The sequence below is a fragment of the Niallia sp. HCP3S3_B10 genome (assembly GCF_052064465.1).
In the GTDB taxonomy this organism is placed as follows: domain Bacteria; phylum Bacillota; class Bacilli; order Bacillales; family Cytobacillaceae; genus Niallia; species Niallia hominis.
Genome location: NZ_JBQHVO010000008.1, coordinates 1 through 56,871 on the forward strand (window position 1 = coordinate 1; position 56,871 = coordinate 56,871).

General features: G+C 34.2%; 65 protein-coding genes and 2 pseudogenes (1 of these 67 only partly in view). 20 read left to right on the forward strand and 47 right to left on the reverse strand.

Annotated elements, in window-relative coordinates; all coding sequences use genetic code 11:
* Window positions 1–176: 176 nt before the first annotated feature.
* Entirely contained in the window at window positions 177–605 is a 429-nt protein-coding gene (locus ACTNDN_RS05925) for a cell wall hydrolase (RefSeq protein ID WP_031539793.1), read from the reverse strand.
* Between the two features lie 96 nt (window positions 606–701).
* Window positions 702–830 (reverse strand): hypothetical protein, encoded by a 129-nt coding sequence (locus tag ACTNDN_RS05930; protein WP_268817968.1) that lies wholly within the window; start codon window positions 828–830, stop codon window positions 702–704.
* 156 nt (window positions 831–986) lie between these two features.
* Between ACTNDN_RS05930 and ACTNDN_RS05935 the strand changes: the two genes are divergently transcribed.
* Together ACTNDN_RS05935 and ACTNDN_RS05940 are read left to right on the forward strand one after the other, a co-directional pair.
* A complete protein-coding gene (locus tag ACTNDN_RS05935) occupies window positions 987–1,550 on the forward strand; it encodes a CBO0543 family protein (protein ID WP_441130921.1) in 564 nt (187 codons plus the stop codon).
* A gap of 74 nt (window positions 1,551–1,624) precedes the next feature.
* Window positions 1,625–1,771, forward strand: a complete 147-nt coding sequence (locus tag ACTNDN_RS05940) for a DUF4021 domain-containing protein (RefSeq protein WP_349205516.1) — start codon at window positions 1,625–1,627, stop codon at window positions 1,769–1,771.
* Window positions 1,772–1,818: 47 nt separating this feature from the next.
* Here ACTNDN_RS05940 and ACTNDN_RS05945 read toward each other — a convergent pair whose 3' ends face one another.
* From ACTNDN_RS05945 to ACTNDN_RS05970, 6 genes are all read right to left on the reverse strand, one after another.
* Entirely contained in the window at window positions 1,819–2,295 is a 477-nt protein-coding gene (locus ACTNDN_RS05945; protein ID WP_349205517.1) for a (2Fe-2S)-binding protein, read from the reverse strand.
* Complete coding sequence (locus ACTNDN_RS05950) at window positions 2,296–3,120, reverse strand: FAD binding domain-containing protein (RefSeq protein ID WP_441130863.1); 825 nt, start codon at window positions 3,118–3,120, stop codon at window positions 2,296–2,298.
* Complete coding sequence (locus ACTNDN_RS05955) at window positions 3,110–5,437, reverse strand: xanthine dehydrogenase family protein molybdopterin-binding subunit (RefSeq protein WP_441130864.1); 2,328 nt, start codon at window positions 5,435–5,437, stop codon at window positions 3,110–3,112. The genes ACTNDN_RS05950 and ACTNDN_RS05955 overlap by 11 nt, the downstream gene beginning before the upstream one ends.
* 264 nt (window positions 5,438–5,701) lie before the next feature.
* On the reverse strand, window positions 5,702–6,232 hold the full coding sequence (locus tag ACTNDN_RS05960; RefSeq protein WP_441130865.1) for a YfiT family bacillithiol transferase: 531 nt from the start codon (window positions 6,230–6,232) through the stop codon (window positions 5,702–5,704).
* 47 nt (window positions 6,233–6,279) lie between these two features.
* Entirely contained in the window at window positions 6,280–7,128 is an 849-nt protein-coding gene (locus ACTNDN_RS05965) for a GNAT family N-acetyltransferase (RefSeq protein ID WP_441130866.1), read from the reverse strand.
* Window positions 7,129–7,175: 47 nt separating this feature from the next.
* Window positions 7,176–7,757: a TIGR00730 family Rossman fold protein gene (locus ACTNDN_RS05970; protein WP_441130867.1), complete on the reverse strand. Its 582-nt coding sequence runs from the start codon at window positions 7,755–7,757 to the stop codon at window positions 7,176–7,178.
* A 327-nt stretch (window positions 7,758–8,084) separates the two neighbouring features.
* On the opposite strand from ACTNDN_RS05970, the gene ACTNDN_RS05975 reads away from it, so the two are divergent.
* The 3 genes from ACTNDN_RS05975 (at window position 8,085) to ACTNDN_RS05985 (ending at window position 9,003) form a co-directional block, all read left to right on the forward strand.
* Window positions 8,085–8,240: a hypothetical protein gene (locus ACTNDN_RS05975; RefSeq protein ID WP_441130868.1), complete on the forward strand. Its 156-nt coding sequence runs from the start codon at window positions 8,085–8,087 to the stop codon at window positions 8,238–8,240.
* Between the two features lie 240 nt (window positions 8,241–8,480).
* The gene (locus ACTNDN_RS05980; protein ID WP_251629896.1) at window positions 8,481–8,582 is read left to right on the forward strand and encodes a YjcZ family sporulation protein; all 102 of its coding nucleotides are present in this window, start codon (window positions 8,481–8,483) and stop codon (window positions 8,580–8,582) included.
* Between the two features lie 313 nt (window positions 8,583–8,895).
* The gene (locus tag ACTNDN_RS05985; protein ID WP_441130869.1) at window positions 8,896–9,003 is read left to right on the forward strand and encodes a YjcZ family sporulation protein; all 108 of its coding nucleotides are present in this window, start codon (window positions 8,896–8,898) and stop codon (window positions 9,001–9,003) included.
* Between the two features lie 117 nt (window positions 9,004–9,120).
* Here the strand turns inward: ACTNDN_RS05985 and ACTNDN_RS05990 are convergent, their stop codons facing one another.
* The 3 genes from ACTNDN_RS05990 to ACTNDN_RS06000 all read right to left on the reverse strand — a co-directional run bounded on the left by ACTNDN_RS05990 (window position 9,121) and on the right by ACTNDN_RS06000 (window position 10,453).
* Window positions 9,121–9,435 carry a CotD family spore coat protein gene (locus ACTNDN_RS05990; protein ID WP_441130870.1) on the reverse strand — a complete coding sequence of 105 codons (315 nt, stop codon included), beginning with the start codon at window positions 9,433–9,435 and terminating at the stop codon, window positions 9,121–9,123.
* A gap of 514 nt (window positions 9,436–9,949) precedes the next feature.
* A complete protein-coding gene (locus ACTNDN_RS05995; RefSeq protein WP_441130871.1) occupies window positions 9,950–10,072 on the reverse strand; it encodes a hypothetical protein in 123 nt (40 codons plus the stop codon).
* A 159-nt stretch (window positions 10,073–10,231) separates the two neighbouring features.
* On the reverse strand, window positions 10,232–10,453 hold the full coding sequence (locus tag ACTNDN_RS06000; RefSeq protein ID WP_441130872.1) for a WYL domain-containing protein: 222 nt from the start codon (window positions 10,451–10,453) through the stop codon (window positions 10,232–10,234).
* A gap of 622 nt (window positions 10,454–11,075) precedes the next feature.
* Between ACTNDN_RS06000 and ACTNDN_RS06005 the strand changes: the two genes are divergently transcribed.
* Window positions 11,076–11,471 (forward strand): ferritin-like domain-containing protein, encoded by a 396-nt coding sequence (locus tag ACTNDN_RS06005; protein ID WP_441130922.1) that lies wholly within the window; start codon window positions 11,076–11,078, stop codon window positions 11,469–11,471.
* Window positions 11,472–13,050: 1,579 nt separating this feature from the next.
* Here ACTNDN_RS06005 and glnA read toward each other — a convergent pair.
* The 5 genes from glnA to spoVK all read right to left on the reverse strand — a co-directional run bounded on the left by glnA (window position 13,051) and on the right by spoVK (window position 18,627).
* Window positions 13,051–14,388 (reverse strand): type I glutamate--ammonia ligase, encoded by a 1,338-nt coding sequence (gene glnA, locus ACTNDN_RS06010; RefSeq protein ID WP_441130873.1) that lies wholly within the window; start codon window positions 14,386–14,388, stop codon window positions 13,051–13,053.
* A gap of 33 nt (window positions 14,389–14,421) precedes the next feature.
* On the reverse strand, window positions 14,422–14,841 hold the full coding sequence (locus ACTNDN_RS06015) for a MerR family transcriptional regulator (protein WP_031538273.1): 420 nt from the start codon (window positions 14,839–14,841) through the stop codon (window positions 14,422–14,424).
* A 111-nt stretch (window positions 14,842–14,952) separates the two neighbouring features.
* On the reverse strand, window positions 14,953–16,221 hold the full coding sequence (locus ACTNDN_RS06020; RefSeq protein ID WP_441130874.1) for an aminotransferase class I/II-fold pyridoxal phosphate-dependent enzyme: 1,269 nt from the start codon (window positions 16,219–16,221) through the stop codon (window positions 14,953–14,955).
* Complete coding sequence (gene hflX / locus ACTNDN_RS06025; protein ID WP_441130875.1) at window positions 16,222–17,496, reverse strand: GTPase HflX; 1,275 nt, start codon at window positions 17,494–17,496, stop codon at window positions 16,222–16,224. It abuts the gene before it with no gap.
* A 177-nt stretch (window positions 17,497–17,673) separates the two neighbouring features.
* A complete protein-coding gene (gene spoVK, locus ACTNDN_RS06030; RefSeq protein ID WP_441130876.1) occupies window positions 17,674–18,627 on the reverse strand; it encodes a stage V sporulation protein K in 954 nt (317 codons plus the stop codon).
* Between the two features lie 339 nt (window positions 18,628–18,966).
* On the opposite strand from spoVK, the gene ACTNDN_RS06035 reads away from it, so the two are divergent.
* Window positions 18,967–19,581 carry a Type 1 glutamine amidotransferase-like domain-containing protein gene (locus ACTNDN_RS06035; protein WP_031538269.1) on the forward strand — a complete coding sequence of 205 codons (615 nt, stop codon included), beginning with the start codon at window positions 18,967–18,969 and terminating at the stop codon, window positions 19,579–19,581.
* A gap of 156 nt (window positions 19,582–19,737) precedes the next feature.
* Here ACTNDN_RS06035 and hfq read toward each other — a convergent pair whose 3' ends face one another.
* The 7 genes from hfq to nadB all read right to left on the reverse strand — a co-directional run bounded on the left by hfq (window position 19,738) and on the right by nadB (window position 27,678).
* Entirely contained in the window at window positions 19,738–19,977 is a 240-nt protein-coding gene (gene hfq, locus ACTNDN_RS06040; RefSeq protein ID WP_031538267.1) for an RNA chaperone Hfq, read from the reverse strand.
* Window positions 19,978–20,004: 27 nt separating this feature from the next.
* Window positions 20,005–20,967 (reverse strand): tRNA (adenosine(37)-N6)-dimethylallyltransferase MiaA, encoded by a 963-nt coding sequence (miaA, locus tag ACTNDN_RS06045; RefSeq protein ID WP_251629920.1) that lies wholly within the window; start codon window positions 20,965–20,967, stop codon window positions 20,005–20,007.
* A gap of 125 nt (window positions 20,968–21,092) precedes the next feature.
* A complete protein-coding gene (locus ACTNDN_RS06050) occupies window positions 21,093–22,451 on the reverse strand; it encodes a DUF4030 domain-containing protein (protein WP_441130877.1) in 1,359 nt (452 codons plus the stop codon).
* A gap of 27 nt (window positions 22,452–22,478) precedes the next feature.
* Window positions 22,479–23,957, reverse strand: coding sequence for a sigma factor-like helix-turn-helix DNA-binding protein (locus ACTNDN_RS06055; RefSeq protein WP_441130878.1), 1,479 nt, complete (start codon window positions 23,955–23,957; stop codon window positions 22,479–22,481).
* Window positions 23,958–24,167: 210 nt separating this feature from the next.
* Entirely contained in the window at window positions 24,168–25,271 is a 1,104-nt protein-coding gene (gene nadA / locus ACTNDN_RS06060; RefSeq protein ID WP_441130879.1) for a quinolinate synthase NadA, read from the reverse strand.
* Window positions 25,272–25,292: 21 nt separating this feature from the next.
* Entirely contained in the window at window positions 25,293–26,129 is an 837-nt protein-coding gene (gene nadC / locus ACTNDN_RS06065; RefSeq protein ID WP_031538262.1) for a carboxylating nicotinate-nucleotide diphosphorylase, read from the reverse strand.
* Entirely contained in the window at window positions 26,065–27,678 is a 1,614-nt protein-coding gene (gene nadB / locus ACTNDN_RS06070; RefSeq protein WP_035416522.1) for an L-aspartate oxidase, read from the reverse strand. Before nadB ends, nadC begins: the two co-directional genes overlap by 65 nt.
* Before the next feature lie 181 nt (window positions 27,679–27,859).
* Between nadB and ACTNDN_RS06075 the strand changes: the two genes are divergently transcribed.
* Window positions 27,860–28,969 carry an IscS subfamily cysteine desulfurase gene (locus ACTNDN_RS06075; protein WP_031538259.1) on the forward strand — a complete coding sequence of 370 codons (1,110 nt, stop codon included), beginning with the start codon at window positions 27,860–27,862 and terminating at the stop codon, window positions 28,967–28,969.
* Between the two features lie 116 nt (window positions 28,970–29,085).
* Here the strand turns inward: ACTNDN_RS06075 and ACTNDN_RS06080 are convergent, their stop codons facing one another.
* Window positions 29,086–29,604, reverse strand: a complete 519-nt coding sequence (locus ACTNDN_RS06080) for a GNAT family N-acetyltransferase (protein WP_441130880.1) — start codon at window positions 29,602–29,604, stop codon at window positions 29,086–29,088.
* A 22-nt stretch (window positions 29,605–29,626) separates the two neighbouring features.
* Entirely contained in the window at window positions 29,627–30,079 is a 453-nt protein-coding gene (locus tag ACTNDN_RS06085; protein WP_031538257.1) for a MarR family winged helix-turn-helix transcriptional regulator, read from the reverse strand.
* Window positions 30,080–30,429: 350 nt separating this feature from the next.
* Here ACTNDN_RS06085 and ACTNDN_RS06090 point away from each other — a divergent pair, with 350 nt between their 5' ends.
* Both ACTNDN_RS06090 and ACTNDN_RS06095 read left to right on the forward strand, forming a co-directional pair.
* Window positions 30,430–31,443: a DUF3231 family protein gene (locus ACTNDN_RS06090; RefSeq protein WP_441130881.1), complete on the forward strand. Its 1,014-nt coding sequence runs from the start codon at window positions 30,430–30,432 to the stop codon at window positions 31,441–31,443.
* Window positions 31,444–31,453: 10 nt separating this feature from the next.
* Window positions 31,454–31,912 carry a hypothetical protein gene (locus ACTNDN_RS06095; RefSeq protein ID WP_235252309.1) on the forward strand — a complete coding sequence of 153 codons (459 nt, stop codon included), beginning with the start codon at window positions 31,454–31,456 and terminating at the stop codon, window positions 31,910–31,912.
* A gap of 40 nt (window positions 31,913–31,952) precedes the next feature.
* On the opposite strand, the gene ACTNDN_RS06100 is transcribed toward ACTNDN_RS06095, so the two are convergent.
* From ACTNDN_RS06100 to ACTNDN_RS06135, 8 genes and pseudogenes are all read right to left on the reverse strand, one after another.
* A complete protein-coding gene (locus ACTNDN_RS06100) occupies window positions 31,953–32,339 on the reverse strand; it encodes a hypothetical protein (protein WP_441130882.1) in 387 nt (128 codons plus the stop codon).
* A gap of 85 nt (window positions 32,340–32,424) precedes the next feature.
* Window positions 32,425–32,928, reverse strand: a complete 504-nt coding sequence (locus ACTNDN_RS06105; RefSeq protein ID WP_235252311.1) for a GNAT family N-acetyltransferase — start codon at window positions 32,926–32,928, stop codon at window positions 32,425–32,427.
* Window positions 32,929–32,951: 23 nt separating this feature from the next.
* Window positions 32,952–33,411: pseudogene (locus tag ACTNDN_RS06110) on the reverse strand (N-acetyltransferase family protein).
* A gap of 197 nt (window positions 33,412–33,608) precedes the next feature.
* Entirely contained in the window at window positions 33,609–33,923 is a 315-nt protein-coding gene (locus ACTNDN_RS06115; RefSeq protein WP_251629930.1) for a hypothetical protein, read from the reverse strand.
* A 292-nt stretch (window positions 33,924–34,215) separates the two neighbouring features.
* Window positions 34,216–34,719, reverse strand: a complete 504-nt coding sequence (locus tag ACTNDN_RS06120) for a DNA topology modulation protein (protein WP_235252313.1) — start codon at window positions 34,717–34,719, stop codon at window positions 34,216–34,218.
* Window positions 34,720–34,840: 121 nt separating this feature from the next.
* Window positions 34,841–35,296, reverse strand: a complete 456-nt coding sequence (locus tag ACTNDN_RS06125; RefSeq protein ID WP_441130883.1) for a GNAT family N-acetyltransferase — start codon at window positions 35,294–35,296, stop codon at window positions 34,841–34,843.
* Window positions 35,297–35,921: 625 nt separating this feature from the next.
* On the reverse strand, window positions 35,922–37,121 hold the full coding sequence (locus ACTNDN_RS06130; RefSeq protein ID WP_441130884.1) for a hypothetical protein: 1,200 nt from the start codon (window positions 37,119–37,121) through the stop codon (window positions 35,922–35,924).
* Window positions 37,114–37,683, reverse strand: a complete 570-nt coding sequence (locus tag ACTNDN_RS06135; RefSeq protein WP_441130885.1) for a sigma-70 family RNA polymerase sigma factor — start codon at window positions 37,681–37,683, stop codon at window positions 37,114–37,116. The genes ACTNDN_RS06130 and ACTNDN_RS06135 overlap by 8 nt, the downstream gene beginning before the upstream one ends.
* 276 nt (window positions 37,684–37,959) lie before the next feature.
* On the opposite strand from ACTNDN_RS06135, the gene ACTNDN_RS06140 reads away from it, so the two are divergent.
* The 3 genes from ACTNDN_RS06140 to ACTNDN_RS06150 all read left to right on the forward strand — a co-directional run bounded on the left by ACTNDN_RS06140 (window position 37,960) and on the right by ACTNDN_RS06150 (window position 38,957).
* Window positions 37,960–38,340, forward strand: a complete 381-nt coding sequence (locus tag ACTNDN_RS06140; RefSeq protein WP_031538241.1) for a UPF0715 family protein — start codon at window positions 37,960–37,962, stop codon at window positions 38,338–38,340.
* A gap of 38 nt (window positions 38,341–38,378) precedes the next feature.
* On the forward strand, window positions 38,379–38,663 hold the full coding sequence (locus ACTNDN_RS06145; RefSeq protein ID WP_441130886.1) for a hypothetical protein: 285 nt from the start codon (window positions 38,379–38,381) through the stop codon (window positions 38,661–38,663).
* Window positions 38,664–38,741: 78 nt separating this feature from the next.
* Window positions 38,742–38,957 carry a hypothetical protein gene (locus ACTNDN_RS06150; protein ID WP_441130887.1) on the forward strand — a complete coding sequence of 72 codons (216 nt, stop codon included), beginning with the start codon at window positions 38,742–38,744 and terminating at the stop codon, window positions 38,955–38,957.
* A 224-nt stretch (window positions 38,958–39,181) separates the two neighbouring features.
* Here ACTNDN_RS06150 and ACTNDN_RS06155 read toward each other — a convergent pair whose 3' ends face one another.
* The 6 genes from ACTNDN_RS06155 to ACTNDN_RS06180 all read right to left on the reverse strand — a co-directional run bounded on the left by ACTNDN_RS06155 (window position 39,182) and on the right by ACTNDN_RS06180 (window position 43,100).
* On the reverse strand, window positions 39,182–39,412 hold the full coding sequence (locus ACTNDN_RS06155; protein WP_031538239.1) for a hypothetical protein: 231 nt from the start codon (window positions 39,410–39,412) through the stop codon (window positions 39,182–39,184).
* Window positions 39,413–39,476: 64 nt separating this feature from the next.
* Complete coding sequence (locus ACTNDN_RS06160; RefSeq protein WP_031538237.1) at window positions 39,477–39,686, reverse strand: hypothetical protein; 210 nt, start codon at window positions 39,684–39,686, stop codon at window positions 39,477–39,479.
* A 104-nt stretch (window positions 39,687–39,790) separates the two neighbouring features.
* The gene (locus ACTNDN_RS06165; protein WP_441130888.1) at window positions 39,791–40,459 is read right to left on the reverse strand and encodes an HAD family hydrolase; all 669 of its coding nucleotides are present in this window, start codon (window positions 40,457–40,459) and stop codon (window positions 39,791–39,793) included.
* A gap of 737 nt (window positions 40,460–41,196) precedes the next feature.
* Complete coding sequence (locus tag ACTNDN_RS06170) at window positions 41,197–41,697, reverse strand: NUDIX domain-containing protein (RefSeq protein WP_441130889.1); 501 nt, start codon at window positions 41,695–41,697, stop codon at window positions 41,197–41,199.
* Window positions 41,698–41,772: 75 nt separating this feature from the next.
* Window positions 41,773–42,207 (reverse strand): hypothetical protein, encoded by a 435-nt coding sequence (locus tag ACTNDN_RS06175; RefSeq protein WP_441130890.1) that lies wholly within the window; start codon window positions 42,205–42,207, stop codon window positions 41,773–41,775.
* Window positions 42,208–42,560: 353 nt separating this feature from the next.
* A complete protein-coding gene (locus ACTNDN_RS06180; RefSeq protein WP_441130891.1) occupies window positions 42,561–43,100 on the reverse strand; it encodes an AAA family ATPase in 540 nt (179 codons plus the stop codon).
* 297 nt (window positions 43,101–43,397) lie between these two features.
* On the opposite strand from ACTNDN_RS06180, the gene spoIIP reads away from it, so the two are divergent.
* Window positions 43,398–44,561 carry a stage II sporulation protein P gene (gene spoIIP / locus ACTNDN_RS06185; RefSeq protein ID WP_441130892.1) on the forward strand — a complete coding sequence of 388 codons (1,164 nt, stop codon included), beginning with the start codon at window positions 43,398–43,400 and terminating at the stop codon, window positions 44,559–44,561.
* Window positions 44,562–45,700: 1,139 nt separating this feature from the next.
* Here spoIIP and ACTNDN_RS06190 read toward each other — a convergent pair.
* Window positions 45,701–46,123, reverse strand: coding sequence for a hypothetical protein (locus ACTNDN_RS06190; RefSeq protein ID WP_031538227.1), 423 nt, complete (start codon window positions 46,121–46,123; stop codon window positions 45,701–45,703).
* A gap of 403 nt (window positions 46,124–46,526) precedes the next feature.
* On the opposite strand from ACTNDN_RS06190, the gene ACTNDN_RS06195 reads away from it, so the two are divergent.
* The 3 genes from ACTNDN_RS06195 (at window position 46,527) to ACTNDN_RS06205 (ending at window position 49,185) form a co-directional block, all read left to right on the forward strand.
* Entirely contained in the window at window positions 46,527–48,140 is a 1,614-nt protein-coding gene (locus ACTNDN_RS06195) for a putative polysaccharide biosynthesis protein (RefSeq protein WP_441130893.1), read from the forward strand.
* 261 nt (window positions 48,141–48,401) lie between these two features.
* Window positions 48,402–48,677 (forward strand): ArsR/SmtB family transcription factor, encoded by a 276-nt coding sequence (locus tag ACTNDN_RS06200; protein ID WP_441130894.1) that lies wholly within the window; start codon window positions 48,402–48,404, stop codon window positions 48,675–48,677.
* Between the two features lie 124 nt (window positions 48,678–48,801).
* Complete coding sequence (locus tag ACTNDN_RS06205) at window positions 48,802–49,185, forward strand: VOC family protein (RefSeq protein WP_251630039.1); 384 nt, start codon at window positions 48,802–48,804, stop codon at window positions 49,183–49,185.
* Window positions 49,186–49,271: 86 nt separating this feature from the next.
* On the opposite strand, the gene ACTNDN_RS06210 is transcribed toward ACTNDN_RS06205, so the two are convergent.
* The 4 genes and pseudogenes from ACTNDN_RS06210 to ACTNDN_RS06225 all read right to left on the reverse strand — a co-directional run bounded on the left by ACTNDN_RS06210 (window position 49,272) and on the right by ACTNDN_RS06225 (window position 51,791).
* Window positions 49,272–50,270 (reverse strand): NADP-dependent oxidoreductase, encoded by a 999-nt coding sequence (locus ACTNDN_RS06210; RefSeq protein WP_441130895.1) that lies wholly within the window; start codon window positions 50,268–50,270, stop codon window positions 49,272–49,274.
* Window positions 50,271–50,303: 33 nt separating this feature from the next.
* On the reverse strand, window positions 50,304–50,639 hold the full coding sequence (locus ACTNDN_RS06215; RefSeq protein WP_251630037.1) for an ArsR/SmtB family transcription factor: 336 nt from the start codon (window positions 50,637–50,639) through the stop codon (window positions 50,304–50,306).
* A gap of 224 nt (window positions 50,640–50,863) precedes the next feature.
* A pseudogene (locus ACTNDN_RS06220) lies at window positions 50,864–51,207 on the reverse strand (DUF6176 family protein).
* Between the two features lie 116 nt (window positions 51,208–51,323).
* Window positions 51,324–51,791, reverse strand: a complete 468-nt coding sequence (locus ACTNDN_RS06225; protein ID WP_251630036.1) for an NUDIX hydrolase — start codon at window positions 51,789–51,791, stop codon at window positions 51,324–51,326.
* Window positions 51,792–51,897: 106 nt separating this feature from the next.
* Between ACTNDN_RS06225 and ACTNDN_RS06230 the strand changes: the two genes are divergently transcribed.
* The gene (locus ACTNDN_RS06230) at window positions 51,898–52,752 is read left to right on the forward strand and encodes a sugar nucleotide-binding protein (protein WP_251630035.1); all 855 of its coding nucleotides are present in this window, start codon (window positions 51,898–51,900) and stop codon (window positions 52,750–52,752) included.
* A 235-nt stretch (window positions 52,753–52,987) separates the two neighbouring features.
* Here the strand turns inward: ACTNDN_RS06230 and ACTNDN_RS06235 are convergent, their stop codons facing one another.
* Window positions 52,988–53,215 carry a hypothetical protein gene (locus ACTNDN_RS06235; protein WP_031539807.1) on the reverse strand — a complete coding sequence of 76 codons (228 nt, stop codon included), beginning with the start codon at window positions 53,213–53,215 and terminating at the stop codon, window positions 52,988–52,990.
* 515 nt (window positions 53,216–53,730) lie between these two features.
* Between ACTNDN_RS06235 and ACTNDN_RS06240 the strand changes: the two genes are divergently transcribed.
* A complete protein-coding gene (locus tag ACTNDN_RS06240; RefSeq protein WP_155986784.1) occupies window positions 53,731–54,006 on the forward strand; it encodes a DUF3888 domain-containing protein in 276 nt (91 codons plus the stop codon).
* Window positions 54,007–54,070: 64 nt separating this feature from the next.
* Here ACTNDN_RS06240 and ACTNDN_RS06245 read toward each other — a convergent pair whose 3' ends face one another.
* Together ACTNDN_RS06245 and ACTNDN_RS06250 are read right to left on the reverse strand one after the other, a co-directional pair.
* Entirely contained in the window at window positions 54,071–54,646 is a 576-nt protein-coding gene (locus ACTNDN_RS06245) for a DUF6241 domain-containing protein (RefSeq protein ID WP_031539812.1), read from the reverse strand.
* A gap of 137 nt (window positions 54,647–54,783) precedes the next feature.
* Window positions 54,784–56,214, reverse strand: a complete 1,431-nt coding sequence (locus ACTNDN_RS06250) for a DHA2 family efflux MFS transporter permease subunit (protein WP_031539813.1) — start codon at window positions 56,212–56,214, stop codon at window positions 54,784–54,786.
* A 168-nt stretch (window positions 56,215–56,382) separates the two neighbouring features.
* Here ACTNDN_RS06250 and ACTNDN_RS06255 point away from each other — a divergent pair, with 168 nt between their 5' ends.
* Window positions 56,383–56,871 carry the 5' portion of a TetR/AcrR family transcriptional regulator gene (locus tag ACTNDN_RS06255; protein WP_031539814.1) on the forward strand. Its footprint extends 54 nt past the window's final position, so only the first 489 of its 543 coding nucleotides appear in the window; the start codon lies at window positions 56,383–56,385; its stop codon lies beyond the right edge, outside the window.

A 56,871-nucleotide genomic window follows, 5' to 3' on the forward strand; every position in this document is an offset into this window, starting at 1 on the left:
CGCTTGGTGGCCTTTTTGTCTAGTTGGGGGACTCGTCCCCCAACTAGACAAAAAGGATATTTATTCTCCCACAAACATTTTACTCATACAAATGAATCGGAATTATAGCTTTTAATAAGCATACAAAAAAGGAGTCCTTTTCACTAAAGAGGACTCCTTTTAACTAATTATTCCATTTAGAATGTATTATAAACATTTTCACATTCTTCTGCTGTTGGTTCATAAAAGCAATGTAGTTTATATCTTCCTACATGTGGTTGATTATACCAGGTATTAGGACAATCACCTGGAGGACGAAAATACCATAAACTATATTTTGCTGGCCAAAAGGATTCTCCGTTTACTACTCTCCTTGCCAATCTTCGTTCACTTTCTCTTGGTCGTTGATAAAAATAGCCTTTTGTTGTTGCTTCAAATGCATGGGCTTGATAAACCATATCATTTACAGTGCGAAGACCTTTGAAATCGGAACAATCTGCTCTCATTCGATTGATCCCTACATTCCCAACTAATAACATGCCTAATTCTCCTTCTCCCTCTGCTTCTGCACGAAGAAGTCTTGCCAATAAGTCAATATCCGCATCAGTAACACGTACGACTGCCATTTAACCACCCCCTACCCTTTCATCATATTTTTCCATACCTTATCCTATTCCTATAGGAAACATTACGATGAAAAGTGACTTTGGTGATGATTTTTGTTAAAAATTGATTAGTTTTTTAAATTCTTTAAATCCAATTATATAGCTCGCTGCAATTAATCCATTAATAAACAAAATATAGAATAATCCAATGATATATACCTTGTATTTTTTCCACTTTTTCTTCATACCATATCCCCACCTTTAATACTCTCTAACTTCCCCTCATTTGGTAAATTTATGTATACATAAAAAAACTAATAATTTTTTTTTTTTGATTCATACTAATTTAATAAAATCTTCCTTTTTATTACCCATTTAGGAGGAGTAAAAGTGGTGAGATATATGAATTTTTTTTTATTGCACATCCCTAGTAATGTAGAAATTGATAACGAAAAAGAAAAATTATTTCATCTGTCCATTGAGCATTGGTTTCAGCATGATTTATTTTCTTTTAATTGGTGGATACTTTTCCTATCAACAGTAATTCCTTATTTTATTTTTTGGAGAGTAGTAGATAAAAAACGTTATTTTGAAATATTTTGTTATGGAATGGTATGTGCCATTTTATGCATGCTCTTAGATATTATGGGCACAGAGATGTTCTTATGGAGCTATCCGGACAAATTACTCCCCATCATTACCCCGCTTATTCCTGCTAATTTGGTCGTAATCCCTATCACCGCTATGCTTGTATATCAATATTTTAGCACGTGGAAAAATTTTTTGTTCGCCACGTTATGCTGGTCCATCCTATTTTCCTATATTATTGAGCCATTATTTATGCTTAGGAAAATGTTCGTATTAGGGGAAAATTGGTCCCATACAAAGTCATTTATTGGCTTTATTGTTCTAGGTATTTTCTTAAAAGAAGTTTTTGAAACCATAAAAAAGCATCTTTCTAGATAAGAATGTTCTATTTATCACATAATATTATTCATTTTCCACAAACTAAGCAATGAATCTTGAAAGGAGAGAAAACGATGAAAGATCCCAATGCGAAAGACACAAAGCAGCAAAACAAATTAGGATTGGATGCAGATGAACAAGAAATGAATGGTTTATATGGAATGGCTGAAACGATGGAAGAAGATGCGTTAAATAGGCAAAATAAGCAGCAAAAAATGTAATTTTCAGCCTCCTGCATACTTCGTTCGCTATGCAGGAGGTATTTTCCTTATCCGTTTCGATTAGCGATGGCTTTTAAAATCGCTTTCTCGATTTCCTCATAACTCGTACAGCGACATATATTGGATTCCAGCCATTCTTTAATCTTTTCTTTATTAAGATTAGCTTCATTAAGGAGGAGTGCATGACCATTCATAATAAATCCTGGTGTACAATAGCCACATTGAAAAGCAAATTCTTCGATAAATATTTGTTGAAGGGGACTATTATTCAGTCCTTCTATCGTAATAATCTCGTTGCCTTGTGCTTCCACTGCGAGCATTAAGCAAGATTTCATCGGCATCCCTTCCATAATTATGGTGCAAGCACCACAATCTCCGTTGAAACAACCTGGCTTCGCACCTGTTAAATAGAGGTCTTCGCGCAATGTAGCAAGTAATGTTTTCGATGAAGGAATAACTACTGAATGGTTTTCCTCGTTTATCCGCAGTTTTACGATTACTAAATTTTGTCTACTTTCCGCCAATTACACTCCCTCCAATCGATCAATTATTTTTTCTAAAAGGTCAGAAAGTACAAATAATCGGTATTCATTTGAACCTTCGACATCGTTAAGGATAGGGGAAGGGAGATGGGCTAATGCTAAATCGATTCGTTCTTCTCTACTCATGCTTTGATTATTTATTATGCGCTCCACTTCAAATGCTCGAAACGGAAAAGGGCATAATCCGCTGATGGCTACTCTAATTTGACCATCCAGCTTTAAGGCAGCTACTGTAATTAATGGATACCCTGTCTCCCACTGCTGTCTCACTTTTATTGCTATATATTCTTGAGTCAAATATCGTTTTTCAATAAAAGCCTGCACCAATAATTCTCCCGTCTGAAGCAATAATTTTCCCTCAAATACATGATGGATAAATTCTGTTCTGATTCCAGACTCATTTGCAAGCACCAACACACTATCTGTTAAAAGGAATGGCAGTACTGCTTCTCGATAAAAGATTTCACCACAAATATTTCCACCAACCGTAATCTTATTTCTTGCTGTTCGATCCGCAATTTCTTTACAAACCACTGTTAATAAGGGAAAATAATTGTTTTCTTCTACGTCTGTCAATGTGATACAGGAACCGATTACAAGGTATTCTTCCTCCATCTGGTGAACATTGCATGCTGCTATTTTGTTTATATCAATTGTGACATCCACATTTAATTGGTTTATTCTTCTTAGCGTAATAATTTCTGTACCGCCTGCATAATAGGCTGGATATCTATTTTGCGATTTTGTTTCTGCATATATTTGCATTGCTTGTTCAATGGTGGAAGCTTGTTTATATTCAAATGCCATTATGTGCCTCCTTCCATTGTCTCCAAATAGCTTCTGGTGTAAGTGGTAGACTTTTCAATTCAGTGTTTATGGCATGAGAAAGGGCATTTCCTAACGCCGCTGGAATGCCAACCAACCCATGTTCCCCTGCTCCCCTTGCTCCAAATGGTGCCTCTAAGTGAGGTGTTTTTATAATATCGACTTCATATTGCGGATGTTCACCAAATCTTAAAGGTCGATAGGTTCTCAATTGGGGGTTTAGAACTCTACCGATTTCATCAAAATAAAAAGCTTCCCTGCCTGCCCAGGCAATACCCATACTCATGGCTCCTTTTATTTGTCCAAGAGCTGCATTGTAATTAAGGACTTCTCCTAAATCAACGACCGTAATTGCTTTTAGAATTTTGTATCGAAATGTTTTCCTATCTATTTCAATTTCGATTCCATGTGCAGCTACTGCCCATTCAGGACCAGGATTTCCTGCACCTGTTTCTGGATCTAAATTAGTTAAACCAGTCAATGTGTAACTACCATTTGCAATGATTTGTCCGCCAATTGAATTTCCATTTGGATAAGTATATCCATACACAATGTCATTAAATGGCACAAATTGTTTCGGATTATCTCGTAAGAATACCTTTTCATTCGCTACATCTAAATCCTCTTCTGAAACCCTTAAGGCAATCGCTCCCATTTTTTTCAGTTTACGAATGGCGTCATCTGCTGCAGCCATCACTGCTCTCCCTGCCATTAACGTTCCTCTACTTGCTACTGTCTTCCAATGCTCTGGTACTGTTTGTGTATCAACAGCCATACGCACATGTATTCGATCCACACTCATTTTCATTTGCTCTGCTAAAATTTGTGCTAATACCGTTTTCGTTCCTGTGCCTATTTCGACTAATCCAGACATTAGATTGATACTTCCATCTGAATTAAAGGTGAGCACTACTCCAGAACTAACTGCTGGACCGATTGTTGAGTTTTTCCAGCTACATGAGATTCCTTTTACACGGACCCTATTTTGAGAGATTGCTTCTAATTGACCCTTTTCCCACTCCATTAATTCCCTTAAGCGGTCTATGCATTTTTCTACATCTCCTATTTTGCTGCTCGTTAACACCACTTGAGTCGGAGTCGTATCACCTGGATGAATAACATTGATTTTTCTGAAATATAGAGGATCCATATCTATTTTTTTCGCAAGCATATCCATTGCTCTTTCAAAAGCAAAATGGACTTCTCCATGGCTAAATCCTCTGAATGGGGCTGCATAGGGATGGTTTGTATACACACAAAAAGCATCACACCAGACATGATCTATTTTATATGGTCCTGTACAGTCTACCGCCCCTGCTGTACTAAGATGAGGCGATTTATCAGCATATGCTCCGCCATCAAACACATACTTCAATTTTGCAGCAGTCAGCTTGCCATCTGCTGTACATGCAAGCTGAACCGTCGCTTCTAAGCCAACATGAACTGGGGAAACCGTTAAATCTTCTTCACGCGTATTAAATACACGTACTTTTCTCCCGCCAACTGCTTTTGATGCAAGGTATGCAAATATTTCCAAATGAACGGACGCTTTTCCACCATAGCCTCCACCTACAAATGGCGTTTCTACGACTACTTTTCCTGTTTCCACCTTAAAATCTCTACTGATAATTTTTTTCACCATATAAGGTGCCTGTGAGCTTGTGACAATTCGGACGATTCCGCTTTCTCCAATTTCACACAGTGCTGCTCTTGTTTCCATAGAAGAATGATCAGATATCGGAATAGAAAAATGGGATTCAACCATCACTTCCCCTTTCTTCATTCCTGCTTGAACATCTCCTTTTCTAATCTTTGTGTGATTGATAATATTTGTTCCTTCCACAGGATAAATCCCTTCGTCTTTCTTGTAATCGAGTAAATTGTCATGAAGGAGTGGTGCATCTTTCTCTAGTGCTTGTAATGGAGAATTAACAACTGTCTGGGGCTCATATTCGATGTGAATAAGTTGGGCTGCTTTCTTTGCAATGGGGATTGTATCTGCGACAACTAAGGCAATGACTTCTCCATAATATCGGACTTTATTGACAGCAAGTGGAGGTCGATCAATTACTTCTTCTCCTATCAAAGGTAAATTATCGCCAAGGATGACTGACCTTACACCGTCCACCTTTTTGGCTTCTTCGATTTCAATGGAACGAATAGTAGCATGGGCATACGAGCTTTTTACCATCTCCACATGTAATGCATCATTTGCTAAGTAATCTGCTGTATACTTTGCTTTTCCGGTCACTTTTTCAAGGGATTCTTTCCGAAAAACACTTTTTCCGATATATGTCACAGTTTCCCTCCTCATTTTCATCTTTAAATATTGGTATGATGAAGTATGCATTCTGACCAGTAATTTAATTTCATATCATTTGGATATTAGAAAAAAATTTAAATTTTTTCTTGCAAATCTTTATATGTATATGAGATAAGGAAAGAAATTAGAAAAAATAAATTCAATATTTTATTTCTGTTAACTTTTACTTAGCCCTTATTTTGAACAAATAAAAAAGGAGGTATAAGATTGTTTCTTATTCTCTCCTTTTTTTTTCAACAACTATTCCGTTTTCCAGCCTTTATTTTCACACAGATTCGTAATATGAGCGAGGTGATGACGACCATGCCATGCGTAATTTCCGATTAATAATCGAACAGATTGATTGCCATTTTCTGGATGTTGGAATTCCTTCTCTAATTCATTTGTCTGAAGTAAAGCTCGAAATAAATGAACCCATCTTGCATGAATATTGGAAAGCAATTGGATGGACACATATACAGGCATGGAATAGTCGGGAAGCAGTGCCCATAGCTCTTCTTTATATGGTTTAATACTCGGCTTCTGTTCAGTTAAGGCAAGCTTGGTCCGTATATATGCGTTCATATGACTATCTGCGACATGGTGTACTACTTGACGAATTGTCCAGCCGTCTTGTCGATAGGGAGTATCTAACTGTTCCTCTGTCAATAGGGCTATTTTTTTCTCAAGTTTAGCTGGATATTCCTCTATTTCTGAAATCCATCTATGTAAAACTTCCTCTGAAATCTGTCCTTCATATTCAAATAAACCAATTGGATACCTTTCATCCACTCCCCATTTCTCCTTTCATCATACAAAAATCGTAAATTAATAGTAAGTTAGTTTTTCTTCTCAAAAAATAGCAAAATAGAATCTTTCATTGGTTCATAGCCAATATCCATGTATATCTTATTGGATGTTGGATTTGTGATATCTGTATAGAGGCTAATAGATGAATATCCACTCTTTAACAACCGTTCTGAAAGTTCTGCAACACAATTTGTGGCATAGCCTTTTCTTCTATAAGATTCTGGCGTATACACAAAATTAATCGTTATATTATTCTTCGTAGGTCTGCTTGCATTTGCCATACTAACTAACTGATTATCTACTTCCCAGCCAGCAAGTTTCCCACCTTGAATAATCTCATCTGCACGTATTCCTGCCTGTTCCATTTCTAACGACTGATTAATGGACAGTGCGAAATCATAAATCCATTGTTGAATTAGCGCCTGATCTCTACTTGTTATCCATCTGAAACGACCAACATTAGATGGCTTCTTTTTCACTTCTTTTAGTTGATAGATACGTTGATCCATTCCCAGTACAATTTTTACTTGACGTAATGCAGCAATATTTTGAGCAAGCTCTTGCACAATTACTTTCTCGCCAATGAAACCAGGAATTTCTTCTATACTTTCATGAATTAATTTACTTACTAACGGTAATTCCAATGGAGTCATCCCTGGAAAAACAGAGACGATTATTTGTTTAGGATGTGTCTGAAACAGCATAAGAATTGGTTGTTCATCCTTATAGACCCCAGCCATAATGATAGGCTTAATCATCTCATTTATATTCATTAAGATTCCTAGTGGCAAGCCATTAACCGCTTCTTGCTTTTCTAAAAGTGGCAGCATCACCCGCTTGAAATCATTTACGTCATAAAACTTTTGAACAAGTAACACCACAGTTCTCCTCCAAACTCCAGATAATTTTTATGTATGAAAGTAGCTTAAGACTGACTCACCTGTATAAATGTTTTTATTCTAGGGGGAGTATAGGTCGAAAATTTATCAAGCAATTGGGATGGATTAGAATCAATTATCGCAATGTTCCGATACTGTTCTTGTAAAAATTCCGCATTGGCCATATGATTAATTAATCCAACTAGGGGATCATAATAATGATTGATATTAAGAATCCCTAAAGGTTTTTTATGTAAACCAAGCTGTGCCCAAGTAAAGATTTCAAAAAACTCTTCCATTGTGCCTGCACCGCCTGGAAGTGTAATAAACCCATCAGCTAGCTCTGTCATTTTTGCCTTTCTTTCATGCATGGACTTTACGACAATTAATTCACTTAAATGTGGATGGGCTATTTCTTTTTCCTGAAGAAAGTCAGGGAGTACGCCAATTACCTTGCCCCCCTCTTCCACCATACTATCAGCAAGAGCTCCCATTAATCCAATGCATGAACCGCCATATACAACCTCTAAATCACGTCTCGCCAATTCTTTTCCTAGTGCAATTGCTTCTTCGATATATATTTTAGAAGCTCCTGTACTTGAACCACAGAACACAGCAATTCTTTTCATTTTGATTCCTCCATTTCACAAAATTTAGAGAATATTTTCATTACTCTTTTCCTATTAGTTAGGCAGAGTCCACTTTTACTAGCAAATAAGTATAAGACATAGAGATTAATGGAAAAATTTTCTCCCTCCTTCTATTGTAACTGGAATCGAATACGAAAAGAAATAGTGTTTGCCTTATTTCAATCACCATTTATTGAATCTAATTAAATTCTAGATTTAAATTGTTCAAAAATAAAATATATTTTTAAAAAATAGGTTTAAGAGTTTTATTTAGCGGGTATTAGACAGAAAACAATATAAGTACACCTAATATCAAGGAGGATTAAAATGTCAGGAAACGTATTGTATAAAGGCAAAGTCTTTAAAATTTTATTTTGCTATGATACTGGTTATTGTGAAATTAGGGATATTTATAATGTATTTAAGGTAGAACTTGTTCATAATTCTCAACTTACCATTTTAGAAGATGTTTGCACTCATTAATCAGATCCTTTTAACTTTTTGTCATTTTTAAATCACAGCTTATTTTTCAAAAGAATTGTAAACGTTATTCTTGTATTTATTTCTAATGGTATTCATGTATGCCTTCATACAATGACTATAACATTTTATATATTTATTTCTTTATTTAGACCTTTTTTCTACATATTATATTGAACTTGTCCACACTATTTAGTATCACTTCCATATTATATAGTAAATCTATAGATGGAGGTGACTAGTATGTCTGAATATGGAGGCGGATTTGGAAGCAACTTTGCATTAATCGTAGTATTATTTATTTTATTAGTTATTATCGGTGCATCTTATGTAGGAGGTTATTAATCCTTCTGATTGAAAGTGTCTCAAAATGTTGGTATTCATTGACAGATTTTCTATTACTCATTAATAGGTAGTGTCCTTGAAATCCCTTTATTTGAGGCACTTTTTTATTTACTTTTCATTAAGTTGTTTTCGTAAAGAATGTCACCAGACTCCAATTTAAAATAATTATTATCATTACACCAACCGTAAGCCATTTATGTTCAAAAGTCTCTAATCAAATAGCCTTTTATTCCCCTCGTTTAGTTACTTGTCCATTCCCTTTCATTCTTTCCTACATAAGATATGGTGTAACTTGTAGAAGGAGGTGGCATATATGTCAGACTGTTATAATGGTGGAGGTTACAACAATAACTTTACTTTATTAGTTGTGTTATTCATTTTGTTGATCATCGTTGGAGCTTCCTACTGGGGAGGATATTAATCTCATTAAAAGAAGGCACTTTTGTGCTTTCTTTTTTTCATAAAATATCATCCTTTAATTATACATATACATACGAAAAGGTACCCTGTTTATTGGGGTACCTTTTCTTTCATACGATTAGAAGAAGTTTCTTCTCGGTCTGCAATTATTTGGATTATTTACATTAGAACCACAATCGAAATCTTCAACAACTGTTTCGTTCACTTGTCTTTCTGTTACTGGAAAATAATTTTCATTACGAATTACCGTTCTATTTACATTAATTACTTCTGTTGGATGAATATTACGGATTCTTTTTTCATTAGTTGTTGTTCGAACAACCGTTCTAGTAGGATGAACAACATCTCTTACTGGAGAAACGCAATTTCGACATTTTTTCCCATGATTATTATTACTAGTACCTAACACATTATCATTATTATGGCGACCCATTACTTTCGCTCCTTTCCTCTATGAATTTCACTTACGATATATAGTATGAAAGGAACAAGAGCTTGTCCGAGCTTTTATACTATTCTTTGTCAAATTATGCTGAAACACTATGAGTAATGTCTATAGGAAAAAGAGAGGCCATTTTTATAATCTCAAAAATGCGCATAAATCTTTACTAGTAGGTTAAAAAATTTTTTAAAAAGGGTGATATTATGAAATCTAAAATTATTGAAGAATCATTCCACAAATCAATCGATGTGAATAAGTAAATTTTTCAGGAGTGGAAAGAGCACTCATTTATAATGCTTAATTGGTGGATAGGAACACTTCTTCTTATTATCCCACTCCTTCAATGGTTAAAGTTTAGAAAAAAGGAAAGCGCAGACAGATTACAATATGCAGGTCTATTTGTCACGCTAGTATCTTCAAATTTAGTTTTTTTATATTTTATTTCTCCAACAAACTTTTTCTTTTGAATAATCAAAAAAATCTTCTTCCACTTAACTTTTATATATTAATCATCCAAATAAAACGCTGGATACTTAATTAAGAATGCAGAATACCTATTCCCCTTTATCGTAATCACACTTTGAAAAATAGTCTCTTTCGCAAATTCACTAAACGCAGCTCGGTCCATTACTTCTCATCCTAACAAAACGCTTACATTTATTTAAATCGAAACCTTTCTCTCTTTCTATTTTAGCATATCTCTTTATGATTATATGTATCAGGAAAGAAGCAACACTTGTAAATTTTTTGAATTAACTAAAATCTCTTCTCCAAAGATAAAAGCTGTTTATGCATACAATTTAAATGATTTCGACTTAAAAGAGACAGCTAGGATGGAATCCACTTTAAAAATGCGTGGCTGCTTCTTCCTTAAACAAAACGCCTTAATGTATTTGTCTGTTACTCTATACACAAGAACCGTTCGCTGGGATATAGAGTCATCTTTTTTCACGTAAATAATCTCTATAGGTCTTTTTTCTGTCCACGCTTTTTCTAATTGTTTTATCATCCTAAGCTCCCTCCTTTAAAAATATTATATAAGAACATTCGTTCGAAAACAAGCGATAAACGAACGAATGTTCTTATGTTTTTTCAGAAAAGGATATATGTATGGATTTCGTCTATTCATAACAAACTCATCCCTGGCTTTAAAGTGTCCAACTATCTCTGCGATTGTCCAATTTCCTTTTGCAATTTCTGATTTCCATTCAATTTCGCTAAAATGTTGCAAGGATGTAATAAACTGTATAGCGTTACATGAAGTTTTATTAATTCCTTTTTAGTTTTACTCATTTTCTCCTCTCTTAATAAACTTGTTATGTTTCTTTATTTGCCCTTATGCCATTCAAACACCCATTTTAATCAAGACAACTATCTAATGCCGTTTTATTGGAATAGGATAAATCAAAAACAAAGGAGTATTGATTATGCAACCCTCCATTACAACTGGACCATATGGGGCAATTTATCAAGGTTACCCCGCTCTTTACCATGGCCCATGGAATCAACTTTTACATTGTCCGGATCAAGGCTGTCATATTCATTATGGACATGGAATCTATCCGATTAAACAACTGCCATCTGATCCACATGCTTATTATCATTATCTTGGACCGAATGTACCATTACACATTAGACAGACCGATATACTTTCTCAAATCTCCAAAGCAATTGATGGAGAATATTCTGCTATTGCTTGTTATCAAAAGCTAAAGAATCTAGCTCCTACAAAAAAAGAAAAAACAGTGATTAATGAAATTAGAAATGATGAAATCAGGCATTTCAATACCTTTTCTAATTTATATACACAATTAACGGGCAAGAAACATATACCAATTATTTCTGAAAACTGCCCAGATGACTATAGAAAAGGTATCGATTTTGCTTTTAATGATGAACAAGAAACGGTGGATATGTATTTAGATATCGCCTACCATACCGATAACGTAAAAATAAAAGAAGAGTTTTTAAGAGCAGCCCATGATGAACAAAATCATGCAGTTTGGTTTTTGTATTTTATGAAATAGAAGAAAAGAGACACCATAAAAAATCCCTTTAAAATCTATATTGTTTCTTCTTAAGGTAGTTAGCTGTCTTTTGGTGAAATTATTCCATTAAATAACATTATATATAAATTATCCTAATATATTGTAATACTGAAAACAAGATAACCAAGTTTATTGCATGTAGATGTGGACATAGTCATTTTGCTAAAAAGGAAACCACTCATATTCGTGTAAAAAGACCTACTCTTTTACACGAATATGAGTGGTACAATGATGTCTGTAATTTTACTTAGTTAAAAATGGTACAAGTGCATTTCTAATTTTCCTAATAGCTGTCATTTCATCTCTGCTAACTCTTCCATAGAAGATTACTTTATCAGACACCATAACCATATTGTAATCAGAACACTAATCATAGTCGTAATGGAAAGTAGTATAATAAAAATTTATTTGTAATTAGACTACCTCTAGTGATAATAGCTTTAATTAGGAGGTGTTTACATTGATTAAATTAATTAAAAAACGATGGATGCTCTTTGATCAAGTAGTGAAACCCTATAAACCCTATATTACGGTTGAATATAGTTCCAGTTTCCCCAAGTGATATAGTTGGACTTTCTATACCAGTTAGCGAAGTTAAAAGTGGAGAAAACATCAAAGCACTTCGTAATTCTGTTAAATGAAAAGGCTGGCAAAATGAATACCCTGCCGATTTACATTTGTATGCGACTTCCTAATAGAAAATATACTGTAGCTTCTGGAGCTAATCACCTTGTTTTTTTATCGAACCAAATAGACATACCAAAAATTAATGCGACGGTTTCCCTTTTAATTCCAGAAAAGTATATACCCGAGAATATGAAAGCGAAAATTGAAGATTATGAAAATAAAGAGAAGACATACCGAGTCTCATTAAATTCCTGCAAAGCCTTGAAGAAATTCGTAAAAACGCTAAAGAAGAATTTGCTTATAAAAACTTCTGTAAACGAATAGATGATATGTATAATAAACGACAATATCTCCTTCTTGGATTAGCCAAATTTTTAATTTTAGTACCGAATGAAACAGCGAAGTAAACCGCTGTTTTTTATTTTGAGTAGTTAGTCTTTATAATTAGCGTTTTACAATACGTATACAAAAAGTCTGCAAATAAATTCCAATCGAATATATTCGCAGCCTCTTTTTGCTTTTTAATTAAGCTTTTACAGTTGTAGAAAGTGCTTCTGTCTCTTCCCCAATAGATAGATTGAAATCTGCATTAAAATCAATATTTAACATGGTAAAAGTTTAATCAAAACCTAAAATTGCAAATGACATAAAGTTCACCCCCTTATTAAATGGGTACATCCAAGCAATCATGTTATTTACAAAACCTAATTGCTTGTCCTTTCAATATAGGGTATGAAAAATCAAAACTATTAATTGTGCAGATATATATTTTGTAAAAATTCTGCAAAAATAACCCTAAAGTGGAGAACATAATATAAGTTATGCATTTAATCAGTATTGTTCGGAATTAATTTATATTTCATTAGCAAAAACCCCACTCAAATGAGCGGGGCTATCATGATAAATTTCATATAGATAATACGAGATTTTCTTAATACATTTCCATATACTGGTCACGTTCCCATGGATGAACTTGCGTTCTAAACATATCCCATTCAATCTCTTTTGCCTCAACAAAGTGAACAAGAATGTGCTCGCCTAGTGCGTCGATCATTGTTTCATTTTGTTTTAACTCTTCTAATGCATTCGCTAGGGTTGATGGTAAGTCAACAATGCCTTCTGCAATTCTTTCTTCTTTGCTCATGATGTAGATATTTCTATCTACAGGAGCTGGAGGAGTTAATTGGTTTGCAATACCGTCAAGTCCTGCTTTAAGTAAAGCTGCCATAGCTAAGTATGGATTTGCTGCCGGGTCCACGCTACGTACTTCTACACGAGTGCTTAGGCCACGTGATGCTGGAATACGCATTAATGGGGAACGATTTCGAGCAGACCATGCTACATAGCAAGGTGCCTCATAGCCAGGAACTAGGCGTTTATATGAGTTTACAGTCGGGTTAGTAATAGCTGTAAAGCTAGTAGCGTGCTTACCGATGCCCGCAATAAATTGAAGTGCTGTATCGCTTAATTCTAACTCACCTTTTGGATCGTAGAAAACATTCTCACCATTTTTGAATAGGGAAAGGTTGCAGTGCATCCCTGAACCGTTCACACCAAATAATGGTTTTGGCATAAATGTTGCATGTAGACCATGCTTACGAGCAATTGTTTTTACTACTAATTTGAATGTTTGAATTTGGTCACATGCTGTAATTGCATCTGCATATTTAAAATCAATTTCATGCTGACCAGGTGCTACCTCATGGTGAGAAGCTTCAATTTCAAAGCCCATTTCTTCTAATTCTAATACGATATCGCGACGACAGTTTTCCCCTAAATCAGTTGGTGCTAAATCAAAGTAACCACCATTATCGTTAAGTTCTAGAGAAGGTGCGCCTTTTTCATCCAATTTGAATAAGAAAAATTCCGGCTCAGGTCCCAGATTAAAATGAGTGAATCCTAAGTCTTCCATCTCTTTTAATATTCTTCTAAGATTATTACGAGGATCGCCTTCAAATGGTGTTCCATCTGGGTTGTAGATATCACAAATCAAACGTGCAACTTTTCCTTTTTCAGCAGTCCATGGGAATACAACCCATGTATTTAGATCAGGATATAGATACATATCTGATTCTTCAATACGAACAAATCCTTCGATAGAAGAACCATCAAACATCATTTTGTTATCCAATGCCTTATCTAGCTGGCTGATTGGAATCTCCACGTTCTTGATTGTTCCTAAGATATCCGTAAATTGTAAGCGGATAAATTTTACGTTACTTTCACTTGCAAACTTTCTAATGTCATCTTTAGTGTAATTTTTAGCCACGACTATTCCTCCACTCCCTACGTTTCTTCTTATCTATTTTTGAAAATAACGAGACATGTCTCCTTGTCTCATAGAGGGACGATGAGTATTATTAAAGCGACCTGCATTTAATAATTCTTTGCGCAATAATTTGCGTAAATCCTCATCCGATAATTCTCTGCGTGCTTTTTCTGCTTCTTTCTTCACTTCATCTGTCAGCACTTGTTTTTCTTGAACAGAGAAAATTTGTTTAATTCCAGCAAGGTTTACTCCTTGATCAATTAGATCTTTAATCTCCAATAATTTATCAATATCCGATAATGAAAAAAGTCTTCTATTGCCATCTGATCTTGCTGGAGCCACTAATTCGTGTTCTTCATAGTAACGAATTTGTCGAGCAGATAGCTCTGTTAATTGCATGACAATACTTATTGGAAAAAGAGGCATCGATCGACGAATTTGACTACCAGACATAGCATTCGGCTCCTTTAAATTGATTTAATCCACCTTCATTATATGATTGGGAAAAAAAGATGTCAACTAATGTTACAAATTCTTCCCAATCCATGTAACTGATTACTATATTCAAATAGTAATCAGTTTTTGTTCTAATAATCGATTAATCGCGATACATATCGCAATTTTCACATGGGAATAGGTTAATCCCCCTTGAACGTAAGCTACATATGGTGGCCGGATTGGACCATCTGCTGTTAATTCGATGCTTGCCCCTTGAATAAATGTTCCTGCGGCCATAATAACATCATCTTCATAACCTGGCATGTAATTTGGATATGCCGTCACATGGGAGTTTATTGGCGATGCATATTGAATGGCCTGGCAAAAAGCAATCATTTTGTCTTTATCATCAAACTGAACAGACTGAATTAGGTCTGTTCTTTTTGTATTCCAGCTAGGAGAGGAGTTCATTCCCAATCGCTCTAGCATTGCTGCTGTGAAAATAGCTCCTTTTAAACTTTGTCCAACAACATGTGGAGCAAGGAAAAAACCTTGGTACATTTCTTGAAGGCTATAAAGCGAAGCACCCGCTTCAGCTCCGATTCCAGGGGATGTCATTCGGTAAGAACATGCTTTCACAAATTCCTCTTTCCCAACAATATATCCACCTGTTTTCGCTATTCCTCCGCCTGGATTTTTAATTAACGATCCAGCCATTAAATCTGCACCAACATGGCATGGTTCGAGATTTTCTACGAATTCGCCATAGCAATTATCTACAAAAACAACGACATCTTCTTTAATCTCTTTTACAAAGGCTATCATTTTCTCAATCTCCACAATTGGAAAAGAAGGTCTTGTTGCATATCCTTTTGAGCGTTGTATGCCAATCATTTTTGTATTTGCATGAATGGATGCAGCAATTTTTTCATAATTAGGCTGCCCATTTGGAAGCAAATCAACACTATTATAGCCAATATTAAACTCACGTAGCGATCCAATACCTTCGCCTCTAATTCCTACGATTTCTTCTAACGTATCATATGGTTTACCCGTAATATACAGAAGTTCATCGCCTGGCCGCAAGATTCCAAACAGCGCTGTACTAATGGCATGTGTCCCAGAAATAATTTGTGGTCGTACTAAACCAGCTTCTCCACCAAATACTTCCGCATAAATGCTTTCTAACGTGTCACGGCCATTATCATCATATCCATAGCCAGTTGATGGAATAAAGTGTGATTCACTTACCCGGTGATTTTGAAAGCTTGATAAGACACGAAATTGATTGGTATCGATTCTTTTATCAATAGATAGATGGACTTCTTTAATTTGTTCTTCCACTTCATTTACTAACGTTTCTAGCTGTGTTCCATATGTTAACTGCTTATACATCTATTTCTCCCATTCCTCTACTTCTATCGGCTTTTTATATTTTAATATAGCATGTTCTTTTAAGGCATACCCTTTACATAAATAGTTTTGCGTTTCTTCATCAAAAATTAAGCTCCGAAGTACTGTCTCATTTTTAAGCTGTGACAATAATCTTCCATTATTGCTTTCAACCGTTGTTTCATAATATTCCATATTTTCAATCATGATTTGTTCAATCGTTTGCTTCAGCTTTTCCCTGTCTTCCTTATCAAAAGCGCTAATTAAAATGCTTTCTGTCTTTGATGTGGGCACAAATTTCGGATGTACCAAATCTTTTTTATTATAGACAGTTAAATGTGGAATCGCAGGTATTTCCAAATCTTCTAGTAGTTTATGTACTGTTTCCTCATGCTGATAATATTCCTCATTTGAGCTATCCACAACATGAAGCAATAAGTCTGCTTCACGCACCTCTTCTAAGGTAGACCGGAATGCGGCAACTAATGTTGTTGGCAAATCTTGAATAAATCCTACTGTATCCGTAATAAGTGCCGAAAAGCCACTTGGCAAAATCAATTTTCTAGTCATTGGGTCTAATGTTGCAAACAAGATATCTTCTTCAAATGAATCTGCTTCAGAGAGACGATTAAACAAAGTAGATTTTCCAGCGTTCGTATAACCAACTAATGCGATTTGGAAGGCTCTATTTTTCTTCCGTCTTTCACGATAGCGATCTCGATGTTCGACAATAACGCTTAATTGGCTTTTAATATCATCAATTCTTCGTCTAATATGTCTTCGATCTGACTCAAGCTTCGTTTCACCTGGTCCTCTTGTCCCAATCCCTGCGCCAAGTCTGGATAATTGGAGACCTTGTCCACCTAATCGCGGCAAAAGGTATTGCAATTGGGCTAGCTCTACTTGAAGTTTCCCTTCTTTTGATCTTGCTCTTGATGCAAATATATCTAGAATAAGCTGTGTCCGGTCAATGATTCTTGCATCCAAATTCTTTGATACATTGCGAACCTGACTTGGTGATAATTCATCATTAAAGATGATTAAGTCTGCTTCTAATTCTTCTGCAAGAGTTTCTAATTCTTCTACTTTTCCTTTGCCAATATAAGTAGAAGGATGAATTCTTTCTCGCATTTGCGTTAATGTTGCTACAACTTGTCCATTCGCTGTTTTCGTTAAATTTGCAAGTTCTTCCATTGAGTATTCAAATCTGGCAGCGTCATTTTGTGTTTCACAGCCAACCAGGATTACTTTTTCTTTATCAACTTTGGTTTCTTTCAACTATGTAACCCTTCTTTCCATGCCGAACTTCATCTATTATAGCAAACAAATACCAATTCATCTATTTGCTCTTTATAAGGTTACCCAAATTATAACGAAGTAAAAATGAAATTGAAAAAGAATGCAAAAAAGCTATTCCAAAAAGTAAACAACTCTTTTAAGAATAGCTTATAAACCTTATTTATCATTAGAGTCTAATAGTAAATCATTACTTCTTATTGTCATTAGTTCATATTTATCATAATTGCTTTGCATTAATAAGCGCATGGCTTGGGCTCTTATTGATTTCTCGATGATATTGCGGATGTATCGACCATTTGAAAAGCTTTTTGGATGCTGGACATTTCGTACATAGGAAAGATGTTCTTTTAACTTTTTTTCCGCCTCATGGCTTAATGCATATTCTCTTTCTTTTAGCATACGATCTGCAATCTCCATAAGCTGATCGGTGGAATAATCAGGAAAGTCAATGACAAGGGGGAACCTAGAGTGGAGACCAGGGTTTAAGGATAGAAAAAAATCCATTTCCCTTGAATAGCCTGCCAATATTAAAATAAAGTCATGCTGTTTATCTTCCATATGCTTTACTAAAGTATCAATTGCTTCTTTTCCAAAATCCTTCTCTCCGCCTCGCCCTAGCGAATAGGCCTCATCAATAAATAAGATTCCACCCATCGCTTTTTTTACAAGATCCCTTGTTTTCTGGGCTGTATGTCCGATATATTCGCCAACTAAATCAGCACGCTCTGCTTCAATTAAATGACCCTTTGATAAGACATTCATTTTTTGAAAAAGCTTGCCAATTAGCCTTGCAACCGTTGTTTTCCCTGTACCTGGATTGCCTTTAAACATCATATGCAGTGCCTGTTTCCCCGTTTTCAGACCATTTTCTTCTCGTTTTTTATTGACATAAATCCATGCGTATATCTCTTTTATCATTTTTTTCATTTCATCCATGCCTACAAGGCTTCCTAATTCAGATTCAATTTCCCTAAGTGCTTCGTGTTCACTTGGAACAGTTCTTTTGATTGACTCAGCTTCTGGCTTTTCCTTTGGAAGAACCTTCTTTTTCTGTGAGTTGATTACTACGCTGATCTGTCCATTATTCTTCATCCGGATTGGATGCTCCAAAAGCCACACCTCCTCTTAAAACAAAACGCTAAAAATCTTGCCCATCAAAAGCTTCATTTATGAAATTTTTAAGTATTTTAATCTATTCATACTGTTTGCTACTATTCCCCATTGTTAATGTATATTCAGAACCTCTTCTATTCATTAAACTATTTTAGATTATTTTTTTATCCCCATACAAAGCCTCGTCTGTAACAAGAAATAATCTTATTCTAAACGAATATTTTAGTTGGGTGGATTGGTAAGATTAGCCTTAATTTATTTGCTCTTCATGGTAAAATAGAGGAAATTATTTTTAATATTCAAAGATTTATTTTGTATCATAGGGGGGATATAGAAATGGCTAGTATTTTTTTAACTTCAAATGGCTTTTTTACAGAAACAATAAAAGGTGAGTTTTTAGCCACACTTAAAAAACAAAGGATAAATCCGAAAGCTGTCATTATTACTACGGCCTCCACACTTAAAGAAAAAAATAGACTTGCCCTTAAAACGAAAAATGATTTTTTCGAAATGGACATAAAGCATGTCGATTTTATTGATGTTGAAGTGGAAAAGGGAGAAAGACTAAAGGAGTATAATATCATTTATATTAATGGTGGAAACCCCTTTCGCTTACTATATTTTATGAAAAAAAGCGGCGCTGACTTGATATTAAGATCATTGTCAAAACAAAATACTATCTTAATAGGAGCAAGTGCTGGTGCGGTTATTTTAGGACCTTCAATCGATGTTGTTCAGCATTTTTCTCCAGAGTTGAATGAGATAGGCTTGAATGACTATACAGCATTATCGTTAACAGATATCGCTATTTTTCCACATTATGATCGAGAAGATGTTTTTAAAGAAGACACTGGGAAGAGCATAGAGGATCGCTTAAGTGAATTTGAAGAATGGAATAATATCTCAGTAACGAGATTAAAGGACGACCAATACATCCTAATAAATAGATAAATTCGAATAATGCGCACACAAAAAAAGCTTGAGGATAATTCCCCAAGCTTTTTTTGTGTGCTACCTTAAATTGCTATGTACCAGTATCCCCGGACAGCTAATCTCCCACTTATCTCGAGAGCGCCTTAAAGTGAGATTAAACACCGATTAGCCACGTTATTGAACTTGTGTACCTTCTAAATCAATCTGTACATTTTTTTGTGGAGCAAATGTAGAAATCGCATGCTTATAAACGAGCTGTTGCTTTCCTTCTGATTCAAATAATACGGTGAAATTATCGAAACCTTTTATAAATCCACGTATTTGGAATCCGTTTAATAAGAATACCGTTACGTTTGTGCCGTCTTTACGCAGTTGATTTAAAAATTGATCTTGAATGTTAACTGATTGCTTCATGAAAATCCTCCTCTTTTCTCTCTACTATTATGTATTCGATTTTATTTTTAGCATTCCTTCTAAATAAGACGAAATTTCCTGTAAATTTTTTGTTATGTCATGTGTTTTGACACTTTCTGTCATATCAAACCATTGTACATTCATTTTGTTGCGAAACCAAGTTAATTGCCTCTTTGCATATCTCCTCGAGTTCTGCTTTAACTCCTCAATTGATTCATCCAAGCTTTGCAGACCATCGAAATACTTATAGATTTCTTTATAACCAATAGCCTGAATGGATTGGCAGTCTCTAATGCCCTTTTCATAGAAGTGCTGAACTTCCTCTAATAAGCCGATATCAAGCATTTGCTCCACTCTTTTATTAATACGCTCATACAAAACACTTCTTTCCATCGTTAAGCCAATTAACGCAGCATCATAAAGTGAGTCCTGCTTCTGTTCTTTTTGAATATCAGACATTTTTCTGCCAGTGACATGAAAGACCTCCAATGCTCGAATCACACGCCTGACATTATGATGGTGAATGGCAGCAGCAGCTTCTGGATCTACTTCTTTCAACATATCATGAATAGTTAGGCTTCCTTCCGTTTGCGCCAATTCTTCTAATTTCGTCCGGAATTCCGTGTCTGTTGCCGTTTCTTGAAACTGATAATCGTATAAAACGGCTTGAATATACAAACCAGTTCCGCCAACAATAAATGGCAATTTACCTCTTGAAGTTATTTCCGTGATTTTTTTTCGAACAAGCTCTTGAAATTGTGCCACAGAAAAACCTTCATCTGGTTCTACAATATCAATTAAATGATGGGGAACCCCTTGCATTTCATCCTTGGATATTTTTGCTGTCGCAATATCCATTCCTCTGTAAATTTGCATGGAATCTCCGCTAATGATTTCCCCGTCGAATTTTTTTGCCAGTTCAATGCTTAGATTGGTCTTCCCTACAGCAGTAGGTCCGATTAATACAACGACTTTTTCCTTTATGGTCAAATGATTCAACTGCCTTTTTCAAACATTTAGCTAAATTTTATGCTATTATAATTATTTTATCACATTCCTGCGTGCAGTTTAACCTGTAAGCATTATTACCCAAACTTTATAAAATATACAATATTTTAATAATCGAGGTTTATTTTTTTCTTACCTGCTGAATAAATATTTATCGTATAAGTATCATTTTGAACAAGCATGTTTATTTCGTCGCTTTGTAAAAATTGGTCTAACGATCGTTTAATAGCACGTGCTATCTCTTCCTTGCTTTTGTCTTTTGTTAGAAAATACGTATAAATATCGATGATTACGTTTTTCTCCGTTGCATTGGTCCTTATTCTTTCTATATTATATTCCTTGCCTAACAAAAATCCTTCATTGAAATAGGGTGATAGTTTTAACCATCTTTCTCTTCGATCAACTATTTGCTTATCATAATAGGAAACTGTCACTGGTGCTTTATGATGATATCCATTTAAAATTTCCTGGACACGCAAAAGTTCTTTTTCCTCTTTTACTAGTTCAATATCGTTAGGAAGAGATACGATCCATCCTATTACTTTTCCTTGATCGGAATAGTCTCCTGGCCAAAGTTTTATCCTTTTCTCGTCTGCCTCTGTTACTATTTTATAGGCTGTTTGGTCCTTGCCTAAAGCTTTTAAATCATAATCCAATTCAACAGTATAAGTAATCTCTTTATCCTTCAATATTTGATAAACAAAAGGAATGATTTCCGACTTCTTTTGATAGAGTTCTTCCTTCTCCACGCTAATATAAACTTCAGCTTCCTCAAAATTGACCAAAACAGAAAACCCATCCTCCTGAAATGCTTCTGTTAATTGCGCTTTTATCATTTCGTCCAATTTATTTCCTTTATAAATCATTAATAAATCAGGTCCTTGTTTCGCTTGTGTCTTTTCTACAATGCCGATATTCATTGCCCCGCCGACGAGAAGAAGATGGAAAATGATGAAAGAGTACAATGCAGTCTTTTTAACATTAATCAAACTCCTCTTATATACATCATCAATTGAGAAGGGATATGCTAGGGTCTTCCCTTTCTCCAGTAGCCTGTCCACAAATGAAGCAAGTGAAATTCCGTTTGTTGCCAGTTGCTGTAGAAATGAAAATTGTATTCTCCTAATCTCTCTTATCGATTTTCGAACGATTCTAGCAATCTGCCTTTTATCTAATTGAAAATAGTAATGTAGCAAAAGAATACTCTGATCGATTTTACCAACCGAACTAAAAGAAAATTCAGAAAATAAAGATTCAAACACCGTTCTACTCTTTTTCACCTTCAACTGTTTTAAAATGTAGCGGTATCCTCTTTCTATTACATGAGGGGTATACCACTTTGTCGAAGGCTTTATTAAAAAAGCCTTCACGATTTTAAGTGCCTTTTCTCTATCGCCTGTAAAGAATTCTGTAAATAAAAGCCAATCTTTCACTTGATTGCTTTCGACAAGCTGCAACCCCTTCATAGTACCCCCTCCCTTTAAGAAATGATATCAAGTATCGAACTCTATCTCTTTTCTATTTATATCATAAATTTTTATTTCATAGGGAACATAGTTAAATTGACTTTGAATGTCTTCATGTTGCAGAAAGAAGTGTAGGGATCTGTTTAACTCTTTGACTGTATCTACGTTTTTTGCCCTATCTTCCTCTGTTGCGTAGGCTAATTCTGTATATATTTCGATTTTCAATTGATCGTCTTCATAGGTTGGATACACATCATAAACTTGATATTTTTGCTCGCCAAACATATAGGCTTCTAATAGAGCTGGAATGATATCCCACATGGCTCTTTCCATTTCTACAACGCCTGAATCAACCTTTCCAAACGAAAAATCCCATTCTAAATCATACTTTTTTATAATATTTTTAATTTCTTCCTTCAAATTCGTTTCTTCTTCTTCTGTTATCGATTCAGAAAAAATCAACTGCCTTGATTCACCATTTTGATCACTTATATAGCTTTGCGTATAATAATAAGGAGTAGAAGTAACTAATTCGAATATTTCTTGTTCCATATCCATCCGTTTATTCTCAGCTTTTTGTTCCTCTGTTAGTTCTACATCAACCACTTGATTAATTTCTTCATATCTTAACTGATAATCCATGTCTCTTTCCTTTAAATAAGATTCGATAATCGAAGTTACCTCTTCCTTATTTTCTATACTCTCTGGTGTGGCCAATTGGACGTAAAGCGTATTATTTTCGACATCTGGATAGGTATAAATATCCGTATACCCTTTTTCTTGAATCTCCTTTCCAAGCTGTAACACGCCTCCTTCCTTATAAACTTTATACACATCAGGGCCTAAACTAACTCTCGTTTTCCCTATGATTTCCTGATTAATAGATCCTCCAACAAATAAAATCAACAAAATGAAGATAATCACGGGTGCCTTTCCCCTACTAGTCCTTGTCTCGATGTATAGATGTTTCTTTTCTAATACTTGATTAACTGGCATCATACTTTTTAGGAGACTTACATCTTTTTTTATTACGTCCTCTATATCATGAATAGATACTAATTTGCCATTATTTGTCCATAAAATAAGAGAAGCGTATATAATTTGTTTTGTCTTTCTAACTGAAATCGGTAAATATTGCGCTATTTTTTTATAAGAAAAACCGTAGTAATACTTTAGTAAAAAAGCAACTCTAGCTTTTTCGTCAAGCAAACCTAGTCGAGTTAATAGAACACTAGAATCGATTGGTTTATAGTTAATGTCATTATTGCGATGATATTTTCTATATTCCTTGATTATTGGTTTTAGAGAAAAACGTTCACGTGAAGGGAAGGACCACGTATCCCTCACTTGATCTAATGTCCGATCTAACAATCGTTCTGCTAGCCCACTATCACCAGTTAATAAGATTGCTAGTAAATACCATTCATCTATATTGTCTTGTATAATTATTTGCTGCTTCCATTGTCTAGGGCGCATGTTCAGAATATGTTCCGCCTTTCTAGTCATTCTCCATATATTACCTATATTTTAAAGGAAGTTAGAACCATTGTCATCACCTTCTGTTTGAAAATTCACTTTTGAATAACTATTCAATTTAAATAATTAAGAACAAACACGCTGTATTTTATCGAGTTATAACAATAAAGATTTTTCTAAACAATAATCAAACATTAAAAAACTGCCTTGATTCTACAAAGCAGTTTTTCAACTTAGAAATTAGGATAATTCCAACATTCTATCCAATGCTAGTTTTGCATTGGATGCAATTGGCTCTTCGACAATTATTCGATTACTTTCAAAATCCTCTTCAATGGATTCTAAGCACCATACAAAATGAGGCAAATCAATCCGGTTCATTGTTAAACAAGCACACATATATGGATTGAGGGAAATAATTTCTTTATCTGGGTGTTCTTTGATTATCCGATTGACTAAGTTCATTTCCGTACCAATGGCAAAGGCACTTCCTGGCTCTGCCTTTTCGATTACATCAATAATATAGTTCGTGGAACCAGCTAAATCAGATGCTGCTACGACTTCTCTGCTGCACTCCGGATGGACAATGATTTTCATATGTGGATATTGCTTTCTAACTTGCTCAACATTACTAACGGTAAAGTTCTCATGAACAGAGCAATGCCCTTTCCAGAGTATCACTTTAATGTCTTCTATCGCTCCTTCATAAACAAGTTCATTTTTGATTGGATCCCAAATCGCCATTTTTTCTAAAGGAACCCCTAAATTATAGGCTGTATTTCTGCCTAGATGCTGATCAGGTAAAAATAGTAATCTTTCCTTTTGTGTAAAAGCCCAGGATACCATTTTTTCAGCATTGGAGGAGGTTACAGTTGCTCCTCCATTTTCTCCGACAAATGCCTTAATAGCTGCTGTTGAATTGACATAGGTAAGCGGAATAATCGTGTCACCAAATAATTCCTGAAGCTTTGTCCAAGCTCGATTTGTCTGATAAATATCGGCCATATCAGCCATGGAACAACCTGCTCGCATATCTGGCAAATAGACTTTCTGATTGTCTGTTGTTAAAATATCCGCTGTTTCTGCCATAAAATGAACACCGCAAAAGACAATATACTCTGCTTCTGTGTTTTCTGCAGCAACTTGTGCTAGCTTTAAACTATCCCCTGTAGCATCGGAAAATTGAATGACTTCATCCTTTTGATAATGATGCCCTGGAATAAATAGTTTTTTTCCTAAGCGTTGCTTGATACTTGCTACTCGTTCTTCTAATTCTGTGTTTGTCATCGCTAAGTATTTTTCAGGTATCGTATTCGAAGCTTGTAATCCCTCTAAAATATTCATTTTCCTCTCCCCTTTTATCCTTTAATGAATACTTACTTTTACACTAATATCTAAAGCTTTCACCGAATGCGTTAAAAATCCTAATGAAATATAGTCCACTCCACACTCTCGATAAGAAGCAAGATTATCTAAAGTAATTCCACCAGACGCTTCTGTTGTAACAGTTTCTGGGACATGGGGAATCCACTCGACAATTTCTTCTGGCTTCCGATTATCAAACATAATAACATCTGCGCCAGCCGCTAAAGCTTCAAACATTTGCTCCTTCGTTTCTGTCTCCACTTCCACCTTTACCATATGACCAATCGACTCTTTAACTGCCTTCACTGCATTGGCAATCGAACCGGCGAATGCAATATGGTTATCTTTAATCATTACCGCATCATACAGTCCAAAGCGATGATTATGTCCTCCCCCAACAGTTACTGCATATTTTTCCAACATCCGTAATCCTGGTGTCGTTTTTCTCGTATCACAGATTTTCGTATAGCCACTATTTAATGTTTCTACCGCTTCTCTTGTTTTCGTTGCAATCCCGCTCATTCTTTGGACAAGATTTAAAATAACGCGCTCGCCTTTTAAAAGCTCTCTAATATTTCCTTTTGCTGTCGCCAATTTTTGGCCTGCTTCAATTCGATCTCCATCCTGGACATGCATCGTTACTTCTATTGCTCGGTTTAGAACCTTGAATCCTCTCTGAATGATCTCTTCCCCGCAAAAAACACCATTGTCTTTCGATAGAAAAACAATTTCTCCTTGCTGCTCTTTCGGAAAAATCGCATCTGTCGTCACATCACGTTCGCCGATATCTTCCATAAAAAATGCTTCCAGTTGTTTCTGCAATTTTAATTGGTTCATTTTGATTCTCCTTTGTTCGTTCTCTTTTAAATCTAACCTTTTTCTTCATCCATTCATCCTTTTCCACTGGATAATCGGAGCGAAAATGGCCGCCTCTACTTTCTTTTCTTTCTAAAGCAGATTTTGTAATTAGAAAAGCCGTCATCAGCATAAAGTATTTCTCTATCTCTTCGATTGATTTATTATCAAAAGAGATTTTCTCATAATCCCCTATTCCGAAATCTTCTAGCCACTGCAATTGCATACGCAAGTTTACTTCATTACGGACAATTCCTACATTTTCCATCATTCGTTTTTGGATTTCTTCTTTTTCTGGGAAAATTGGATAGATACCTGAATTCCTTTCTTTGTTATCTATTTGGGTATCCAGCTGTTTTATTTTTGGCGATTGATGAAGGAGCGTTGCTAGATTTTTCCCCATATATAATCCTTCTAAGAGAGAATTGCTGGCAAGGCGGTTGGCTCCATGAAATCCCGTGCAAGCTGCTTCTCCAATTGCATAAAGATTTTGTACAGATGTTCTTCCATAAAGGTCTGTGTCAATGCCGCCCATTAAAAAATGGCTACCTGGCGCAACTGGAAGTAATCCTTTTTGTAAATCAATGCCTTGCTCTACACACATTTTAGTTATCGAAGGAAATCTTTCTTGAAAATTAGCTATCATGGAGATATCTAAATAAACTGTTTCCCCTTTCGATAAATATTGATAGATGGTTTGGGAAACAATATGGCGTGGTGCTAAGTCTTTATATGGATGAATTTGTTCCATCACATACTCTCCCGAAGCTGTAACTAATCTTGCTCCATCTCCTCTGACCGCTTCTGAAATCAGCCCAATCGTTTTTCCATTTACATAGAGTAGTGTAGGGTGAAACTGTACAAACTCCATATCGCTGATGCTGGCCCCAGCTAAATAAGCAAGCGCAATTCCATCTCCTGTAATAGTGGAAGCACTACTCGTATAGGTGTAAAGCTTCCCACATCCACCTGTTGCAATAACCGTATGAGCGCTATAGAATTCTCGTCGAGTGCCATCTGGCAGTATCCCTTTTGCGCCAATACATTGATTAGTATTAGTATTTACCATTAATTCATAGACAAAAACATTTTCGATGATTTCTATATTATTAGTCTTCGTTTCCGTTAGATATTTCATCACCTGTTTTCCTGTTGAATCGCCACCGCTATGGACAATTCTTTTTTCAGAATGAGCCCCTTCCATTCCTAACGCAAGATTTCCAGTTCTATCCTCATCAAAAGTGCATCCAGCGTGCCATAATTCACTTATTAACCTAGGTGCTGCTCTTGTTATTTCTGCAACTACTTCTGGATTATTGTGAAAGCGCCCTGCTTCTAACGTATCAAGTGCATGCTTTCTATAATTATCTGATTCTCCCATACTTGCAGCAATTCCACCCTGTGCTAAATAAGAATTGCTCATTTCCGCCTTTGATTTTGTGAGAATAATCACATTCAATTCAGTTGAAAGTTTTTTAGCTAGCTGTAAACTTGCGATTCCACTGCCAATAATCAATACATCTGCGTCCATTTTATACCTCCTGTTTTACAGGTGTCTTGACACCTATATTTACATAGATTTAAAATTATGACAAGTGTTTTTTATTAAAAGATTTTTAAATAATTAAGTTCCTATTTTTCATAGCAAATGAAAAAGCAATAACATTGCATTCCTTTGTCTCCCACAACTTAACCTATTGGAGGAATTTCTAATGAAATATTTTGATTATGCAGCTACTACTTCTTTGGATCCTGATGCTGCTTCTACCTATGTGGAAGTTGCTTGCAAATATTTTGGTAATACAAATAGTCTCCATGATATGGGAGACACAGCTAATAAAATCTTAGAGAATTGCCGAGACGAATGGGGAAAATTAATTAACGTTGATAAAAATGGGGTTTATTTTACAAGTGGCGGTTCGGAAAGTAACTATCTTATCTTGCAAAGCTTGCTATTGGCATCAAAAAAGAACGGAAAACACCTCATTACATCAATAGCAGAGCATGCTTCCATTCATAGTACAATGCAAGCTTTAGCAGATAAAGGCTATGAAATTACCTATCTACCTTTATTAGAAACTGGTGTAATCGATATAGAGTTGCTAGAGGAATCCATTCGACCTGACACCATTCTTGTTTCCATTCAGCATGTGAATTCTGAAATTGGCGCTATCCAACCAATAAAAGAAATCGGTGCAATATGTAAAAAGCATGACGTCCTTTTTCATAGTGATATGGTGCAAAGTATTGGGAAATTAGACGTTAAGGAAGTAACTCCCTTTGTTGATGCCTTGTCCATCTCTAGCCATAAATTTTATGGACCAAAAGGGGTCGGTGTAGCCTATATTAACCCGAATACACCTTGGATGCCATTATTAGCGAATGGTAGTCATGAAAACGGCTTTCGTTCCGGCACAATAAATACAGCTGGGATTGCGAGTATGACAGTTGCTGCGCAAAAGGCGTGTTCGACGATTTCGGAGAACGAAACAAAGCTTTCTCAGCTACGCAATTTATTTACAGAGATGATAACGAAAGAGTCTGTTACTATTTTTGAATGCAAGGAACAATACCCAGGAATTATCGGATTGAGGGTTAAAGGATTGGAAGGCCAATGGCTTATGCTTGAATGCAATCGTCGTGGATTCGCCATTTCAACGGGAAGCGCATGTCAGATTGGAAAACAGGCTCCTTCTAAAACAATGAAGGCGTTGGCTCTGCCAGATGGAGAGGCAAAAGAATTTATTCGGATTTCGATGGGAAGAAATAACACGGAAGAAGATGTAATTGATTTGGTAAATGTAATAAATGAGATAGTTTAAAATTTATTAGAATAAACATCAAAAAATGCTGAACCTATCTTTAGTAATAAATAATAAATGTTGAAAGCCTTATTTTGCGGATTTAATAAGGCTTTCAACCTTCAATTTGTATGAGGTTATGAGAGTTTCTTAATCATGATATAGTCAATTTGCTCTTCATCCCCCATATAAAAAGAATGAGCACTAGTTTGAACGAATCCATTTTTTCGATAAAAACCTATAGCATTTTCATTTTTTTCCCATACACCTAGCCAGATCTTCCTTTTAGATTCTTTCTTAGCAATTTCAATAGCTTTATTTAATAGAAATTGCCCGAGTCCATGTTTTTGAAAATTGCTCTTTATATAGATTCTTTCTATTTCAAGTGAGTCTTCCCCCATTTTTTCAGATTGTGCATCCTTCATATTTACCTTTAAATATCCAGCTAGTTCGCTATTTAAATAGACAAAATAGAATTGTGAAGAAATATCGGATAATTCCTTTTCTAGTTGTTCCAAGTTAAAGGCTTTTTCCAAATAGTCCTTCATGTTTTCTGTTGAATTTTGATTTTTGAAAGTCTCATCAAATGTTTCATAACTTATATCTTGCAGTTTATGTATATCGGAGAATGTACATTCTTTAATATGAATAGTCATTTAACTTTTCACTCCTTGATTATCAATAATTCCGCTTATTTCCTTGCTTCACGTACTCCCAGTCCTTTTCAATATTTTTTCTTACTCGTTGAAGAAAGTTAAACATGACTTCAACCTCTGACTCGGAAAAACCCGTTAAAGCAACTTCATTTGAATACTCATTTTCTTTTTTTATAAAAGGATAAACGTTTCCCCCTTTCTCTGTTGGAAAGAGTTTTTTTATTTTTTTGTTATGTTGATCACCTTTTTTTTCAATAAATCCATTAATCTCCAATTTCTTTATAGCTCTTGCAGCCGTTGTTCGATCTACTTTAATCATCTCTGATAATTTTTCTTGAATGATTCCAGGGTTTTCATATATTCTCACAAGGTATAAATACTGCCCCTTAGTGAGATTATGTTCTTTAAATTCGATATTGCTTATTGAATCTAATGCTCTTCCAATCATACCAATCTCACGAAGAATTTCTTTCATCCTTTCACCCACTCCTGTTTATATTGTTGTATTTGCAACAATATTCAAAATTAAAGATAACCTATTTTTGTTGAAATTGCAATCAAAATATACGGACATAGCATTTTTTTATGCTAATTTACTTTGCAATCTATTTTGGAAAAAATTCTTATTATTTTATGAATAACCGGTGATTGCTTCAATCCCATTGCCTTTCACCAATATTTTAATTTCCAAATACAATTGAAAATAACCTTCAAAATAATCAGATACGCTTACATAAAACTCTTGAAAAAATGTCATATTAATTAAGTAAAGGGGAAAAAACTTCTAATTTAGTGTCTCAATTTAAAAAGTTTGGAGGGTTTTTTATGAAAAAGAATAGCCATCATGTGGAACTTACCACTGCAGAAATAGCAAACCTTTGGACTCAATACATGAACGATTCCTTATCTATTTGCATCCTTACCCATTCAATCGAAAAGGCTGAAGACAAAGATATTAAAGAGGTTCTTCAATTTGCCCTTAAGCTTGCCGAATCTCATATCGTAAAAATTACAAATTTTTTTAATCAAGAGAACTTTCCCACCCCCAAGGACTTTATATTGGAGGAAGATGTAAATTTAAATGCACCTTCTATATTTACAGATGCTTTTATTATTGCATATTTGCACGTGATGACATTACTAGGTTTAACAGGATATGCTGGAGCGGTTGCATCTTCTTCAAGGGAAGACCAATTAGATTACTTTATAAAATGTAATAGTGAAACAATGGAGTTACATAAACGAATCGTTGACGTTATGCTAAATAAAGGATTATATAGTAAAACTTCTAGAATCAATAGACCAAATCAAGTCGACTTTGTTGATGATCAGAATTATTTAGCAGGCTGGTTTGGAAAAAAACGGCCTTTAAGTGTTATTGAAATAAGTGGAATGAGCTTTAACATGAAAAAAGATGTAGTAAAAACGGTTTTAGAATTAGGTTTTTCTCAAGTATGTCAAACAAAGGAAATACAAAAATATTTTGAACGAGGAAAGAAAATTTGTTTAAATCACTTCACTATTTTTAATAATATGCTGACAAAGGAAGATTTATCTTCTCCAAAAACATGGGTTTCGGAAGTAACGAACTCCACTGTTTCTCCTTTTTCCGATAAATTAATGCTCTATCATATTGTTACATTAGTTTCCGCTGCTGTTGGCTATTATGGAGCTGGTTTAGCCGTTTCCCAACGGAGAGATATAGCAGCTGAATACACTAGATTTATCGCTGGAGTAAGTCTGTACGCGGAAGATGGATGTGAGTTATTAATAAAGCATGGATGGTTAGAACAACCCCCTTTAGCTGATAACAGAGAAGATTTAGCAAATAAGAAGTAATAAGTAGCCTATGCGAAAAGGATTAGTTTTAGAAAATATACTATGGAGCATAGCATTACCAGGTTTTGCTCAATTACTTAACAAAAGTTATCTAAAAGGATTCTTCTTTATCGGTCTTGAGTTTGTGATAAATATTAAAGCAAACTTTAATCAGACCATATTACTAAGTTTTCATGGAAGAATTCAAGAAGCAATTGGAATCACGAATTTTCAGTGGCTAATGTTTTATCCTTGCTTCTATTTCTTTGCAATGTGGGATGCATGCAAGGAATGTGGAGCAAAATTACCCCTATTCGCGTCTCTTCCGTTCGTCTTCTCTGCGTATTTTGTAACAGTAGGATTAATACTATCACCAGAGCTCAAACTTTTCGGAAAACTATTAGGACCTGTATGGCTGCCAATGTTATTTGTCATACCAGGTGTCTGCATTGGATTTTTACTAAAAAAAATCTTATCTACTTTCACTTAAATAAATACCAAAATGATGGTATTTTTTTGTTTTCTTATTTCTAACTTATTATTTTTTCTAATAATTGTCGAAATTTGTTTTTCGTTTCTGGATGATAGGTAATGATTTCTTGAAAAGCATATGCCAACAACTCGAACTCTCCCATTTTATCTACTTGTTTAAATCCTTTTCTTTCAAAAAATATTTTGTCTGGTAACCAGCTTTTTTTACTGGTTACCAATACAACTCCATCAAGATTTAATGCTTGGGCATCTTTCATACATTCCTCTAGAAGGATACTACCAAAGCCTTTCCCTTTACTCTGTCCAACTATCCAGAAACAATGGATCACCATATATTCCATTGCATCGATTGCTCTCCACGTAAATTTGCCAGGAATGTATTCAAAAAACCCTCTTTGCCGTCCATTTTCTTGCATAATTTTCACTTTTAATCCTTCTTTAAATCGTTCCTTCAGCCATGCTAGTTTATTTTGATAACCCTCCGCTTACCTTTCCTAAGCCATCCTTTTTCTAGTTCAATACCTTCCCCATAATCACATACGTGGCCTCATGCTCACTAGGAATAAACGGTTCCTTTATGACAATCCATCTCATTTGCTTATATAAATGACGGGCGACTGTATTGTTTACTTGTGTTGTTAATACAGCCGTTTTGTTTTCAACGCCCTTTAACAATTCATGAATAAGCTTTTTTCCATATCCTTTATTTCGATACAACGGATGGACAGCAAATTCAACTACTTCAAAACAATCTTTTAGCCATGTTTCATATTGTTTTTGATTAACCTCTATGGAAAGCAATTCATGATAATACTGTCCAGGTAATGAAGTATATCCATATGCAAATCCTAAGAGTTCCTCTTCAGCTGTAATGATTATATATCCTCTAAATCCTTCATAAGTGGTATGCCTAATCAATCGTTCCTTTATGGACTTATTCCATACTTGTTTATATAATTCTTCCATTTTATTGATGATATTTTCGTTTTTATTTATTGCTAATAGCCGGACCACTTTATTCCCTCCCAAATTTCCTATTAAAGCTTCCTTTTTAAGCCCTCATGTGTTACTTGAAAACCTAATCGTTCATAGAATCTTAAAAGCATCTGGTCTTTGTTTATCTGTCGTAAGTTGGATTAAATGGCAGCCACGGGATTTCGCACGTTGGATTGCCCAGTTGATTAATGCCGTACCTACTCCTTTTCCCCTAGCAGAAGAAGCAATCCTTACTCCTTCGATAGTAGCTCTCCATCCTCCCTGATGGCTGATATATGGTGTAAAAGTAATTTGCTGCACTCCTACTACTTGATCTTCGACACATGCTACTACTAATTCATTATTGTGGTCTGCAGAAATTGCCTTATATGCCTCGATGTAGCTATCTGGCAATGGTTGTTCATAACGCTCCCGTTTACTCCCTAAAACATCGTCCGCAAGCATTGCAACAATTTGATCTAAATCTTGTTCTGTCGCCATTCTAAACTGTAATTCTTCCATCCGAGTCTCCCCTGTCAAAAAATCAGTTTCCTTGATTTATTTCTTTCTCATTCTGTCCTTACCCCTCGATATCCTCTAAAACGAAATAGATTTCTTGGATAATAGATTGAATTTTCCAATATTAAAAAAAGTATACTAAAAGAGTAAATCGATACAAAATATTTAGAACAAAAAAATAGATCAAATACATTTTCAGTCTATCTTTCTGACCTTTTCCGATATACAGTCAGATTAATGGCATTCAATATGATTGTAACAAGAATAAGGACTGTTGCTGCTACCACCACACCCCTAGTAGTGTCCATAAGTGCGCTCCAATCCTCAATCTTAACGAGATGATAATTATAGATAATCTGAAATAATAAAGAAATCACACAAGCGCTCATGCTAACAAGACCAATTATTAACCGATTTCCCTGATTCTCTCTATTATTTCGCATTAGATTAGCAGCTGGCAATATCCAGGCAATTAAACCAAGCACTAGACTGCCAATATTAAGTAAACCCATCATATTTAGTACCTCCTTTGTTAAATTTGAATCTATACTTGCCAACAATATAAGGAAAAGAGAACGATAACATAAATTAACAATTAATCACAAAGACAATGTAACATATATTTAAAAATTTCCCCATAACCTTTTCCACTCATTTATTCATTAACCATTTAAACCATCTTCCATGGCCGTCCGTATCCGCAATCGTATTTTCGTTTTTTTTACCAGCCAAATAATAATCTAAGTGTAAATATCTATCTTGAATATTATTGTAAAGATGCGATACTGAACATATTTTCTCATTTAATTAAATCCTTTTGAAAAACTTATCAACTTCCTTAGAAGATTTTAAAATAATTATTTGTTTTTCTTTAGATAGTTGTTTTAGCTTGTTTTCGATATCAGGTTTATTCATTTTAGGATAATTCCAAATCCATTTAAAAAAATCTAACTCAAACCTTTCTTGACAGCCTTCTGCCCTATCTTGTCTGGTTTTATTTCGATATTGCCAAATTCTTTTTAAAGCACGATATATACAAATCGTTCGTTTGAAATCGAGAAAAATGATTGTATCACATGCTTGAAGTCTCAAATCCATCGTTCCGCTATAATTACCGTCAATTATCCATTCTTTCTTTTGCATTAATTCATATTGTATTTCCCGTTGTTCTTCTTTTGAGACACTTTCCCAATTCGGTCTCCAAAATAAGGAATCAAGGTGATAGACTTTTATATTTAATTTATCACTTAATTGCCTTGCTAGAGTGGATTTCCCAGAACCACCAGAACCAATTAGTACAATTTTTTTCATTGTTATCCCCTTTGATGCTACTTTCAGATTTTGCTTTTTACAAATAACTGTTCAAAAACCCAAAGCTCTTTTACTATCTTTTCTATATCCATCACGCTATCATATTTCTTTTAATCCGCTTTTACCTATGTCCATCTATTCGAGCCTGAATGTAGCCGTAATATGCACATGTGCCATTTTGACTTATGTCTTTTACATCAAAGCCACACTTCTCATAAAAACCGTAATTATTGGCGGACGTATGTGCAAACCAATCACCGTGGGGAAGCTTTTTTACACATAGTTCCTTTAACTTTTTACCAATACCTTTTCCGCGATATTCTGATAAAACAATTAAATCCATAATGTTTGCAGCCATGATTTTGTCTGAGAGGACCCTAACCATACCAATCATTCTATTATGATCCCAAACAGTAAATGCCCAAGTGGAGTTTTCGAATATGAGTGTAAATTTCTCTTGCTGCCAAGCTGGAATATTTCTTGCCCATCCAGCATCTTCAAATAATGCTTCCACATAGTCAGCAGGAACACCCTTGGTACCTTCTCTTATTACAAAATCGTTGAAGTATTGATACATGGTAAAATACCTCCTTTTATTTATGGAATGTTTAATAACTCTCCATTAATTAATTCAGTTTTCTGAATTCAAACGTTACAAAAATATCCATTAATATGGATTTTTTACCAAAAAACTAGAACCAAAACATCCTTTTCCCCAACTACCAATTGGAACAGATATGTAGGTTTAATAGTGCATTTACTTTTCTGAAATTCCATTTGCCAGCAGCAAAAAATATGTCCAAACGGATATTGGAATCATCAGAGTAATATTAGATAGGATACAAAATATCTTAATACTTTTATTATTCGACTGTACTCCTATTATGAGAGAAACTAAAAGACCTATGTCAATCAGTAAATAGAAGCTTATTGGTAACCATAGATTTAAATTAGGTCCTCTTAAGAAAAGAAAGACCACTATTGCAGCTAAGCATAAAACTAGGGTCAAGATAATGGATATAAACTCTTTCTTATTTTTTTGTTTTTGTGACAAGGTATTTCCTACTTTCGTATTGGAATAAGACTTACCTTACATCTAGCTCAGTCCTAATCAACTAATAAATGGTAATGTTATTTATACGAATTAAATCCATGATAAGTTTCAAAAAGGGAGGATCTCCCCCTTTCATTTTCAAGCTATCCTAATCAACAAGACCATCGCCTATATAAGCAAATGTATTTATATCTGCATAAACAATCATATTGTTTGGAATGGATTTACCTTTTGTTGGAAAATCAAGCAAATATACTTCTTCTCCTTCATATGATTTATCATCAACTAGAGACATCATATTCTTAGTAAGAGTAACTTTCGAAATTTTTCCATCTGCCCAAGTACCATTGATCCTTTCTTTTTGTTCTGCCGACAATTGGTTCCAAACTATTTCTCGGACATCATCTTTTTTTACAACCTTATCATCCTGTAACAAACTATCAACTATGCCGTCTAACTGATTCAACCATTCTGTTCTCTTCTTTTTTTCCTTTTCATTCTCAATTTGTTCAGCCACTTCAGCTATTTCTTTTAACTGTTCTTTTATTGTTGAATCTCCTTCTAATGCAGCATAATGTTTAGCATAAGCCTTTGTTGCATAACCTATATGTTTTTCGTATGATCCCAGGTCACTATAAGGTTCATAGCTCTCAGCATGAATACTATCTTTTATGCTAACTAACCAACTTTTCATATCCGAATATTCCAGTTTTTCAATAATGTCATTTCTTTCATCTACAATTCCATTGTCCTCTGCTATTATTATCAATTGATCAACCGCTCGCTGTAAGTCTAATGTATCTTCTACTTCTATTTCATTTTGAGCTGCAGCTTCCTTTTGTAGATTTTTAGCTAGTACGCCTATTTCCTCCAATTTATCTACAATTGATTTATTTTCCTGAATTGCAGCGTATTGTTTGGAATGGCTCTCAGCATATTCCCCCACCTCTTGTGCATATTCTTTTCCATTTTGGTACCACATTTCTGAATTTCGCAATTTCAAATTTAGTTCATATAAGAAACTCGCTAGATTAGGATTTTCTTTATTTCCATGTTTGCTAGTACTAGTTGTTTCCTCTTTATCATCTTCTTTATCGTTCACTTGCGCCACTTGATTACGTTGATAATCAAAGTTTCCTGTTTGCTTAAATACATATCCACCTATAAAAACAATAAAACAAGCAACTGCAACAAAGGAAAGTGCTGGTGCTAGGGAAAAACGATTTTTCATTTTTTTATCCTGAATCACAGATCTATAGAGTTTTTCTTTGTCTGCAGCACTCATTTTCCCATGCTTTAAAACAGTCTTATTCATACTTTCTCTTAAAGATTTCAGATCATCACTCATTCCCACCGCTCCTTTCCAATTTCTTTTGAAGCATTTTCTTTCCTCGTCTCAATCTAGTTTTAATAGTATCAACATTCAAATGGGTTAATGCTTCTATTTCTTTCATTTTTAATTGTTCATAATAGTATAAAATAATAATTTCGCGATATTTAGTTGGAAGCGCTAATACCTTTTGAGATAATTCCAGGTCGTCTAGTTTGTTTATCACATGCTCCTCTATAGAAAATTCATTGTTCCCTATCCTTTCTTGCATAAAGGCAGTAGGATAAAACGAGCGATACCATTTACTTTTCAAATAATCCTTGCATTTATTTCTCGTAATCTTATAAAGCCATGTCTTATAGGAGCTATCTCCTCTAAAATCCTCCATTTTCTCATAGCATTTAATGAATACTTCTTGGGTGATATCATCTGCAGCTGACCAGTTTTTCACATATGTATAAGCTAACCTTTTAATACTCTCCGCATATAACTCAATAAGTTCTTTTAATAGTTCCTCATTACTTGGCGGACTTACTTCCATTTTCCCTATTGACATGGCAACTTTAATCCTCTCCTTCATGTTGATTTACCTATAGACGACTCATCTCAATAAAATGTTTCAATTTTTTACAATGCTAAAATCTACCCATTGCAAATTAGCCATTAGTGGATACCCGCCAATATTAATTTTCCGATTGTCTTATGGAAAACTATTTATAAACATTCCTCTACATGCTAAAATATGGTAACACCTATAAAGCTAAGCTAAGGGGGATTCTATGAAAAGTAAATCTATTGCGTTCTTATTTGTACCTCTCTTGGAAGATGAAATAAAATTTTTTATAGGAGACAATGCATGCCATTAAAAAATATAGATATTTATATAATTACTCGCTCGTTGCTAACTTCCCTTATTTCCGCTATTTTCGTTAGTATGATTCAACTTTTTGGTTCACCCTATTTTAGTTTTTTGGGAATGCTAATCTTTACTACCATTTTCTTTTGCTTTTATCTTGTTATAGCGTCACCTCTCCAAATTATCTTAAATCAAAAGCCTAAGAAATTTAGTATTCTCTACCTTGCTATTTATACTGTTTTTTCTGGAGTGGTAACAGGCATTGTAGCAATTTTTTTTGGTATAAAAACCCCTTTACATTCTTCAGCATTTTATAACCTATTTATTATGTGCGCATTCCTTTTTTGGTTAGTTGATTCAGTCTTACTCCAAAAAAGATGAATATAGAAAAATACCTTTGTGGAATTAGGAGGAACACGATGAAGAATTCATTACAATTAATAGCAGAAGTATCTTATTCATTAAACTTTTTGATTTATGTGCAAAACATCTTTCTCAACCAAAATGAAGATAAGGATAATTGGAAATTTCCCTATCTTCCAACAACTTGCCAGTTTCGAAATGATTTTTTATTACGTTATCGTGCCTTATGGACTACAGTAACGAAACGAATTTCCGAGAATAGAGATATTGACCAGGATATTTTCTATAATGAAAAACACTTATTTTATCAAGAGTTGTTCCATGTTAATGACGATAATTAAACTGCATTTAATGAAATATATGATTCTTATTTCACTTGGTGGACAAGTCTTGCTGGAGGTTTTTCCATTGAAAGGGCTATGGGCGAACGTATAGAGCACATCTATCACGATGTAGCAAATATACTTTTGGAAGAAAGAATCATCCCCAAAAAGCCGTTGAATATTATCTTTATTTATGATGATCCTTTAGTCGAAGATTCACCTCTATTTTCCTATTTTGCTGTTTTATCTATAAAAGAGTGTATGATCCATTATGAAGAGGTAGTTGCTCGAATTAGGCTGTGTGTGGAATAATTAGCTTGTAAAAATAGATTCATAGTTATTTTTCATCATTCCGTTATAGAATCGTTAACTTAGTAACAACCTGCCCATCTCTTCCCAGTCCTTCACTCTCGTTATTCGTTCGTGATTACACATTTGGTTATATGGCTTGTCAAGCAGCAGTACATCTATTTCATTTTTCGCAATAGATAATGCATGGGAAGGATTGTCTTCTATAAATAGAGTGACATTATGAATTAAAGTACATTGATCATAAATGGATATGGATTAGCTGAATGCAGTTCCTTTTGGTTTTTTGTAAAAAAATCTAAAAATGCTTCAAAGGAATACCCATATAAATCCGAAACTCCATACTCAACCATTTCTTCGTAATGTAAGTCTTTGTTATGTATTTTATTTAAAAGCTGTACAATCGATTTTCTCATATCTACAACTGTGTCATCGAAATCTAATCCAATGTGATTCATATAACTCCTCGAGTTTTAAATTGTATTTTTTAAATCTCCATGTAAATATTGTTTACTTTTATCTCTAAACCCCAAAAATCCGCGGTACGTGAACTCCCCAGTCAAACAAGATCCCCATTATGGTAAAAACAAAAAACAAAACAATACAAAGGTTTACAAACGCTTTACCAATTCGGTTATCATCTTTACCTTCCCGCTTCTGTTGCACTCTTTCTCTATAGAGTTCTTGAACCATTTTTTGCTTTTGTAATTTCTCTTCTTTGTCTTGATTCATCCCTTTATTCCTCTCCTTTTTCAAATCCTTCCTTCAAAAAAATCCTTTCGTTTTGGATTAGTGTCTATATGGATTTTCAAATAAGGTTGCAATGGGTCAAGACCCTAACTATTCATTAACTTTTCCACAATGTTTGGCAATTCTCCTAAATCGTCCACCATATAATCAGCATTTACATTATTCCATTGAGAACCCTTCTTCCAAATGCCTTTCATCCCCACTTTTTTAGCAGCAAGTACGTCATTCTCTGGATGGTCTCCCACAAATATAGCTTCATTTGGTGAAACATTCAGTATTTCTAATGCCTTATTAAATATCCTAGGATCCGGTTTTTTTACCCCTTCCCATTCGGAGACCAAAATAACATCAAAATATTTTTCTATCTCTAAAGCTTCGATATTATCCATTTGAAACTGCCCATATCCATTTGTAATCATTCCTAATGATAAATTATTACTCTTTAATTCTTCCAACATCTTAATAAGGTTAGGAAATGGAACACAACTATCTTTAAATTGACTAATATAATCTTGTAAAAGCTCTTCCCACGTTATTTGCTTTATATCAAATTCATCTACTAATTGTTGGTACACTTTATCTTTCCAAACATACCCGCGCTTATCCAACTCTATAAATCTTGTCATATACGTGTCTTTTGGAATATGGTCAAGCTTTTTATTCAGCCTTTCGTGTTGTCTGTCTACAAACAATTTTACTGATTCATCTCTATTTAATAATGTTCCATCTAAATCAAATATAATTGCCTTAATCATGTTTTGTTTTCAGTACCCCTAACTAGATAGATTTTTTAATTTCAGCTTACTCTGCATTCAAATTATACCAAATTTTTCTATATTATTTCGATTAATTTGTTAAAATAGATAATAGAATTGGAGGGCGATAATATCCTTAAAAGGAAAATCGGTGCAGCTTTCCTTACTTTTGTCTTATCTGTTTTGGTAGTTACTTTATTTCTTCCTCTAGACTTATTTTTTTCCGACGCAGTAAATAGAAAAGGGGATTTTACAGAGGATTTTTTAGTTTATTCTTTTTATTTTAGCTTAGGATTATTTCTATATGGCTTTCCAGTTTCCATCCTTATAGAAAAAATAACGAGGAAACTCCCTGAAAGAAGACGGCCATTTGCCTTTCTATTATATGTTTTCTTTGGATTTCTTCCTTTCTTTTTCCTTTGGATTTTCACTTTTTACTCCTTAGGCATTACTATTCTATTCTTTATTATGGATGAATTAATAATGCTGTTAAGAAAAGGTAAAAATAAAAACATAGCGGAAGTTCGCTGATATTAACTTACCGTTTTATCCTTTTAAAAGAGGAGAAATAATTTGAAGAAAATAATTATATCTTTAGGAATAAGCGTTTGCCTCTACAAATTGTTCATATTATTTAATATGTAATCAATCGACTCGCGTTGAGGAGAAACAATCTGTGGTAGGCAATCTAATGGAGACCAAAATAATTTAAAGCGGTGATTATCTGTCTCTATTTTTCATTCATCAACCTGACTGTTTGATTGAAAATGATAAAATTGTCTTGTTACTATTGATGCTAAATTTGATTTTTCCGTCCATCCAGTTATCTGATATGTTATGTAATTGGGTTCTGGAAATTGATCTCCTTCTTTATAAGAAATTTGCACAAAATCTCCTTGGCTTCTTTCCTTAAGAACAGTTATACCTCTTCTTATTTCTGCCCACTGTGTACATGATATATCTGGTCTTGAATATATTTTGGCCTTATCAAAAATTATGTACTTATCCACTAAGATTTGTTCTTGCCTTCCAATAGTACTACATGAAACAAAATCTTTTAAACCTGTTTCTTCAACGGCTTCTCTCCATGCAGCCTGTTGAAAGTCTTCATTTCTTTCTACTGTACCTGCTGGTATTTGAATACCTGCATTTGGGTGCTGAATTAAAAGAAGTTCAAGTTTTTTGTGTTTTTTTATTCTAGTAATAAAACATGTAACTTTCCCTAATGCTTTTTCCATCGTCTCCTCCAAATAATAGATTAGCTAATTCTAAGTTTTTCCTTGATAGCTTATCCACACAACTTACAAATGTAACTAATGGACCTCTATAATAAAGGCATAGCTCACTTGACCTCTTTTCCAATCAGCTGATATCTCATAGACATAGGAACCTTTTTGGGTTGGAGCTTGTAAAATATTGCCTTTCATATTTGCTTTTACCGTTTTTTCTATATCTTGCCATATATATGCCTCATATTTTCCGTCTATAGGAGAAGGGTTAAAGTCTATATTTATTTTGGATCCTTGGTTAATACTGATTGGTTCAATATTTTCTTCATCAACTAATAAATATGGAGAAAGTAAATCTTCGCATTTGGAATTTAAGAAGCCATTCCAACAATATGATCCCTGCACTGTTGTTACTTTATTTCCTTCAGAAGTAACCGTAATTGATGGAATTCGATTAACTTTCATGATTATTACTACTAAGAAGAGAACAATTACTAATAATAGTATAAGTTTTTTCACAAAATAAATCTCTCCCTTATTATTTAATAATGAAAATTCAAAAAATATACCCCCGAATTTCATCAAGTAATAGTGCAAGAAATTTCACGATCAGAAGACTTAATAAAATAGATTTTGAACTTGATGCCTTTATATCACACTTAACTATGGGAAAGAACAATACGGTGGTAACATGTCTACTGGACTCCCAAAAAAGAACGAAAAGTAATGGATAGATTAGCAGACAAAGAATTGACTCCATATCTCCATTTTGAAGTGAATTTTCTTAGAGTATTTGAACGAACATCTAAATGTATATCGATATTTCTCTAAATAATTTACCTCATTAATGCGAGTGAAAAGAAAAGAAGAGATTATATTATTTTATATTTTGGATTGTTCATTATTTCATTAATCACATGAGGTATATCCAAAGTAGAATTATTACTTGTATTTAAAAAATGCTTTTCTTCTAATTCTGATTCCAAAAACTCATCGAATAAAATTAAACACCTTTCTCCCATTCTATTCTCTGGTTCTCTGAGCTTATCTCTTTTAATTAATGTTTCAATATCAGTCCATAAGACCGCATAAATAACTTCAACATTTAATCCTTTTAGATTTTCTTTCAACCATCTTACTTCTTGTGGAAAGCTTACATAATCCACAACGACATCGTTTCCATATCTAAGGAAATTTTTTGTTAGACTTAAAATATTATCCCAAATTAAAGTGACTTCCTCTCTGCTTCCCCAAGGTTTTTTTCTTCCATTAATATGCATATGACTTATGTAGTCACCAGAAATATATGAACTTTTAGCTAATTTTTTGGCAAGTTCTTTTGAAGTTGTTGATTTACCTACACCTGCAGGACCAGATAATATATACACCTTGTTCGCTTTAATTTTATTCATTAAGTAGAACCCTTCTCCCAAAGTAAAGTAGCTATCATTAATAAATCTCTCTTCCACTAATCTTCTTTAGCAAGAGAAATCAACCTTACTGTTTGTGTAATTAATACATATGGAGATGATTTTCGTCAAAGATACTTATAATCCCTCTTTTTCTCTAAAATTTAAGCGATGTTTTTCTACCAACCTACTCTATTTCTTTAAGTTCAACCATTCCAAATATCTATTAGCTATTATTAGAATTCATCTTCTATTTTCTGGTATATGGTCATATTAATTTACTAAGAAGGTGAATAAAAAATGCAAAAATCTAAAACTCGCTCAATTATTAACTATTTAAATACAACCGTTCTAGCGGTTATTATGCTTTTTGTTATAGTAGCTCTAATCACAACATCGTATTTCTCATTTAAATTTAGCTCGACTAATTTGACAAACCTATTTAAATCTGTAAATTCCACTGAATTTTATGTAGACATGATGCATAGTGAGAATCATTTGTTTCCAAAATCTGAGGGAAGAGACTCCTCTCTATCCAATATTTTTCTTCATCTCACAACAAATATACGTTTTGATGATATAAGAACATTATTAGGAAGAGAATTACCAGCTTTAACATACTTTCATACAGAAATTGCGGTAGCTGAAGAAGGGACTACTCTTGCTAATTTACCATTTGAATCTATACCTTCTCAGGATATGTTAGAAAATCCATTGAAAGTAGATGAAGAAAAAGCAAAGCAAGAAGAAAATTCACAAACACAGCCACCACCATCAGAAGAGCATAAAAATCCAGTTACCGAACCAAACAATAAAACAGTATTTATATATAATTCACATAACTTAGAGGCTTATCGTCCATTATTAGAAAACACAACGAATAACGAAAATGTAGTTAGTTCAGATGAACGGGCAAATGTAGTTGGTGTAAGTAGTAAACTTACAAACTTGCTTCAACAAGAAGGATTAGGTGTAGAGTTTAGTAAAGCAAATATCAACCAAATACTACTTGATAAGAAATGGAATTATTATAGTGCATATAAAGCTTCAAAAGAAGTAGTTGAAGCTGCAGTTTCTAAAAATAATAGTCTAAAATATTTAATTGATATTCATAGAGACGCAGCTGGTAAACAAATAACAACAGCTTCTATTAATGGTAAAAACTATGCAAAGTTATACTTAGTGGTAGGAAAAGGTAACACAAATTATGAAAAAAATCTAGCGTTCTCAATAAGATTACATGATGAATTGAAGAAAAACTATCCTGGGATATCCAGAGGCGTTTTCCTAAAAGGGTACGATGAAGGAGATGGTGTATATAACCAAAATTTCTCTGATCGTGCCATCCTTCTAGAAGTAGGAGGTGTAGATAATACAAATGATGAAATAACTCGTAGTATAGAAGCATTTGCTGAGATATTCAGCAAACTTTATTGGGAAGAGAATAATGCAACACAACAATAAAAACCTGGGAATAAATTTCCTTGGTATCTTGTTTATTATGAAAAGTGATTATTTAATAATTTTTTTATACAACACTAATTTTAGATTCTTTGTTGTGATTTATTATATTGGTTTATATTGTAATAAAAATGGGGAGTTTTTAAACGATTTAATATCTGATGAGTGGTAAAAGAAATGGGAAGATCGAATGTTGAAAAAGAAATTAAAAAGTTACTTAGAATCACCTACTGCGTTAAACCAGACAAAAAATTCATATTGGAACTTGTAGAAAAATTAAAAACAATGGAAGATAGCATAATAATGGCTAGAGGCCGGGACATAAGTATTTCAACCAACAATAAACGCGAACTATAATGTAATTATATTATATAAAAGTTCGTGTTTGTTTTTTAGAAAAAGGTTTAAAAACGAAGTGAAATGGAGCGGAGGACGCTCGACTCCTGCGGGAAACAGAGACGCTTTAGACCCCGCAGTGCATGCAGGAGACCACTGAAAAACTGCAATATAATCATAATTGTTGGTGGCCGACTTTTAAATTCGCGTATTTCATTTGTTTTCCGAGGCGACAGCTCGCTTTCCATGGGGCGAGCGCCGAGCCGCTTCGTCACTGCGTTCCTGCAGGATCTCGGACTTTCTCGCTGCTCCCATAGGAGTCGAGCTGCCGCCTCTCCAAACCAACTTTATATTCGCTTTCAAATAAATACTTATTTAATTTGGAGAAACTATACTTTTTCAGTACCCTCGCAGCGAGGAGGCTTAGCTTCCTCCCCGGCGCATCGTGCGTCTGTAGCGCAATGGAACGTCTTAGTTTTTACACTTACCTATATTAAAAAACAGAGATTAAGTAGCTTTATTTAAGAGCTAAATTAAATATTGTTCGTCTTTAATGATTAGTTATTTTGTTTTGTCCCACCCTCTTTTTATTGAGATTTTTAATGAAAGTTCTTTGCACACTTACATCCTCTAGTAGAGCTTAGGCACCCCCACGAAATTAATATAATTCTTTTACTCTCTTTTTTTAATTACTTATCTAGTTCCTCCATTTGGCAGTCAATTCAGCTATCATCTTGTCTTTATATTCCAGATTCATTTGTTCCCAATCTAATGTAGCCTTACATTCATAATTTGCACTTCGAGACTTACATTGTTTTATCCTCACTTGGCACCCCCACAAAATTAAGGATGAGTATATAAAATGGATACGCAATCAATCCTCCCATCACAAACAGACCAGTAACAGGATTGGGTTCGTCTCCACCATTTGTCATTGGAAATAGTGATGCGAATACATAAATAAAAAGGATAAAATAAGGGACCCAAAGAAGTACTGTCCAAAATTTTGCCTTTCGTCCATCCAACCACTTTTTTGTTAAGAAATGGAGTAGTATTGTTGCACCAACCATTACAATAATAACCGTTACGCATGTTACAATATTTACCGTGCTAAATTCCCAATTTGTTAATCTGGCAATTCTATATACATTTAATATCAGTTCAAGAGGAATAAACACCATAAGAGCATATATTATACTAACAATATTTAGTTTAAAGAAATAATTCATTTAATTAACCCCCTATCAAAATCATCTCTCTTCCATTCTACCGCTACATCATTTCCTATATCTACCTTTTTCACTTCTATACTTAAATGCATAATTCCTCTATTATTGGCAAAAAGGCTGAAAGGGTTTTGTTCTTACCAAAATCTAGAAACTTTTAGAGTAAGCTATCACCTTTTCTAGCCCGTGTAACAATTCCTGCGATCTCTATATAGGTAAACAATAACGAACCACTTATCCTAATAGATTTACGGATGTCTAGTTCCTTTTTACCAGCACTTGGATTATAATGCTGATTATAGCAATTAGTTTGTAATATATTATTTTACTATTTTCAATTAAGGTATATTGTGTGTAACAAGGAAAAGAATCACATATGTTCGTGATCATTAATTGAGGTGTTTCTGTGGAAAACAAATTTATTAGAGGAACTTTCTTTTTAACAGCTGCAAGTCTTATCTCCAAAGTTTTGGGATTCATTTATATTATTCCCTTTATGGCTCTAGTTGGTGAACAAGGATATGCATTATATAGATATGCATATGGCCCATATACAATCCTGTTAAGCTTATCAACAGTTGGCCTTCCCCTTGCCGTTTCTAAATTCGTTTCAAAATATAATGAGTTAGGCAACTATAAAATCGGATTAACTCTATTAAAATACGGTATGTACTTAATGGTTCTTACTGGTTTTATCTCCTTTATGGCATTATATTTTTCAGCTCCTATTTTATCAGAAATAGTGGTAAGAAATGATGATTCAGGAGGAAATTCCGTTGAAGATACCGAGTATGTCATTCGGCTCGTTAGCTTTGCTTTGTTAATTATTCCTGCTATGAGTATTTTCAGGGGATATTTTCAAGGGAGCAAATCGATGGGACCTTCAGCATTAAGTACCGTAATGGAACAGGTAGTCAGAATTGTTGTAATCTTAGTAGGTGCCTATTCTGTAATTCACATTTTTAACAGTTCTATTCGAAATGCTGTAGGAATTGCAACCATTGCTGCATTTATAGGAGGTATAGCAGGCTTTATCGTGTTAGTAATTGTGTTCATAAAGAGGAGAGAATTAATTAAAAAAGAAAGAGATAGTAGCCAAAGTAACAAGGAAATACCTATTAATTCTATGTTTAAGGAATTGATTGGATATGCAATTCCTTTCGTCATTACCGGTCTTGCTATTCCTATATATCAGAACATTGACATTTATACGATTAACACTTTGTTTCATTCTATAGGCTACACGAATAATGAAGCAGAGCTAATTAATGCCGTAATCGGGTTAGCTCAAGTGCTTGTTATGGTACCTGTCTCGTTAGCAACAGCGTTTAGTATGTCTTTAATTCCTGGGATTACCTCTGCTTTTATTGGCGGTAAAATGGAAGAAGTTCAACATAAAATTTCGCAAACCCTTCAAGCGATCATGTTCTTTACTCTTCCAGCTGCAATGGGTTTATGCATTCTTGGAAAACCAGTTTATACAATGGTTTTTGGATTAAATAAAAATCCTGAACTAGGAGGAGTTATTTTACAATGGTATTCCCTTGCTGCCATATTCTTTGCCTTATTTACCGTAACAGCAGCCATTTTACAAGGTATTAATGAACAAAAGAAATTAATTATAGGAATCTTAATTGGGATCATTGTAAAAATAGCCTTAAACTTAGTACTAGTCCCATATATAAAGGAACTCGGCCCTATTCTAGCTACCTATTTTGGGTTTTTCATTTCTATTCTTTCTAACATTTACGTTATTAAAAAGGCACTACAGTATAAGTTCTTGCCATTATTTAAGCAATTACAGGAAGTTTTCTTGTTAGTATTCATCATGTCTCTTTCTGTTTGGGGTGTAAAATGGTTAACAGAGTTATGGTTAACAGAAAATTTAGGGATATATTCCCACGCTTTAATTACTTCAATCATTTCTATTATAATAGGAGTTTTCGTTTATTTAGGAATCGGGTTGAGACTTCCTTTTGTAAAGAAAATACTAGAAAGATATAAAAAATCCGCTAGTTAGTAAATTTACTTTTTAAGGTAGGATTATCTAATAAATAATCCTACCTTATTTGAGGTATTTTCCTATTCAGTCTAAGTTCATTCATCCATGTAATAAATTGTTAAGTTATGTTCAAAATTCTAAATATTTTACATTGTTTTAACAAAAAAGCGATTATTAATATATCATTGATGTTTAGCTAAGTAAAATATACAGCATAATAATGCAACCTTTTAGTTACCTTTATTGGCAAGCAACCAAATAGTTGCTTAAAATCAATATATGTGGGACAAAGACGCTATATTTAAAGCACTTGCTGATTCAAATCGGCGACTAATACTAGATGAACTATCTGAACGGAATGAGATGACATTATATGAACTTACTGCTCGTCTCATTATGAAGCATAATCTTACCATTTCACGACAAGGAATAGCGAAACACCTTTCCTTATTAGAAGATGCAGGACTTGTACAATCAAAACGAAAGGGAAAATATCGAGTGCTCCTCTTCAACAATGAGCCACTTAAAGATTTGTTGAAAGGATGGATAAATTAATTTTAGCAACTATCTTAGTGATAGAGGATAGGAATAAGTTTTTTGGGGACCGTAAAAGTTATTTGCTTACACCTTGATTATTATCAAAGCATCATTCATACCAATATCAAAGGAGCCAAAAAGGATGAAAATCATTGTTACTAGTTTATTCGTAGAAGATCAAGACAAAGCATTAAAGTTTTATTCTGAAACACTAGGTTTTGTAAAGAAGCACGACGTACCTAGTGGAAAATTCCGATGGATTACCGTTGTTTCTTCCGAAGATCAAGGCGGTACTGAGCTTGTTCTCGAACCGAATGATAATCCAATCGCTAACGATTACCAAAAGAAATTATTTGAACAAGGAATCCCAGCGACTATGTTTGGGGTCGATGATGTTCATAAAGAATACAAACGATTATTGGATAAGGGCGTTCATTTTACAATGGAGCCGACAAAAATGGGTGATATCACAATCGCTGTATTTGATGATACTTGTGGTAATCTTATTCAAATCATACAACAGTAACGTTTATATCAGTAAAGGACCTTCTAATAGAGGTCCTTTACTTTATCATTTTCTATTGATACAAGAATATCATTCCTATGCGGCTACTATCTAATTTTTACTATTATTTTCCCTTTTGCCCTTCCTGTCTCCGCATATTCCATCGCTTCTTGAGCATTTTCAAAGGGATAAACTCTATCAATGATAGGTATAATCTTACCAGCCTCGATATAGTTTGCGATGGTACGTAATTGCTCACCACTTGGTTTCATAAACAAAAAGGAATATTGAACATGATGCTTTTTTTCAAGGGCAGTAAGTTTATGAGTCAGCGCTGAAAACAACAATGTTTTAAAAAATCCTGAACCATATTCTCTACCAAAGCGAGCATTCGGTAATCCTGAAACGGAAACAATTTTCCCTCCGCTTTTTAACACGCCGAATGATTTTTCCAGTATCTCGCCGCCAAGTGTATCAAATACGGCATCATAGTTTTTCAGTTTCTCTTCAAATTTTTCTGTTCTGTAATTTATAATCTCATCTGCTCCAAGAGATTTCACTAAATTCGTACCAGCCTCACTTGCAGTCGTTGAAACAAAAGCCCCCATTATTTTTGCCAGTTGAATAGCAAAAGTACCTACACCACCAGCACCTGCTTGAATTAAAATCTTTTGTCCTTTTTGTAATTGCATAATGTCTGCTAGTGCTTGGTAAGTGGTTAGTCCAACAAGCGGGATTGATGCTGCTTCTTCAAAGCTCAAATTTTTAGGTTTTAACGCGATATCCTCTCCATGAATGGCGATATATTCAGCAAAAGTACCGATTTTACTTTTTCGTGGACGCGCATATATTTCATCACCAACTTTAAAGCGAGTCACTTTTGCTCCGACCTTTGCAACTACTCCAGAAAAATCATTCCCTAAGATAAGCGGCATTTTATATTTCAGTAATAATTTCACTTTCCCATCACGAATCTTAAAATCAACAGGATTGATACTAGCAGCATGAATCTCTGCTAGTACCTCATACTCTCCAATATCAGGTGTCGGCATTTCTGCCAAACGCATTGGAACTTTTCCGTACCTATCAATAACCATTGCTCTCATTTCCTATACCTCCAAATTATCTCTATATTAAATTCAATAAAAGTTCTCCATGAATGTATCAATATCCGACATAAGGGTTCTTAATAAACCTAATTCTGAACGTACATTGATATAATAAAAGTTTTTTGTCCCTTCTTTACGCATTAAAATAACACCAGCTTCTCGTAAAACCTTTAGATGATGGGATACAGCAGGCCGAGAAAGATGTGTTTGCTCCGTGATTTCTCCGACGCGTAATCCTGTTTGACAATCAGTCCCCATTAGCACTAGCAAAATCGATTGCCTTGTTTCATCTCCAATTGCCAATAATACCTTTTGACAATTTATAAAATCCTCTTTGATTATATTAAGTTGGTCCTGTTTATTCATTTAGTATAAAACCTCCATTAATCAGTTTAATGGTTTAAGTTGATGAACCATATAACCTAATCCAAGAATATACTATTGTTTTCCTTGCTGCAATATTGAGAAAGCAAATCGAGACGAATGAAAATTTAGTCGGAAACGTTATTTCCATAACTAATACTTAAGAAAACCATTCAGCAGCTTATTTTTTTTAGGATATAAATAAAGGACCTCCTAAAAGAGATCCTTTACTTCATACTATCTTTCACTTTCTGAGGTATCATCACCACTTCTGTCTTTAAATCAACTGGCTTGACCGTTTCGTCTATACATTCGTTCCAAAACTCAATATGCTTTTTATCAATCCAGTTCTCCGATTTTTCTACTCCTTGTCCCCCTTCGCCCTGTACCGAATACCAGTATAGAAATTCTTCGCCGTTAAGCGTTTCTCTAAGTATAGTCTCTACAAACATTTTTTCCCTTTCTAAGGTAACAAGAACCTCTTTTTTATTGTCATTTAAGAAACTTAACCATTCATCTACTCTTTCCGATTTCCCTTTTTCACTTTAAATCTTGTTAATTCAACGTTCATGCTTTCTCCTCCTGTTTGTTACTTTTTATGTATGTAAACAAATTTCAGCTTAGAACGAACGATAAAACCACTGAACTCATAAAGCTAACACTTTTCTAGTATCATCTCTTTGCTTCCTATCTTAATAATGGCCTAAATACTTTCAAATAACTTTTTAATAAGGATATTTGAACAGGAGTCACTGTTATTGATTGTTTTACTATTCGATTCTTATTCTTTAAAAAGTTTTTTATTTGTTTTCTTCTATTAGGTACCATATGGAAAGGTAAATTTTGTGAACTAAACCATTCGACTTTTGCGGTTTCCGGTCCTTCTTCTATTGGTATCCCTCCTTTTAATTCTCCCATGAATAAGAATTGCATATCATCGAATTGTGGTTGAAAATATTCCCCGATTTTCCGTTTAATTTGAATATTGTATCCAGTTTCCTCTTCTGTTTCACGAACGGCACAATCTTCAAGGGTCTCTCCCTTTTCCCATCTACCTCCTGGCAAGTCCCAAATAGGAAAATCCTTTCGTTTTGTTAATAAGACTTGTCCTTTGTCATTCAGTACTATCGTAAAGCAACCTGATGTTTTTGCCATATCATATCTCCTCTTAAACAATCACTTTAAAATGCCAGTTTGATAATTTTTATGATAAAATTATTTTAACAGATTTATCTAAATACAAGAAACAGGAGTATTCTTTATGAAAATAATCATATTAGGTTCCACTGGATTTTTCGGTTCATCCTTATTTAAACTAGCTGCCTTAAATCCTACATATTACATTTACGGCACTTCTCGCTCCAATAATGCGGATACAGATATTATACAACTTGATATAAACAACAAACATCAAGTAATACAACTAGTCAATCATATAAATCCCGATGTAATTATCTGGTCTTTAATGGACGGGGAAAAGGAAAACCGGCTTATTGAAGTTGGATTCAACAATCTTTTATCTGCCATTTCAAAAAAAACCAAAATAATTTATCTGTCCACAGATGCCGTTTTTGTAGATGGGAAAGGTAACTATGCAGAAACAGCTCAACCAGGATTTCTTCCTAGAGAAGCTCCTTTATCTACCTATGTAAATGCCAAACACTTTGGGGAAAAACTTATCTTAGCCAATCATGCAAACCATGTCATTATTCGTACTGGTCCCCTCTATGGCAAAGATGCCAATCACGAGATTGAAGCCAGAACAAAACGTATCATTCATGAGATAAATACGAATGGGTATGCGAATGCTGCTATCAACTCGTTCAAATCTTTTGTGCATATTGATGATTTAGCAAAAGCGATAATCGAAATGATAGAAATGGATTTAACAGGAATTATACACGTTGGTCCAAAGCAGAAGGAAAGCTATTATTCCTTTTATAGCAAAAGACTTTCGCAAATTGGAGTAGATACTACCAATCTTCTCCACTATAACATTAGCAAGTTAGAAAAACCTTATCATTCTTTTGATACATCTCTAAACACCCAAAAAGCTACTAGCCTACTGGCAACCTACTTTCGAAATGTGGATGAACTAGATACTAGAAATCACTAGGAATAGTTATGATTTAAATTATGAAAGAGTCATTTGGAAGGGATTTAGAGAATATATTCAGAAGGTTAGCGGCTCACTTTATAAGGTTATTTACTTTTAAGCTGATTCTTTGAGGGAATAATTTTAGCCAAATTATATTTATCGAATGTAATTAGGTAATTTTCCCCCTCGCTAAAGAAATTCAAATATTGATTATCGATTATATTCATAACAAATCTATCAATACTTTCAATCTTTATATCCTTTTTTTCATTCTATATGCCAACAGAAATGGAAATATCGGTAGTACTACCACTATTCTTAACCAATTTTCAGCTCCAAGAAAATAGAGAGATGGAACCAATATGGCTAATCCACTAATGAATAAAGCTTTCCATGATGCCAACCACAGACCATATAATAGTAATAAGGATGAGACACCTATTAATAACCAAAATAGTAGACCGAACCAGAAAAATTCCATAATTTAGTACTCCTTTAACCTTACTTTGTTTCAAGCAAAATTTGATTATCGACTAATAATTGTTTTTAGTAAATAGGAAAGAAATCGACTTCTCTTATTAGGTGTTTTATCATTCTAAATATAACAATATACTTTTTTACAATAAACACCAAATAATAGTATCAAAAATAATACTATAAAATTGTGGATAAGAAAGATTATACAAGGAGGTTTTACCTTGCCGGCAAATAAATTATCCTATATTTGTGTAGCTATTAATATTATTGCAATTTTAAGTTTCTACATTGTGTTAACTATCCATTTCATAGCTGATTTGTTTGAACCCTTCTTTTTACTATTGATAGTTATTTATCCAATGGTCTCCTTTATTGGGATACTTCTTGGTATAGGTGCTATAGTTCTAAAAGAGCCCTTTCTAAAATGTATTACTGCGATCATTTTAAACTTCTTGTGTCTTTTGATATTCTTTAAAGTTTCTCTAATTTAAATTAAATATCGAAAGCTCATTGGTAAGAGTGAACACATTAAGAAATATTCGTACAGAATCTGCTTTCTTAAGATTTCTCGGCCCAAGCATTCTGGAAATCATGGAGAGATATGGTGATAATCAGCTTTATATGGATGCAAAAATCGAAACCATTATCTTTAATGAACAAAAAGATACATACGAGGTGGCCTTACATGTCGGCTTTGAGGGAGCACATAATCCTCCTTATCATTTCATTCGAATGGTTCTTCGAATTCCTGGTGAAGAAAAGAAAACTGGTCATTATGATGTGATTTCCTATTAGAATCATCTGCCTGAGAGTAAAATCATCAAACAGGACGAAATTTTTTTTCCTTATAAAGACGAACTCATTCATTTCCCTCATCATCTGTTTGCGTTTTAAATGTTTTCTCGATAAATTCTTGCTCCTCTTCTTCACTCAATATTCCAGTTGCTTTCCCAATATTACCGTCTTGTAGACTCCAAAGGGCGTTATGATCCTCATCTGCTGTACGAAAATCTCCTTCTTTCCACTTTGACAAAATTTTTAATAAAGCATCTTTATTATGGTAAGTGCTATTTTTTACGATGTCATTAAGCATGTCTATTCGCTCTTCTGTCATTTCAACCGCTCCCCATTTTTGATCGGCTCTCACCTTTTGATGCGTCATCTCATGCATGGTAGAAATAACTCGATCCTCATGCCAATAGTCATAATCAATTTTGCTTATGTCAACTTCGCCTTCCACTTCTTTACTTTTACTTTTTTCGATACTTTGATCGATAGCCTCCCCCTCTACCGATACAAAAGAACCCTCGATCGAATCTGTAAAATAATGCTGATAATATATGTATGTACCAACACCGATTAATAAGAGAAATGAAATACTCCATATACAATATTTAAGCCAGCTTTTCTTTTTAAGTCTTTTTGATTCTTCCATTTTCCATCAACTATCCCCCTTTGAAAGAATTTTCAATTTTTTCCATTATATCAAAGAATCTCTTTATGTAAAACACGTATTTTCTTTTTCTTCAGGCTCTATGAGAAAAGCCAGTTCGCTTGGAACTGGCTAATAATTTATGCTTGTTGTTTTATTTTCGCTTTAGATGGTACAAAGAAAGTTAATATCAATGCCACTACAGCTAAAATGGTCATGAAATAATACGCATCACTTGAACCTAATATAGAAGCAAGCTTGCGGATTACTTCAGCTGTTGCATTTGGTGTTTCTTGCATTAGTGTCTCTGCATGGCTAGTTGATTGTGCGGTAAATACAGTTATAACTACTGCCGTTCCAATTGCACCTGCTATTTGACGTAATGTATTATTCACGGCCGTACCATGTGTTACCAGTTCCTTTGGTAAAGCATTCAAACTAGCCGTATTCAATGGCATTGTAATAAAGCTTAAACCAATTCGAAGAAAAATGGTTCGTATCATGAGAAAAACAAAGGTTGTTGTCTCTGTTAAATCGGTAACCACCCACATGGAAGGAATGATGAAGATCAAACCAATAATGAATAATGGTTTGGCTCCAAAACGATCATACATTTTTCCAGTAACAGGCGACATAAAAGCATTAATTACTGCACCTGGCAATAGTAGCAAACCTGCATTAAACGCCGTAAATCCTCGTCCATCTTGAAGATAGATTGGTAATAAAATCATATCTGCATACATCATCATCGTGACGATAATATTAATGATTGATGTTAGTGTAAATACTTTATTTTTAAATACATTTAAGTTGAGTAATGGATCAGAAGACTTCATTTGTCTTAGACAGAATAGGAAAGTAGTGATAATCCCTACTAGGATAGTAATAATAACGAGTTTGTCATCCCATCCTCTGCTCCCCGCATTACTAAATCCATATAAAATTAGCCCAAAACCAATGGTGGATAAAATAACACTTACAACATCTAGCTTAGCCTTTGCCGTTTCTGAAACATTGATCAAATATTTCATGGATAATAATAGAACGATTACGACAAGTGGTATTAGACCGATAAATAACCAGCGCCATGAATAGTATTCAATGACAAAGCCGGCTAATGTTGGTGCTATGGCTGGAGCGAAAATAATAGCGAGGCCAATTAGTCCCATCATACTGCCTCTTTTTTCTGGTGGAAAAATAAACATAACGACACTCATTAATAATGGCATAATAATTCCTGCACCAATAGCTTGTATCATACGTCCCGTAAGTAAGATAGAAAATGTAGGCGCTGCTGCGCATAAAATGGAGCCTATTAATAGAAATAACATGGCGCTGATAAATAATTGACATGTTGAAAAACGCTTCATTAAAAATGCGGTAATTGGGACCAATATCCCGTTAATTAACATAAATCCTGTTGATAGCCACTGTACAGTTGGAGCTGATACTGAAAATATATCCATTAAACTACTTAATGCAACGTTTAACAGTGTTTGATTTAGTGTTGATAAAAAACAACCTAATATAAGCACTGTTAATAAAACCTTTTTATTGATAGATTCTGGCATAAAGAATATCCTTTCTTCCCTTGTTTTTTTTACAATATGTCAATAAAATAAAGAATAACATTTATTTTATATAGTACCCATTCACAATTTCTTAGATTCTGTTTACTATACAACACATTTATAAAAAGTATCTATAAAACAGAAAATAATAGATAAAGAGGACTAAAAATGACGATACAAAAAAAGGAAGATCCACGTGCTGCTCGCTCTAAACGAATGATTAAACAAGCCGTTATAGATATAGTAATTGAGAATCCCGATATTTCAAAACTCACTGTTCAACAAATCACTAAAAGAGCCGAGTTAAATCGAGCAACATTTTATTTGCATTTCCTCGATATTAACGATTTATTAAGGCAACTGGTTTACGATATTTTCGACAACCTGTTGTTGGAGACATCACCTATTTTACAATTAGATAAGAAAAATAACCGTGATCGCTTAATTTTATTTCTAGATTATTTTTATCAACATCGAAAATTATTTGCCGTCCTTTTTGAACATAGTGGTTTTAAGAAAAAATTACAGATGGTCTTAAAGGATTCAATTGTCATTCAACGTGTGAGAGAAGAGTCTCCCACAACAGAAACCACTTTATCATTAGATATCCTTGCCTCTTCCACTTTAGGAATCATCATGTGGTGGTTGAAAGATGGC

Excerpts from the sequence above, each read along its gene's own strand:
- ACTNDN_RS05925 (WP_031539793.1), bottom strand. The coding sequence starts at position 605 with ATGGCAGTCGTACGTGTTACTGATGCGGATATTGACTTATTGGCAAGA.
- ACTNDN_RS05930 (WP_268817968.1), bottom strand. The coding sequence starts at position 830 with ATGAAGAAAAAGTGGAAAAAATACAAGGTATATATCATTGGATTATTC.
- ACTNDN_RS05935 (WP_441130921.1), top strand. The coding sequence starts at position 987 with ATGAATTTTTTTTTATTGCACATCCCTAGTAATGTAGAAATTGATAAC.
- ACTNDN_RS05940 (WP_349205516.1), top strand. The coding sequence starts at position 1,625 with ATGAAAGATCCCAATGCGAAAGACACAAAGCAGCAAAACAAATTAGGA.
- ACTNDN_RS05950 (WP_441130863.1), bottom strand. The coding sequence starts at position 3,120 with ATGGCATTTGAATATAAACAAGCTTCCACCATTGAACAAGCAATGCAA.
- ACTNDN_RS05970 (WP_441130867.1), bottom strand. The coding sequence starts at position 7,757 with ATGAAAAGAATTGCTGTGTTCTGTGGTTCAAGTACAGGAGCTTCTAAA.
- ACTNDN_RS05975 (WP_441130868.1), top strand. The coding sequence starts at position 8,085 with ATGTCAGGAAACGTATTGTATAAAGGCAAAGTCTTTAAAATTTTATTT.
- ACTNDN_RS05980 (WP_251629896.1), top strand. The coding sequence starts at position 8,481 with ATGTCTGAATATGGAGGCGGATTTGGAAGCAACTTTGCATTAATCGTA.
- ACTNDN_RS05985 (WP_441130869.1), top strand. The coding sequence starts at position 8,896 with ATGTCAGACTGTTATAATGGTGGAGGTTACAACAATAACTTTACTTTA.
- ACTNDN_RS05990 (WP_441130870.1), bottom strand. The coding sequence starts at position 9,435 with ATGGGTCGCCATAATAATGATAATGTGTTAGGTACTAGTAATAATAAT.
- ACTNDN_RS05995 (WP_441130871.1), bottom strand. The coding sequence starts at position 10,072 with ATGGACCGAGCTGCGTTTAGTGAATTTGCGAAAGAGACTATTTTTCAA.
- ACTNDN_RS06000 (WP_441130872.1), bottom strand. The coding sequence starts at position 10,453 with ATGATAAAACAATTAGAAAAAGCGTGGACAGAAAAAAGACCTATAGAG.
- ACTNDN_RS06015 (WP_031538273.1), bottom strand. The coding sequence starts at position 14,841 with ATGTCTGGTAGTCAAATTCGTCGATCGATGCCTCTTTTTCCAATAAGT.
- ACTNDN_RS06020 (WP_441130874.1), bottom strand. The coding sequence starts at position 16,221 with ATGTATAAGCAGTTAACATATGGAACACAGCTAGAAACGTTAGTAAAT.
- ACTNDN_RS06035 (WP_031538269.1), top strand. The coding sequence starts at position 18,967 with ATGGCTAGTATTTTTTTAACTTCAAATGGCTTTTTTACAGAAACAATA.
- hfq (WP_031538267.1), bottom strand. The coding sequence starts at position 19,977 with ATGAAGCAATCAGTTAACATTCAAGATCAATTTTTAAATCAACTGCGT.
- ACTNDN_RS06050 (WP_441130877.1), bottom strand. The coding sequence starts at position 22,451 with ATGAAGGGGTTGCAGCTTGTCGAAAGCAATCAAGTGAAAGATTGGCTT.
- ACTNDN_RS06055 (WP_441130878.1), bottom strand. The coding sequence starts at position 23,957 with ATGACTAGAAAGGCGGAACATATTCTGAACATGCGCCCTAGACAATGG.
- nadA (WP_441130879.1), bottom strand. The coding sequence starts at position 25,271 with ATGAATATTTTAGAGGGATTACAAGCTTCGAATACGATACCTGAAAAA.
- nadC (WP_031538262.1), bottom strand. The coding sequence starts at position 26,129 with ATGAACCAATTAAAATTGCAGAAACAACTGGAAGCATTTTTTATGGAA.
- nadB (WP_035416522.1), bottom strand. The coding sequence starts at position 27,678 with ATGGACGCAGATGTATTGATTATTGGCAGTGGAATCGCAAGTTTACAG.
- ACTNDN_RS06075 (WP_031538259.1), top strand. The coding sequence starts at position 27,860 with ATGAAATATTTTGATTATGCAGCTACTACTTCTTTGGATCCTGATGCT.
- ACTNDN_RS06080 (WP_441130880.1), bottom strand. The coding sequence starts at position 29,604 with ATGACTATTCATATTAAAGAATGTACATTCTCCGATATACATAAACTG.
- ACTNDN_RS06085 (WP_031538257.1), bottom strand. The coding sequence starts at position 30,079 with ATGAAAGAAATTCTTCGTGAGATTGGTATGATTGGAAGAGCATTAGAT.
- ACTNDN_RS06090 (WP_441130881.1), top strand. The coding sequence starts at position 30,430 with ATGAAAAAGAATAGCCATCATGTGGAACTTACCACTGCAGAAATAGCA.
- ACTNDN_RS06095 (WP_235252309.1), top strand. The coding sequence starts at position 31,454 with ATGCGAAAAGGATTAGTTTTAGAAAATATACTATGGAGCATAGCATTA.
- ACTNDN_RS06115 (WP_251629930.1), bottom strand. The coding sequence starts at position 33,923 with ATGATGGGTTTACTTAATATTGGCAGTCTAGTGCTTGGTTTAATTGCC.
- ACTNDN_RS06120 (WP_235252313.1), bottom strand. The coding sequence starts at position 34,719 with ATGAAAAAAATTGTACTAATTGGTTCTGGTGGTTCTGGGAAATCCACT.
- ACTNDN_RS06125 (WP_441130883.1), bottom strand. The coding sequence starts at position 35,296 with ATGTATCAATACTTCAACGATTTTGTAATAAGAGAAGGTACCAAGGGT.
- ACTNDN_RS06130 (WP_441130884.1), bottom strand. The coding sequence starts at position 37,121 with ATGAGTGATGATCTGAAATCTTTAAGAGAAAGTATGAATAAGACTGTT.
- ACTNDN_RS06135 (WP_441130885.1), bottom strand. The coding sequence starts at position 37,683 with ATGAAGGAGAGGATTAAAGTTGCCATGTCAATAGGGAAAATGGAAGTA.
- ACTNDN_RS06140 (WP_031538241.1), top strand. The coding sequence starts at position 37,960 with ATGCCATTAAAAAATATAGATATTTATATAATTACTCGCTCGTTGCTA.
- ACTNDN_RS06145 (WP_441130886.1), top strand. The coding sequence starts at position 38,379 with ATGAAGAATTCATTACAATTAATAGCAGAAGTATCTTATTCATTAAAC.
- ACTNDN_RS06150 (WP_441130887.1), top strand. The coding sequence starts at position 38,742 with ATGGGCGAACGTATAGAGCACATCTATCACGATGTAGCAAATATACTT.
- ACTNDN_RS06155 (WP_031538239.1), bottom strand. The coding sequence starts at position 39,412 with ATGAATCACATTGGATTAGATTTCGATGACACAGTTGTAGATATGAGA.
- ACTNDN_RS06160 (WP_031538237.1), bottom strand. The coding sequence starts at position 39,686 with ATGAATCAAGACAAAGAAGAGAAATTACAAAAGCAAAAAATGGTTCAA.
- ACTNDN_RS06165 (WP_441130888.1), bottom strand. The coding sequence starts at position 40,459 with ATGATTAAGGCAATTATATTTGATTTAGATGGAACATTATTAAATAGA.
- ACTNDN_RS06170 (WP_441130889.1), bottom strand. The coding sequence starts at position 41,697 with ATGGAAAAAGCATTAGGGAAAGTTACATGTTTTATTACTAGAATAAAA.
- ACTNDN_RS06180 (WP_441130891.1), bottom strand. The coding sequence starts at position 43,100 with ATGAATAAAATTAAAGCGAACAAGGTGTATATATTATCTGGTCCTGCA.
- spoIIP (WP_441130892.1), top strand. The coding sequence starts at position 43,398 with ATGCAAAAATCTAAAACTCGCTCAATTATTAACTATTTAAATACAACC.
- ACTNDN_RS06190 (WP_031538227.1), bottom strand. The coding sequence starts at position 46,123 with ATGAATTATTTCTTTAAACTAAATATTGTTAGTATAATATATGCTCTT.
- ACTNDN_RS06200 (WP_441130894.1), top strand. The coding sequence starts at position 48,402 with ATGTGGGACAAAGACGCTATATTTAAAGCACTTGCTGATTCAAATCGG.
- ACTNDN_RS06205 (WP_251630039.1), top strand. The coding sequence starts at position 48,802 with ATGAAAATCATTGTTACTAGTTTATTCGTAGAAGATCAAGACAAAGCA.
- ACTNDN_RS06210 (WP_441130895.1), bottom strand. The coding sequence starts at position 50,270 with ATGAGAGCAATGGTTATTGATAGGTACGGAAAAGTTCCAATGCGTTTG.
- ACTNDN_RS06215 (WP_251630037.1), bottom strand. The coding sequence starts at position 50,639 with ATGAATAAACAGGACCAACTTAATATAATCAAAGAGGATTTTATAAAT.
- ACTNDN_RS06225 (WP_251630036.1), bottom strand. The coding sequence starts at position 51,791 with ATGGCAAAAACATCAGGTTGCTTTACGATAGTACTGAATGACAAAGGA.
- ACTNDN_RS06230 (WP_251630035.1), top strand. The coding sequence starts at position 51,898 with ATGAAAATAATCATATTAGGTTCCACTGGATTTTTCGGTTCATCCTTA.
- ACTNDN_RS06235 (WP_031539807.1), bottom strand. The coding sequence starts at position 53,215 with ATGGAATTTTTCTGGTTCGGTCTACTATTTTGGTTATTAATAGGTGTC.
- ACTNDN_RS06245 (WP_031539812.1), bottom strand. The coding sequence starts at position 54,646 with ATGGAAGAATCAAAAAGACTTAAAAAGAAAAGCTGGCTTAAATATTGT.
- ACTNDN_RS06250 (WP_031539813.1), bottom strand. The coding sequence starts at position 56,214 with ATGCCAGAATCTATCAATAAAAAGGTTTTATTAACAGTGCTTATATTA.